Origin of the sequence: Acinetobacter sp. B51(2017) (genome assembly GCF_003711395.1) — a bacterium.
In the GTDB taxonomy this organism is placed as follows: Bacteria; Pseudomonadota; Gammaproteobacteria; order Pseudomonadales; family Moraxellaceae; genus Acinetobacter.
This window is the reverse complement of record NZ_PJRJ01000022.1, coordinates 1-46,298: the sequence shown is the minus strand read 5'-3', so window position 1 is coordinate 46,298 and position 46,298 is coordinate 1. Positions and strand designations below refer to the sequence as shown.

Below are 46,298 nucleotides of genomic sequence, written 5' to 3'. Positions count from 1 at the left end.
ACACTCCATTCCTTAACGGTTACCGTCCACAGTTCTACTTCCGTACAACTGACGTAACTGGCGCAATCTCTCTTCAAGACGGCGTTGAAATGGTTATGCCTGGTGACAACGTAGAAATGTCAGTAGAGTTAATCCACCCAATCGCAATGGACCCAGGTCTACGTTTTGCGATTCGTGAAGGTGGTCGTACAGTTGGTGCTGGTGTTGTTGCTAAAGTAACTGCATAAGTATTAATTGTGTGAAAAAAGCGTCCCTTTGGGACGCTTTTTTTTATCGCTGGCTTTTTGCCATAATGTTTTTATAATGCCCATTCTATTTAACCAATGTAGATAACGAACATGATTCGTTTTATGCAAGCAACTGATGTTGCCAGCGTTACTCAAATTGAGAAAAAAGTTCAGAGTCATCCTTGGACTGAAAAGCAATTTTTAGAAGCAGTCGAGCAGTACCAAAGCACTGTGATTGAAAAAAATGGTCAGGTGGTGGGTTTTTGTATTTTGCAACCCGTGCTTGATGAAGCTAATTTGCTATTAATGGCAATTGATCCAAGTCGGCAGGGGCAGGGTTTAGGCTTTGAGTTGCTTGATCAGTCTATGGCAATGTTAAGTAATCAGCCGCTTCAAATCTTTTTAGAAGTGCGTGAAAGTAATAGCGCTGCGATTAAATTGTATGAAAAAGCAGATTTTCATCAAATTGATTTGCGCAAAAATTATTATCCAAAACCTGATGGCACGCGTGAACATGCCATTATTATGGTCAAATCATGTAGCGATGACTTTGCGCAATTATTTAAATAAGTCATTTAATAATTGAGTTATTCCAACCCGAGGGCAGGGTGGTCATCATTGAGCGCCCGAGCTGTTGGATTTCATCGGCATTTAAAATGCGATTGAGACGACGCCATTGCCCATCTATGAGTAGTTCAAGCGGTACATATTGCGATTTATAATTCATTTTGTCTGAATGCGGTACCCAATAGCCTAAATATACGAAGGCTAAGCTTTGAGCTTTGGCATACTCAATTTGTTTTAAAATCGCATATACCCCTAAAGAACGGCGACTTTCGTCGGGATCAAAAAAAGTATATACCGCAGAAATACCATCATCGAGTGGATCACAGGTTGATACACAGATGAGACGTTCGCCTTGCCACAGTTCCAAAAAGAAACTTTCGGTACAGGTATTCATCAAGAACTTTTCAAATTGATCTTCGCTAGGTGGATACATATCACCATCAGCATGACGCTCATTGATGTAACGTTCATATAGGTCATAATGAATTGAGGTGGCATCTTGGGTACGCGTGATTTTAATGTTTAAATCTTGATTGCGTTTCCATGCCTTTTTTTGTTGGCTATTCATGTGAAAATCATTGACTGGCACACGACAAGATAGACATTGCCGACAGAGATGACATTCAGGGCGATAGACAAAGTCACCACTGCGACGAAAACCTAAACGCGACAATTCAGATAGCGTGACCACATCAATACGATGAGCGGGATCTAAAAAGACCATCCGCGCGGATTTATTCTCCAAATAACTACAATTGTGCGGTGGCGTAATGTAATACTGTAAATCGTTTAACAGGGACTGCGGGTGATAAGAATTCATAACAAGTTCCCTCTAGCTATTTTTCATTCATTTAGGCACATGTTTTGCGCTATTGTTTTACTTGAAAATACACTGTCCTGATATTTTTTCCAATCGATAGCAGGCGCATTTATCACATCTTGTAACGAATTAAGATAGGCTTGGCGAGAAAGTGTACTAGCACCTAAACTTAATAAATGATCATTGACCAATTGGCAATCAATCCAAGGCAGTTGTTGCTGTTGTCCAATTAACATGAGGCTATAGAAAGCCATCTTGGAAACATCTGTTTGACGACTAAACATAGACTCACCAAAACAGCCTTTGCCAATAGTGACACCATATAAGCCGCCAACCAACTGTTGCTGTTGCCAAACTTCAATACTATAGCCATAACCGAGCTGAAAAAGCTGACAATAACCTTGAATAATCTCCTCAGAAATCCATGTCTCAGCGGCATAGCTGCGGGGCATGCTACAAGCACGAATCACCTGTTCAAAAGCTCGATTCACTGTAATTGTATAATCAAACTTTTTCATATTACGTAGTAAAGATTTACTCGGTTTGTAATGCAAAGGTTGAATAATGCAACGCGGTTCTGGAGACCACCAGCAAATCGGTTCTCCCTCGGAAAACCAAGGGAACAAACCATGCGTATAAGCTTCAAATAAGGTACTCGGTGCAAGATTAGCACCCATACAAATTAAACCTTGTCCTTCAGGATCAGCTTGAATTGGATCGGGGAAAATAAACTCAGATTGCAGTGGCATAATTGACACAGTTAAAAAAGGATCGACTTTATCTTAGCCGATCCTGAGCAGTTTTAGCCAAATAAACTCAATTGTTTGGCGATCAATAATTTGGCTTGCTGAATAAACTGCTCTGCCTGTTGAGTCAGATAGTTTAAGCTGGCACTGCGTTCTAATAAAGGTTGTTTCTCGGCATCGAGTAAGTGCCAACTTAAATGGTCAAAGTGTTGCTGCGCATACTCTGCTAGTTGGGCACTACTTTGTAATTGTTCAACAAAATGTGCACGATAAAACAGGGCTTCTATTTGTGAGATGGGTAAACCAATGCCAGTCATTGGATTGGCGAGCACCTGATAATTTTGATGATAACTGGCTTGCTCTAAAATATAGCGGTTTAAGGCTTGGCTGGTCGCTAAGGTGCTGCTAGATACTTTCTTTTGACAAGGCTGAGCCAGATTCAAATGACATAAAATGACCAGTGCATTGAGGAGCTGTGCATAATTTAAGTGAGGCAGGGCATGCTCTAATTCAAACAGGCTTTGGCTTTTATATTGAATACATTTAAAGTGCTCAGCGAGTGGCTTATAAATTTGTTGTAGCAAATTAAATTCGCCTAGATGCCCAGTAATGGTGGTAGGCAATGCTTCTGCGGCACACAGTAACACAAAGCGCGTTTGGCGTAGACGTTGTTGTACTTGTAGAGCAGGCAAGATATTTTTACCGCGAATAAATAAATCCTTTCTAAATTGAGTATTTAAAAAGTAGTCACGACATTGCTCTTTAAACACAGGATGTTCGATTTGCTTTAAAAAGGCTTGATGTTGCTGACTTAAATGGATGTCATCTAAATGCACATCCAAATTAGTGCTGCCTGCAAAAGAGAGTTTAATTTCCTCTAAAGTACGTACAATCTGTTGAAAAGAAAAACATTGCCAATCTTGGTTTAAATATTCATGAATCAGATAATTGGGGTCTTGTTGTTGTAAGTCCTGTATTTTATCCAAGGCATGCGGGTTGGATTGACTAAACTTGGGTTGTTGTTCAATTAAACTTTGACTAAACGCGAGCGCTTGTTGCACTTTTTGGATGGGCTGAATGCTGGTGCTATTAAAGTTAAAATGACTATGCAATAGCTCACGGATAGGCATATTGGCTGCCCAACCCGTGAGGCAGTTATAGCTAATATAGACAATGCCTTGTGGCTTAAGAAACTTACGAATAAATTTAAGCAGTACTGTCTGGTTGCTATGACTAATCCAACTCCAAATGCCATGTAAGCTGATGGAATCAAACTGAGGTAAATCTGTGTTGAGCAACTCTTCAAAACTGGCATCATAAAAATGATGCAGCGCACCACTTTGTTCAGCCATTAAATTGGCATGTGCAGCATGCGCTGGATTGAAATCGGTGCCATAAAAATGAGCTAAATTGGATGCAGCATGGATATTAATACTCACGCCTTGTCCAAAGCCAAGTTCACAATGGTGATGATCGGTCAAGCTGTCGCTACACTCAATGCCATTGAGCAATAAGCAAAATTTTTGAAAGTTTGGGCTTAAATCACGGTAATAGCCATAGGTATAATTCACATCCGTATGATAGCCGTCCGTCCAATTTGTTGTCATGATAAACTCTTATTCGTAAGTCTTGAGAAACGGTCGGCACTTTATAACTGATTGTTAGACAAAATAAAACCACCGCAGAGGGTGGTTTTATTATTTAATGATGGGTAAAAATACTTATTCGCCTAAAGCATCTAAATACTTCTCAGCATCAAGGGCTGCCATACAGCCAGAGCCTGCTGAGGTGATGGCTTGACGGTAGATTGAATCGGCAATATCACCTGCGGCAAACACACCTGGTACAGAGGTTTGAGTGGCATTACCTGAGGTACCGCTTTGTACTTGGATATAACCATCACGCAGTTGTAACTGACCTTCAAACATGCTGCTGTTTGGCTTATGACCAATGGCAACAAACATACCTGATACTGCAACTTCTTGCGTTGAATCATCTTGAGTTGACTTTAAACGTACCGAGGTTACGCCTGACTTGGCATCACCTAAGACTTCATCAACTTGATGATTCCAAATGATGCTGATTTTGCCTTCTTTTTCTTTGGCAAAAAGGTGATCTTGCAAGATTTTTTCAGAACGTAAAGAGTCACGGCGATGCACTAGAGTTACGTGAGAAGCAATATTAGAAAGATACAGGGCTTCTTCAACTGCTGTGTTACCACCACCAACCACCATGACTTTTTGTTCTTTATAGAAGAAACCGTCACAGGTCGCACAAGCACTCACACCTTGACCCATGAATGCAGCTTCAGATTCTAAACCTAAGTATTGTGCGGTTGCACCGGTACAAATGATTAAAGCATCACAGCTAAACTCTTCCATATCGCCTTTTAAGATAAATGGGCGTTGGCTTAAATCAACTTCGTTAATATGGTCATAAACGATTTCTGTGCCAAAACGTTCTGCATGAGCTTGCATACGTTCCATCAGTGCAGGACCGGTTAAACCTTCAGGGTCACCCGGCCAGTTATCTACTTCAGTGGTTGTGGTGAGCTGACCGCCTAATTGTAAGCCTGCAATGAGAGTGGGTTTTAAGTTAGCACGCGCTGCATAAACTGCTGCGCTATAGCCTGCAGGGCCTGAACCTAAAATAATTAAGCGTGAGTGACGAGCGCTCATGGAGGGCATCCTTTTTTTATTGAGTAATTTATGGAATTATACAGGTAAAAGCGCGAGCCGTCTTAGCGCTTAGATGTGGATATTTTTGATCATGGAAATTGATTTAAACTATATAGACAACAAAACTAGCATTACTGATCGAGTTAACAATATCCACGCATTCTGCTGCATCTTTTTTTGTGCAACAGGTGCATAATATTGCTCTTGAGTTGGCACTTCGCCTGCCATAAATTTTGACCCACTTAGCCATAGGACCGTATATGACTGCAATGTCGAGTGCTTATGCACGGCGCTTATTACAGACATTATTTTTGCTCTCATTTGGAACATATTTGTTCCTTGCAACAGTAACCTATACGCCGTTTGACCCAGGTTGGATGCATATCTCTAGTGATACCCAGCAAGTGTCTAATGCCAGCGGCGTGGCAGGCGCGTGGTTAGCTGACTTGATGTTTGGCTTTTTGGGTTGGGCAAGTTTACTCATTCCCCTATATTTTTTTATTGAAGCAGTACAGGTATGGTGGCCACGTAGTTTTCTGACTCGTCCGTTTCGTTATGCGGCACAATTTTTTATTTTGCTGGCGACCTCAAGTTTATTGTACTTATTTTGGGAAGTCCCTGCCGATACTTTAGCCAATGCTTCAGGTGGTATTATTGGTTACGAATTGGGACAAAGTCTAACGGGTTTACTCACCATTTATGGTGCTGCTGCATTTTTAATTGTGTTTTTAGGTGTGCTATTTACCTTAGCTTTTGGGGTCAAATGGAATAAAACCTTAATTACCTTAAAAGCACTGCCTGCGCAGCTCCAAGATTTATTTTATAAAAATGTGCCAGAAAGTGAGTCTGCCTTTGACCGTACCACACCAGAAGCCAATCAAAAAAATAGGGTTGATGAGGTTAAGCCTCAAATTGTGGTAACGCCTGCTGCCGAACATCAACCAGTACAACATGCGCCAGTACGTGATGCAGCGGCAGAACGTCTGTTTAATGAAATGCTCAATAAAGAGCGGCAGGCCGAACAACGTCTGTTAGATCAAGCACGCGAAGCTGAACTTGCCAAGCAAGCTGAGCAAGAACGTCTTGTAGCTGAACAACAAGCCAAAATGCAAGCCGAACAAGACATGCAACATAGCTTTGCTGAAGCGCGCCGTGTCCAAGAAGAGCAAAGCCGTGCAGCTGCCAGCAACGAAGTTTGGCGTGCTTTACATAGTCAAGAAGCGCAAAAACAAGAGATTGATGCTTTATTAAAAGCTGCTGATGAAGATGCTGCCCTTACAGCAACGTCACAGCCTAAACAACCACAACAGCTTGCACAAGCACCAGACACAGACATAGATTGGGATGATGACCAAGTCTTTGATGAGCTCATGGCGAGTGTTCCGCAAAAAACTGCCTTAAAAGAAGAAAGCGATGTTGTGGTCGCACCTGTACGGGTCAAAATTACTGAAGACAGCAAACTACAACCAGTAGCAGATGCTGCGATTGAAGCTGAACTGGCTGCGATTGATGAAATTTTAAAAGATCAACCGCGCGTGGCAAGCAGCTATGCACAGTCTTCGGCATGTGTACAAGCACCAATTCAAACGGTGGTCACTGCGCCAGTTATTGCAGCTACAACATCGCCTACGCCAGAAACAATTGTTCCTGTAACACCGAGCAGTCAAGCGAGTGAGACAGTTGCAGTGCCTAAGCCACACAACACAACTGTTGCAGCACAGCCTGAAATTGCACCAGTGAATGAACTTGAACCAGCCAGCGAATTCGAACACGCTGCTCAAGCTCAGCCAGTAGAGGCTGTAGAAGTTAAAAAAGAACTCTCTAAGCAAGAATTTATTGAAGCATGGCAACAAACCGCAGGGGAGCCACAAGCGCTAGAAGATGAGTTTGATGCCCCATTAACCGATGCTTATGGTCGTCCGATGTCACGCGCCATGCAGGTGGCACAAAAACGTTTGGATTTATCGCCTTTACCTAGCATTGATTTGCTCGATAAAGTAGATCCAAACAAAAAAGTCAACTTTACCCAAGAGCAGTTGTCACGATTATCTGAACTACTGGAAATCAAACTACAAGAGTTTAACGTTAAAGCCAAAGTGGTTGAGGCACAGCCAGGTCCTGTGGTCACACGTTTTGAACTGGATTTAGCCCCGGGGGTTAAAGCCTCTAAAGTGACTAATATTTCGCGTGATTTAGCGCGTTCGATGTCGATGGCATCGGTACGTGTCGTGGAAGTAATTCCCGGTAAACCGTATATTGGCATTGAAGTGCCAAATAGTACCCGTGAAATGGTACGTTTGATTGAACTCATCCAAACGCCAGCCTTTACTGATCCAAACGGTTTATTGTCGATGGCGATGGGTAAAGACATTTCAGGCCATCCAGTGATTGCGGATTTAGGTAAAGCACCCCATATGTTGGTGGCAGGGACCACAGGTTCAGGTAAGTCTGTAGCAGTGAACTCGATGATTTTATCGATGTTACTCAAATACAACCCAGACCAACTGCGCTTAATTTTAATTGATCCAAAACAATTAGAACTTGCCAACTATAGCGATATTCCGCATTTGTTAACGCCTGTTGTTACCGATATGAAAGATGCGGTCAATGCCTTAAATTGGTGTGTCAATGAAATGGAACGACGTTATAAACTGATGTCGTTCTTAAAAATTCGTAAGCTTGCCGACTATAACCGTAAAGTTGAAGAAGCATTGGCCAATGGTGAAGACTTAATTGACCCAACTTGGAAAGCCAGCGAATCTGTAGCAGGTGAATTTGCACCACGTTTACAGCCTTTACCCTCCATTGTGATTGTAGCGGACGAATTTGCTGACATGATTATGCAAGTGGGTAAAAAAGCTGAAGAAATGATTACCCGTTTGGCGCAAAAATCCCGTGCTGCGGGCATTCATTTATTATTAGCCACCCAGCGTCCATCGGTGGATGTGATTACAGGCTTAATTAAAGCCAATATTCCAACCCGTGCGGCCTTACGTGTCAACTCAAAAATTGACTCACGCACGATTTTAGATGCCAGTGGTGCCGAAGACTTGCTGGGTCATGGCGATATGCTGTTTTTAGGGCCGGGTAAAATCGAACCTGAACGTGTACATGGTGCCTTTATTAGTGATGATGAAGTCAATCGTATTTGTGACGCATGGCGTGAACGTGGCGCACCAAATTACGTAGACGAAATCTTAACGCCATACGATGAAGAACCTAGCTCACGCGGTTTTGAAGAAGGTGAGGGCGGTTCAGATCGCGATGCCTTATATGATCAATGTGTGGCTTTTGTACTTGAAACCCGTAAAGCCACCACCTCATCCTTACAACGTAAGTTCAGTTTAGGTTATAACCGTGCTGCGCGGATTATTGACCAAATGGAAGAAGGCGGTATTGTGAGCGCTATGGGTGCGAACGGTAAACGTGAAATTTTAGTTTAAGTCAAAACAGCCTGCCAAGCGCAGGCTTTTTTTATGCCTGCCAAGCGCAGGCTTTTTTTATGCCTGCTGAAAGCAAAAAAATAGCTGTTTAAATTCTAGTCAGGTTTATAGTAGGTAATAACCCCTCAAGATACTTACAATATGCTTGTTATTATTATGGCTTTAGTACCATTAATTAGTCTGATTGCTTTAGGTTATGCATTTAAGCATTTTCATTTTTTGTCTGAAGAGTTTTGGCGTGGGGCAGAACGACTTAATTACTTTATTCTATTTCCTATACTGCTGTTTAAAAACTTAGCGTTTGTCAGTTTAGAGTTAACCAATTTAGTGTGGGTCATTGGGGCGATGCTCATGACAATTTTGCTGGTGAGCTGCGCTTTATGGTTAGCAAAATTTTATTTTCATATTAAGCCTGCACAATTTGGTGTTTATGTACAAAGTCATATTCGTTTTAACACCTATATGGGCTTAGCTTTAGTGAGTAGCTTATTTGGTGCTTATGGCCTGAAAATATTTGCCATGATGATCGCCATTGCAATTCCCACAGTCAATATTATTTCTTTATTGGCGTTTGCGCAGCAAAATCATTCTATTCAAAACACCCTATTGGCTATTGTGAAAAATCCGTTAATCATTGGCTGTATAGTGGGACTTTTATTTAACTTGACAGGCTTAGATTTAGCGACAGGTCTACATGATTTGATCAGCTTGTTGGCTAGTGTGAGTTTGCCATTGGGCTTGCTTGCTGTAGGTGCAGCTTTACAGTTTCAAGCATTAAAATTGGATATTTGGCGTTTAAGTTTAAATAGTTTAGGGCGTTTGCTGGTGGTGCCTTTGCTGGCTTATGGTGTGACGCAAGTGTTGGCTTTACCCACTTTAGAAAGTTTAATCGTGCTGACTTTCTTTGCATTGCCTACGGCTTCGGCTGCTTATATTTTAACCCGCTATTTAAAAGGCAATCATCAGTTAATGGCAGGGGTAATTAGCTTGCAGACTGTTTTATTTGTGTTGAGTTTTCCACTGCTGATGTATTTTTTTAAGATATAAAAAAAGCCTGCTGTTGCAGGCTTTTAGGGTTAAGCAAACTTTGCCAGTACGTTTAAAAATTCACTGCTATGACGTGGGAATTTAGCAATCACATCATGAATACGCTGACCTTCAGGGTTGGTGGCATTAATATCACGACCATCTGCAACAAACTGAGTCAATAAACGTTCATAATCGCTTGGACGCATATGTTTGTATGCGTGATAAAGCACGTGAAAATCTGCATTTACTCCTGCAGGAGGCAGCTGAGTTAAATAGGCAAATACACGTTCATCTGACCATTCTTCGTTAAACGTTGCTGGTTGAGATAATGCCATCGCAATCTCCTTGGCTTATTGTCAAAAATTAAAAAGGCAAAAATATGAGTCCGCAGGTTACAAGTCTTGCGGCTGGACAAAGCCTATACTTTGTTGATCCAGCTACTCGAAGCACAGCTTCTCGTCTTGCGGCTGGACAAAGCCTATACTTTGTTGATCCAGCTACTCGAAGCACAGCTTCTCGTCTTGCGGCTGGACAAAGCCTATACTTTGTTGATCCAGCTACTCGAAGCACAGCTTCTCGTCTTGCGGCTGGACAAAGCCTATACTTTGTTGATCCAGCTACTCGAAGCACAGCTTCTCGTCTTGCGGCTGGGTAAGGCGTTGCCTTACTGATCCAGCCTCATATTTTGCCTTGATTCAATTTGCTTGACTAATCAGAATTCAGATTATCGCTCTTCAGGCAAATTGATATTCATTTCTAGCATTTCTAAATTTGCTTCAGAACGTACTGCCATTTGAATATGCTGTTCATCCACACCACGCACGTAGCGGCTGACCACTTGCATGATTTCTTTTTTCATTTGCTCAATTTTTTCAGGGGTTAAGCGTTTGCTTAATCCCTTTTCTGAGGCCACAATGACTTTTAATCGATCTTTTGCGGTTTGTGCGCTAGAGGGTTTGTCCTCGCCGCTAAAAAGTTTACTCCAAAATCCTGCCATCTTAAGCTCCAAATAATCGTGCTAACCAGCCTTTTTGTTTGACTTCTAAATGACGGTAAGGACGATCTTCACCTAAGAAACGTGCGACTAAGTCATCATAAGCTTGGCCTGCAGGGGTGTCGGTATATAAAATCGCCGGTTTACCTTCGTTTGACGCTTGTAAGATACTCTTACATTCAGGGATTACACCTAAGGTTGGCACTTTTAAGATATCTTTTGAGATATCGTCAATGGTTAACATTTCTTGTTTTTCGGCACGTTCAGGGTTGAAACGTGTAATACATAAATGCTTACGAATGCGACCTTCGTTGCTTTCTACTTTTTTAGTTTTGCTATCGAGCATACCAATAATACGATCTGAGTCACGTACTGAAGAGATTTCAGGGTTGGTAACAATGATCGCTTCATCGGCATGATACATGGCTAAAATCGCCCCACGCTCGATCCCTGCGGGTGAGTCACAAATAATGTAATCAAACTCTTGTGATAGCTCATCCATCACGCGTGCCACGCCTTCGTCGGTTAAGGCATCTTTATCACGGGTTTGTGAAGCAGGTAAAATATATAAGTTTTCAATATCTTTATCACGAATCAGCGCTTGTTGTAAGCGTGCTTCGTTGTTTAATACGTTAACAAAATCGTACACCACGCGGCGCTCACACCCCATAATAAGATCTAGGTTACGTAAGCCTACGTCAAAATCGATCACAACAGTTTTGTGGCCACGTAGGGCTAAACCTGTTGCAAACGATGCACTCGTTGTAGTTTTACCTACGCCACCTTTGCCTGATGTTACGACAACAATTTTCGCCACCGAATCCACTCCTGTTATGGTTCAAATACCCGATGTTCATGTAGGGTATTTTGGTGATTATTTATACGTTAAAACTCAAGTGCTTGAAATACAAGCTCTTGACTATCATTTAAGTAAATATGTACAGGTTTTTTTGTCATATCTGCCGGAATATCATCCGCGACACAATAGGTTCCTGCAATAGACACCAACTCTGCTTCTAAGGAATGGCAGAAGATGCGCGCCGCATGATTTCCGCCTGCGCCTGCAATTACTCTACCACGAACGCTGCCATAGATATGTATATTTCCTGAAGCGATGACTTCAGCACCACTGTTAACCCCTGCGCTTAGAATAATATCGCCGTGATCTTGCACTAAGCATTGTCCTGTACGCAGCATTTCATCATGGTATGAGGTTGCATGGCTGATGCGAGTTGCAGATGCTGCGGGTTGTTCAGTCGTGTCGGCTGTTTCGTGATTCTCTGGCTCAGCTTTAACTACTTGTTCTTTGGTTGCTTTAATGCGTTGTAGGGGGCGATCTACAGGTAATACTGGGAACTGAATTAGACGGGCTGCTTCACCCAGTAGGCCATCGACCACTGCCATCGGTTGTAAATCTAAGCTGATTAAGAGTTGAATCAGACCAATGAGTTCTTGTTCTACAGTCGAATCAAGAATGACCAATGTACCTTGTGAAGAGGTCCCCTGTAGCATTTGCGTCAGTTGTTCACGGATAGCATCATGATCATTTGTATCCAGGGTTAATCGGGTAAAATTAACCATTCTGCCGGTAATCCGGATATCAGCCATACCTGTTCCTTAAGACTTGTTCACGACTTATTATTTATGCCGAACTAATGTTATAAAATAGAGCAAATGCTAGAACAATTTGCACGATTTCTCTAGCATCTTGGCCAAATATTTTCATACTTGCTTATTCTTTGTCTGCTTGTTTTTCGGCAAGCATGTGTTGCCATTGTTTGGTCTTTACTTGTTCACGTAAAGCATCCAAACTTTCAAACACGGCAGATTCAACCAAACGGTCAATTTCTGGGTTGTTTTCAATGGCAACCTGACTGATTTTTTCTGCAATCAGTTTATAGGTGGCATTATCGCGTGCCTGTTCTGTATGGGTAAAGGGCTCAAGCAAGCCTTGGCTAATATTTTCCCCTAAACGTTGTCCAATACTTTGAATTTGCTGTTCAATACGTCCGCCAACCAATGGAATTAGGCGCAGCATTTGCGACAGTTCTGGGGTATCTTCAATGGCTTTATTGACCACTAAACCCACATTTTTAGCAATATCATGGCGCTGGGCTTGTAATTCTTTGCCTAAAGATTCTTGCAAGACATCAGCCAATGCTGTGGCCAATAACTCGCGATGATGATTGACGAGATCTTCAATATATTTTTTATGCATGGTGCTGGTTTGCAATTCGTGTTTAATCGCACCAATAATGGTCAGGACAATACGACTGGTCAGCTCTTCCATTAATAAACGATAGTAAAAATTACCGCGTGCGTACCATTTTTGTGGAATGACGGTATAACCATGACTATGTAAGTTATAGGCAATCGCAAAAGCACGCCCTAAACGTAAAAAACGGAACATTGGCAAAATCGAAATAATTTCATACCAATGAATAAAGGGGAAAAACCACCAACGTTGATGATGCTTAAAGGCGATGGCAATCAACCAACGTACCGCAAGTTCAAACACTAAAAATGAGGTAAACCAACCTTCGGTGGTTTTCACCCAAGGATGCAAGCTGGCTTCGTAAAAGTTAAGCACTTGCGGTAATTGAATAAAGTTAAACAGCCAATCGGCATAATCACTCATTAAAAAGGCATTGGCACTTAAACAAAATAAGTTAAAGGTGATCAGCCCCAACATAAAAAAGTCATAGATCAGCGCGACCTTCCAGCCCCATGAGCCATGCTGAACAAAGTGAAAAGACGACTTTAAGACTTTGTGCTGCGGTGGTTTCATCGTATTCCTTTAATTGTGCTGTTCACGCAACTGTTGTTTCATTTGTCCAATCAGTTGGTCTTTTTCAGTCCAAATCTGTTGAATCCATTTATGAAAGCGCACGCGATATTCACGGTCGGTTTCGTAATCACCTTCAAGTACCCAAGCTGGAATGTCAATTTTGCGTAAATTGACCGCAATTTGCTTGACACCGCCTAACCAGAACTCACTATATTCAGGTACATGTTCGTCATAAACAATGCTCATATCCACCAAAGCATCGATTTCTTGACCTAAGATTTTTAAGGCTAAGGCGAGGCCACCTGCTTTAGGTTTGAGTAAGTGGGTATAGGGTGATTTTTGTGCAGCATGCTTTTCTGAGCTAAAACGCGTCCCTTCTAAATAATTGAGCAGGGTAAAAGGCTGACTTAACAGCTGCTCACAGGCTTTACGTGCTTCTTGAATATCACGATTTTTGAGGGCTGGATTTTTAGCAATTTGGGCTTTGCTATGTCGTTTCATCATCGGGAAGCCCAAAATTTTAAAGGCTTGCCCAACAAAAGGAATAAAGATCAGTTCCCATTTGGTAAAAAAGCGTGTTAAAGGCATGCGCTTTAAACCTACGTATTGATTGACTGTGGTATCGACCCAACTTTGATGGTTACAGATCATCAAGTAACGACCCTCTAAACTTAGGGTTAAATTTGGGTCGATTTGTATATCCCATTTTAATTCAGGCAGGACTTTTTCAATCAAATGGTTATTAACGTTAATCCAGCTGTTGGCCAATTTAATATTGGTTTCATCAATTTTTGCTGATTTTTTTAATAGCTTGGTGAGCCCTAAGCCAAGTACGGGTGGGCCATGTACAACCGTATTGGTGGCCATTACGGATGTCACGGTGAGTGCTTTTTTGACTTTCTTTAATAAAGAAGCGCGTGGCTGATCTGTGGACATACGCTGACCTATTGTTGCTGACCAAGAAGAAAATATGCTGCTCAATATAAAGGCAGTTGGCAAAAATGCAAATAACTGATCAGTAACTATGAAGAAAATATGAGGAAAAACCGTTAAGAAGCGTGATATATATTACAAAATGTAAGTGAAAGCTTTATTATTAACAAAAAATCAATGTTACAAATTTGATTTTTATTACATGATTCACCCAGAGTAAAAACATCAAAAAAGGAGGCATGCGATGCGTGCACTATTCATTACAGCAGTAGCAGGGGCATTGGCACTTTCAGGTTGCCAAAACATGGAATATGATAAAGCAGCACTAGGTACATTAATTGGTGCAGGCGCAGGCGCTCTGATTGCAAAAAGTAATGCAGATAAAGATAAAATGGGTCAAGCAGCTGCAATTGGTGCAGTGGTTGGCGCAGGTGCAGGTCTTCTTCTTGATCGTAAAGAAAAACGCTTAAAAGAAGAGTTAGCAGGTACAGGTATTGATGTTGATCGTAACCAAGACGGTTCAATCAACCTTGTTATGCCATCTGTAACATTTGCAACAAACTCATCTACGGTTCAACCGCAATTCCAAAATGCGTTAAATGACGTAGCGCGTGTGTTGCGTGAAGATGGTACATCAAACAAATTAGCGCTTGTCATCCATGGTCATACCGATAACACAGGTACAGATGCAATCAACAATCCGTTATCACAAAGCCGTGCCAACGCTGTTAAAAACTATCTTGCGGGTCAAGGCATCTCTGCAAGCCGTATGACAGCAAAAGGTTATGGTTCAACTTCACCTGTAGCAGACAACACGACTGCTGCTGGCCGTGAACAAAACCGCCGTGTAGAAATTACAGTTTTTGAAACAGCGAACTAAGTTTCCGAAAACTAAAAAGAAACCACCTTCGGGTGGTTTTTTTATGTCAATTTCTGGGTTTTTTTGATTAGGCAATTATGAGTTTGCTGACTATAATCAGCGCCTAAACGCAAAGAGGATTGAATATGTCGACCGCAAGTCAACTCAATGACAAGCAACTTGAAGCCATGAAATACACTCAAGGACCCTTGTTAGTACTTGCAGGGGCAGGTTCAGGCAAAACCTCAGTAATTACCCGTAAGATTGCGCATTTGGTGCAAAACTGTGGTATTCCTGCCTATAAAATTACCGCCATGACCTTTACCAATAAAGCTGCGCGTGAAATGAAAGAACGTGTGGCCAAATTGTTATCGCGTGAAGAAGCCAAAGGACTCTCGGTATCGACTTTCCATACTTTTGGGCTCAATTTATTGCGTTTAGAACTCAAACATACCCCGCTGAAAAATAATTTTTCTATTTTAGATGCCGACGACTGTAAGCGCATTTTGATGGATCTTATGCATCGCGATAATTTATCCGGTGCCGAAAGCAAAGATTTAATTGCCAAAGCCATGAAGAAAATTTCGGATTGGAAAAATGATCTGATCGCGCCTGAGCAAGCCCACAGCACTTGCGAAACCCCAGAAGATGTCCAGTTTGCTCATTTATACCAACTGTATGAGCGTAATTTGCGTGCTTATAATGCCGTGGATTTTGATGACTTGATTGTCATGCCAACACGCTTGCTACAAGAAAATGCTGAAGTGCGCGATAAATGGCAAAATCGCGTGCGTTATTTATTGGTGGATGAATATCAAGATACCAACACCGCGCAGTATATTTTAGTCAAATTACTGGTTGGCGTGATGGGGCAATTCACCGCTGTAGGTGATGATGACCAATCGATTTACGCGTGGCGTGGGGCGAAGCCTGAAAACATGGCGCAGCTTAAAGAAGACTTTCATAATTTAAAAGTCATTAAACTTGAACAAAATTACCGCTCGACCAGTCGTATTTTAAAAGCAGCCAACTCGGTGATTGAAAATAACCCGCATATTTTTGATAAAAAGCTGTGGTCAGATAAAGGGCATGGCGAAGCGATTCGGGTGATTACTTGCCGTAATGACGATGATGAAGCGGAACGCGTAGTCAAAGATTTACTGACGCATAAATTGATGCAAGGCAAATCTTGGAAAGATTATGCGATTTTATATCGTGGTAACTTCCAAGCGCGTGTCTTAGAAACGCAGCTGCGTCAAATGCAAATTCCGTATAAATTATCCGGTGGTCAATCTTTCTTCGCCCGCGCGGAAATTAAAGACGTGATGAGCTATCTACGCTTAATCATTAACCCTGAAGATGACAGTGCCTTTTTACGTATTATTAACACGCCTAAACGTGCCATTGGCCCTGTGACTTTAGAAAAACTCGGTTTATTTGCCCAAGAAACCCATCAATCGTTATTGGCAGCAGCAGGGGATCAACGTTTAAGTTTATCTTTACCGAAAAAAGCCACATCGCAGCTGCTTGAGTTTTATGAATTTTTAGATGGCTTTACCCGTAATTTGCTGGAAGATGATGAACCCGTGCCGATTATTCGTCAGATGATGAATGAAGCGGGTTATATCGATTACATCAAAGAGCAAGCAGCTACACCGGCACAAGAAAAAACCAAGCTGGATAACATTGAAGTACTATATAGCAGTATTCAAAGTTTGATTAATCGTGCTGAAGATGTAGATGACAAGAACATTGAAAGCGTGATTCGTAAAATGGTGCTGTTGGATATGCTGGAACAGCAGCAAGAAGAGCAAGACACCGATAAAGTTAATTTGATGACCTTGCATGCGGCCAAAGGTCTTGAGTTCCCTTATGTATATATGATTGGTCTGGAAGAAGAAATCCTGCCCCATAAAAACTCAATTGCCGCAGAAACGGTTGAAGAAGAACGTCGTTTAATGTATGTGGGGATTACCCGTGCCCGTCAAGGTTTAACCATGACTTTAGCCGAGCAACGTAAAGCCGGCGGCCAAATGAAACAAATGATGCCAAGCCGTTTCTTGGATGAATTACCGCAAGATGATTTGGATTGGCTTGGTCGTAAGAAAAAGATCAGCAATGTTGATCCTAAATTACAAGCGCAACATTATTTAGAAAACTTACGTGCGCTGATTAAGCGCTAACTCCCATGTATTAGGAACCATGATGAAAGTTCAAGTTAAAGTTTTAGATTCACGTTTAGGTAGCGAGTGGCCAATGCCAAGCTATGCCACTCAAGGTTCAGCAGGTTTAGATTTACGTGCTTGCGTGAATGAAACCACGGTGATTGAACCAGGTCAAACCGTATTGGTGAAAACAGGTTTATCCATTTACATCGAAGACGTGAACTTTGCGGGTTTAATCTTGCCACGTTCAGGTTTAGGTCATAAACACGGCATCGTTTTGGGTAACCTGGTTGGCCTGATTGATTCAGACTACCAAGGTGAGTTGATGGTGTCGGTTTGGAACCGTAGCCAAACTGCGTTTAGCTTAGAACCAGGCGAGCGTTTAGCACAATATGTGTTAGTACCTGTAGTACAAGCACAGTTTGAAATGGTGGATGAGTTTGTGGCCACTGAACGTGGTGCAGGAGGTTTTGGTCACACAGGTCAAAACTAATTCTGTAAGCGATGAGGCTCATTTTGTTGAGCCTCATCGCATTTCAATTGAAAAGTGATGAGAAATAGATTAAAAACAACAATGAAAAAAGATGCACATTTTATTTCTATTAAATACATCTAATATTTAACTTTTATTGCCCAAATGACCTTATGAATAGACCTGTTGCATTTCCTGCACATATTTTTCGTGCTTACGATATTCGCGGTAAATTAAGCCTGTTATCGCCTGAGTTGGTCTTTGCCATTGCTCAGGCTTTGGCACGTCAGTATCAAGCAGCAGGGCAAACAGAACTGGTGATTGGTTATGATGCACGCTTAACTAGTCCAAGCTATGCCAAATTGATTCAACAGATTTGTCAGCAACATGGTTTACACGTAGAGTTGATGGGCTGCTGTGCCAGTCCAGCCTTATACTATGCGGCAAGGCATTTTAATGGCAATGGTATTATGGTGACCGCCAGCCATAATCCAAAATCCGACAACGGTATTAAATGGATTATTCAAGGTGAGCCGCCAACTCCTGAGATGATTCAGCAAGTGGCCACATGGGCCAAACCACATTTTAAGCCTGAGCAAAAAATTACTTTAGAGCACGAACCGCATACCGTGGTGGTGAAGTATTGCTTAGATTATCAACAAGGTATTTTGGATGATATTCAATTAAAGGCTCGCTTTAAGGTGGTCTTAGATGGTTTACATGGTGCAGCAGGGCGCTGTGCGGCATTGGTGCTTGAAAAGCTAGGCTGTGAGGTGATTCAACTGCGTTGTAAAGCCAATGGTGAATTTCCTGATCATGCACCTGACCCATCGCAAGCGGCACATTTGCGCCTATTGCAACAAAGCGTTTTAGCCGAGCAGGCAGATATAGGCATTGCCTTAGATGGCGATGGCGACCGTGTGGTCATTGTGGATGAACAAGCCAATATTATCTCGCCAGATCGCTTAATGGTGTTATTTGCCAAAATCTGTTTATTAGATCATCCACAGCATGAAGTAGTATTTGATGTGAAATGCTCTAACTTGGTTGCCAACAGTGTACGTGATGCGGGTGGTACAGCCAAAATGATTCGCACTGGCAGTACCTTTTTGCGCCAATATCTAGCCCAATCGCAAGGGCAAGCGGTATTTGGTGGCGAATATGCAGGGCATTATGTATTTAATGATGGGCGAGGGTTTGGCTATGATGATGGTTTATATGCAGCGCTACGTATCTTAGAATACATTGCTCAGCAAAACATGAGCATCTCACAGGCATTGGCAGATTATCCAGACCGTTGCAGCACCGAAGACACTTATATCAGCACCCATCAGCAAGACCCTCAACAGGTGTTAGACTGTGTTGCGGATTTAAGTCAAGATTGCCCAGCCAATTTAAGCCAAATTGATGGGGTAAGGCTTGATTTTACAGATGGTTTTGGCATTATTCGCGCATCAAATACAGGTGAATACTTTACGGTACGCTTTGATGCAGAGAATCTTGAGCGTCTAGACGCAATCCGTGATACCTTTGCCAACATGCTTCAACCTCATTATCCGCAAATTGCACAAGATATTTTAAACGCCAAATAAGGAGCGGCACATGCCACATCAACATACTGGCCTCGACAAAGCGCAAGTTTTAACCGAAGCTTTGCCGTATATTCAACGTTTTTCAGGTAAAACGCTGGTGGTAAAATATGGTGGCAATGCAATGACTGACCCTGAGCTGGAAAGCTCATTTGCGCGTGACATCGTATTACTTAAAACAGTAGGTTTAAATCCGATCGTGGTACACGGGGGTGGCCCACAAGTCGATTCATTCTTAAAACAACTTGGTCGTGAATCAGACCGTATTGATGGCATGCGCGTGACTGACCCTGCAACCATGGAAGTGGTTGAAATGGTATTAGGCGGTAGCGTCAATAAATCAATTGTGAATTTGATTAACCAACACGGTGGTCGTGCCATTGGTTTAACGGGTAAAGACGGTAATTTATTGCGTGCGCAAAAATTACTGATGCAAAAAACTCAAGAAGACGGTTCAATCAAGCACATTGACTTAGGTTTAGTGGGTGAAGTGGTTGGTGTAAAAACCGATGTGTTAGAGATGTTTAGCCAAGGCGACTTTATTCCAGTAATTGCACCGCTTGGTGTAGATGAAGAAGGCAATACCTATAACATCAATGCCGATTTAGTGGCAGGTAAAGTGGCTGAAGCCTTAGGTGCAGAAAAACTGATTTTACTCACCAATATTAGCGGCGTATTAGACGAAAATAAAAATCTACTCACAGGCTTAAGCACCCAAGAAGTTGATCATTTGATTGAAACTGGCGTGATTTATGGCGGGATGATTCCAAAAGTGGGCTGTGCGCTAGACGCAGTCAAAGGTGGTGTAGTAAGTGCACATATTGTGGATGGTCGTGTACCACATGCCACCTTGCTTGAAATCTTTACTGACCATGGTGTAGGGACTTTAATTACCAACCGTCAGCAAAAAAAAGCGGCTGAGTAAGCAAAAAAGCCTTCCACATGGAAGGCTTTTTTATAGCCAAAGTGATTGATAAAAATTAGAAATAGTGATTTGAAATGCACTATAGAGTCATGCACAATAGCAGTTATTAGCAAGATCAATGAGAAGATATTATGTGCCAATTACTTGGAATGAACTGTGCCACTCCTACGGACATTACCTTCTCATTTCGTGGCTTTTCACAGCGTGCAGGGATTACCTCAGACCATTGTGATGGCTTTGGTATCGCCTTTTTTGAAGATAAAGCCTGCCGTTTATTTGTCGACAATCAATCGGCAGTTGAATCGCCCATCGCAGAGCTGATTCGTAACTACCCAATTAAATCACGTAATGTGATTGCGCATATTCGTAAAGCGACGCAAGGGAAAATTAACCTCGAAAACTCGCATCCGTTTAGTCGTGAGCTTTGGGGTAGACAGTGGATTTTTGCCCATAATGGTGATTTACACGATTTTCAGCCGCGTTTAAGTGGTCGTTTTACCCCTGTAGGCAATACCGATAGCGAATTGGCTTTTTGCTATTTACTCGAGCAATTGGTATTGCGCTTTGGTTATGATGAGCCATCTTTAGAGCAAATTTTTGACTTGTTGGTAGAGATTTCACCAAGTATTGCAGAACATGGCACATTTAATTTTTGTCTTTCCAATGGTCAGGCCTTGTTTGCCTATAACATTACCAAATTGCATTGGTTGGTACGAGAATATCCGTTTAAACCAGCACAGTTAATTGATTTGGATGTCGAAGTTGATTTTAGTCAGGTGACGACGCCTGAAGATCGTGTCGCTGTCATTACCACTGAACCCTTAACACAAAATGAGACGTGGTCTGCATTTAAATCAGGTGAGATGATTTTATTCAAAGATGGTAAACCAATCAAAAACAAAGTCACAGTTATTGAGCGTTTAGAGCGTGAAAAACTAAATCCAAGCCTAAAACGTGTCACACGGGCAGATCAATATTAATAACTGCGATCAAGTTGCTATTTTAAAATAGCAACTTGATTTTATTAAAATAAAAAATATTTTATTTAAAATGAAAATTGGTTAAAAAATATCTTAGTTTTTTACTCAACTTAAAACATTAAATTAATATAATTCAATTATTTAATAAAATATTGTGTGTTTTTTGGATAATCCCTAGTAAACCAGTTTATTTTTATTCTATTTAAATCAATATATGATCAATTTTAACGAATTTGGGGATGCCGAACAGGTAGTCGTATGAAAATGAGATGGATTCCAGAATATAATACCGGTATTGATGTTATTGATGAGCAGCATCGCCGCATTCTCGACTATATTAACGAGATAGATAGTATTGGGGTAAATACTGATCGTGCGCGTATTCGTTCTATTTTAAATAATATTATTGATTATACTCAGTCACATTTTACCTTTGAAGAGTCTCTACAAGAAGAAGCAGGCTATAAGTATCGTGTGCCACATAAACGCGTGCATGATCTATTTATTAAAAAAATTGAAAGCTATCGTGATCGTTATGAACAAGGGCATGCGATTGAAGCGGAGTTGCATGATATTTTGTCAAAATGGTTAATTAACCATATTCAACATGATGATGCCGACTATGTGGGTGCAGTCAAAGAAAATATGATGGGCATTATTAAAGAAAAAGAGAAGAAAAAAGGCAAAAATTGGTTTGCTCGGTTCTTTTCATAACAGTGCAGCACAATAAAAATAAAGCAAAATTATAAGTCTTTCAGCCAAGCAAAGCCTCAATAGATGCTTTGCTTTTTCTTTGTTTGGGTTTTGCTTTTTGAGCATGACAACGGCAAAATAGCGCTAGATTTTTATTAGGAAAGCATCATGCAGGACAACGCGATGTCTCGATGGCTATCACCGCTGATGGCATTTTGTTTATCGTTTATCATTATTGCTACCTTAGCACCAATTCTAGGCATTGGTGCTGAGCGTCAACTGGATTTCTGGTTGTTGTGGTTAGGGACGATGTTGGTTTTAGCATTACCCATTACTTATATGGAAGTGGCACTGGCAAAGCGCAGTAAAACCACAGCTTTAAATGCCTTATCGAGTTTAACTCGTGATGCGGATGCATCCGCACAGTGGCGTTTGGTTGGCTGGCTCGCTGTCGTGTTTATGCCATTTTTAGCTGGAGGTATGTTGTTTAATGCCTCGAATATGCTGACCCAATTGAGTCAAATTGGTCACTTACCTGTATTTGCAGGTTTAGCGTTGGCTGCCTTGGCACTGTCTTTAGCACCACGTCAAATCATTGTGTTACTGACGTTGGTTGGTGTGTTGGCTGCTTTAGCACTGTCGATGGTGATGGGCGAACAACAACCGACATGGCAATTTACCGCACTTGAATTTAGTGAGTGGGGCGCAGCGACTGTATTGGCATTGGTGGCCAGTGGTTTAGGTCTAGGTGTATATTCGCAAGTCAGCTTAAACCAAGTGAAACAAAGCGATGCAGCAACAGCAACCGTATTGCCAGTGTGGATTGCACAATTGTTGGCAGTGGTGGCATTTGGCTTCTTTATTGCCAATAGCCAAATTCCAGCGCTGGCCTTTGTGGTGAGTGTGGTGACAGGTTCAGCCTTGTTACTTAATCTTGCACGTCAGCAGTTGGCTGAGCGTCAAATGGCAGCCGTCATTCAATGGGTGGTCGTGGTGATTGCTGTATTGATTTGGGCATTGCCAATGCTGTCAGGGGTGTTTAACGTTGTATTATTGCTGTGGGGCTTAAGTATTTGCTTAATTTATGCCATTTTTGCAGGTTGGTTAATGAAGATCAGCCATCTGCGTAAAGCGCTGAATTTTAGCAGTGAAGCGTTGTATAACTTATGGCGTATAGCGATGCGTATTGTATTGCCATTATCGATTGTGACAGCCATGATTGCCTTAATTGGAAAAGTGTTGTCATGAGTCATCCGCAGGTTTGGATAGCTTATGCTGCCCCTGATGCACAGTTTCATATAGCTTTAGATTTTGTGCAAGGCATGACGGCAGCAGAGGCTATTTTTAACAGTAAAATTGCCGAGAAAACCGCTTTACCTGAGCCACTTCATTTAGGCATTTTTGGGGTGAAGGTAGACGCGAGTCATGTGCTACAAGCGGGTGATCGTGTGGAGATTTATCGCGCCTTAACCATTAATCCTAAAGATATTCGTCGTAAACGTGCGGCAAAAAATCCAGTCGGAATTTATGGGCGCGGAAATCGCTTTAAACAATCAGAATCATAAAAAAAACCCCTCACTGAGGGGTTTCTTTTTATCCTAAAGCGACTATAGTGGTGGGGCTGTTAAAATCGCCTCTTTAGAGGCAGGTAAACCGGGTTGTGTAGCCGGAATGGTCTCTAGACCTTCAATTTTTTCAACAATACCGTTGCCATTAAAATACACTTTCAGATGCTGACCAGAGGCAGCTGGAATCTTGGCTTTTTTGGCATTGGTACCTGGAATGTAATTGTAAATATAGTCCCAACGTAGTGGGTTCATGGGATCAGTAACGGTTGGGCTGCCCAGTAAAAAACGCACTTGTTGATGACTCATACCGACTTGGATTTTAGCGGCTTGTGCTTGGGTCAATGGTGTTCCTTGTGGAATATCCACTTTATATACGCCCAAAGTTGAACACCCGGCCAGTACGGAAGTGACGAACAACGTCAACATAATTTTTTGCATTTTGCTACACTATCCCAAATTATTTATGATGCATTTGATCTGGTCATAGATCATACTGCATCTTAACTTTATTGCCTATTCCAACTTTGATTTTGTTGAGAGACCTTTTTTCATGCCTATTTCAAACCAAGATTTACGTAAAGCTGGACTGAAAGTTACCCTTCCACGAATTAAAATTTTAGAACTATTAGAAAATTCAAAACAACATCATTTAAGTGCGGAAGATATTTATAAAACTTTACTTGAACAAGGTGAAGACGTGGGTTTAGCAACCGTATATCGTGTGTTAACTCAGTTTGAAGCGGCGGGGATTATTCAGCGTCATCATTTTGAAAATAATCACTCTGTATTTGAAATTATGCAAGATGATCACCATGATCATTTGGTCTGCCAAAACTGCAATAAAGTGGTCGAGTTTCATAACGACCTTATTGAAAATGAACAGCATGAAGTGGCAAAGAAATTTGGTTTCGAACTCACAGGTCACTCACTAAATTTATACGGTTACTGCGATGCCGTAGAATGCCAAGAAGCATTTCGTAAGAAATAATCCAATACATATAAAAAAGGCTTAACTGGTGTTAAGCCTTTTTTTATGGGCAAATTTTAGTGCGCATCAAAGGTGATGTTATTGGCAGCATGCATTAAGCCACCTGTACCTTCCTCTGAGAGTTTGATTTGTAAGCGTAGATCGTTGGCAGAGTCAGCATGTTTGAGAGCCTCTTTATAGCTAATGATTTTAGCTTGATATAACTCAAACAAGGCTTGGTCAAAGGTTTGCATGCCGAGTTCGGTTGAGCGTTTCATTAAATCTTTGATTTTATGTACATGCCCTTCACGAATAAGATCTGCTACCAATGGGGTATTAATCAAGACTTCAATTGCGGCGCGGCGGCGTTGTCCATCCACAGTTGGTATAAGTTGTTGTGCCACAATGGCCTTTAAGTTCAGTGATAAATCCATAAAGACTTGATTTTGACGGTCACCATCAAAGAAATGCACAATACGATCTAAGGCTTGGTTGGCGTTGTTAGCATGCAGTGTGGCAAAGACCAAGTGACCCGTTTCGGCAAAGGCAATGGCATAGTCCATGGTTTCGCGGGAACGAATCTCACCAATGAGGATCACATCTGGTGCTTGACGTAAGGTGTTTTTAAGCGCCACTTCAAAGCTTTCGGTATCAATCCCCACTTCACGCTGGGTAATAATACAGCCTTGATGTTGATGCACAAACTCGATTGGGTCTTCAATGGTAATGATATGACCTTTGGAGTTTTTATTGCGATAGCCAATCAGAGATGCCAGCGACGTCGATTTACCCGTACCTGTTGCTCCCACAAAAATCACAATGCCACGTTTAACCATGGCTAATTCTTTCATGATGGGGGGCAGGTTCAATTCATCAATGGTGGGAATGACGGTTTCAATACGACGCAACACCATGCCTGGTTCATCACGCTGTTGAAATGCGCTGACACGAAAGCGCGCTGTGCGTTCTTGGTTGGTAATGGCAAAGTTACATTCACGCGTGCGGTTAAATTCTTCGCGCTGTTTAGGCGACATGATGGACAGCACCAATTGCTCGATAATTTCCCCAGTGAGCTTGGTTTTCGCTACAGGTACGATCTCACCGTTAATCTTCATCGACGGTTCGATATCGGCAGTAATAAACATATCCGAGGCTTTTTGCTCAATCATCATGTTGAGCAGGTCATTAAATTTCATTATAAAGTCCTCATTATTATTTTTTTAATTATAAAAAGCTTTCAGGTTGTTTGGCTGCAGCGCGTGCTGTTTGATTATTAATAATGCCTTTAGAAACTAAGGTCTTTAAGCTTTGATCGAGCGTTGTCATACCGTAGTTGGCACCGGTTTGAATGGAAGAATACATTTGTGCCACTTTATTTTCACGAATCAAGTTACGAATGGCGGGAATACCAATCATGATTTCATGTGCTGCTACACGACCGCCCCCAACTTTTTTGAGTAGGGTTTGTGAAATTACCGCTTGAAGAGACTCTGATAACATGGCACGTACCATGTCTTTTTCTTCGGCAGGGAAAACGTCAATCACACGGTCAATAGTTTTAGCTGCAGAGGTGGTATGCAGGGTACCAAACACCAAGTGACCAGTTTCGGCTGCGGTTAAAGCCAAGCGAATGGTTTCTAAGTCACGCATCTCACCCACCAAGATAATATCTGGGTCTTCACGTAGCGCAGAACGTAGCGCGTTGTTAAAACCATGCGTATCACGATGTACTTCACGTTGGTTAATCAAGCATTTTTTGGATTGATGCACAAATTCAATTGGATCTTCAACGGTTAAAATATGGTCGTAGCGGTTGTCGTTAATATAGTCGAGCATGGCGGCTAAGGTGGTCGATTTACCCGAACCTGTTGGACCTGTGACTAACACAATACCGCGTGGATATTCACAGATATCTTTAAAGATTTGTCCCATACCTAAGTCTTCCATGGTTAAGACTTTAGATGGAATAGTACGAAATACCGCGCCCGCACCACGGTTTTGGTTAAAGGCGTTGACACGAAAACGTGCCACACCTGGCACTTCAAAAGAAAAGTCGGTTTCTAGATTTTCTTCATAATCACGGCGCTGTTTATCATTCATAATGTCATACACCAATTTGTGTACTTCTTTATGTTCTAAAGCAGGTAAGTTAATACGGCGTACTTCACCATCGACACGAATCATTGGTGGCATACCTGCCGAAAGATGTAAATCTGAAGCCCCATTTTTAGCAGAGAACGCTAAAAGTTCTGTAATATCCATGTAAATCCCCGAGCGAATTAATCTTAATTATTTTGCTAGAATAATAAGGCTTTCTCGAGGCTGAACCAACAGTTGAGTCGCAGGGAATGTGAAAAAACCGCTATCAAATGAGAAATGCTGCTATGAATCCTCTAGACGCGACACGAAATCAAGTTTTACAACAGATTGCAGAAGCTTGCCAACATGCAGGGCGTGATGTGCAAGATGTAAGCTTATTGGCTGTGTCTAAAACCCAGCCGAGCACCGCTTTAGCGGCAATGTATGCAGCAGGGCAACGTGCCTTTGGTGAAAACTATTTGCAAGAAGCACTTGATAAAATTGAAGCCTTAGCAGATTTAGACATTGAGTGGCATTTTATAGGGCATGTACAGCGCAATAAAACCAAACACTTGGCGGACAAATTTGACTGGGTGCATGGGGTAGATCGTCTTATTATCGCAGAGCGTTTGTCCAATCAACGTGAAGCGACACAAGCGCCATTGAATATTTGTCTACAAGTCAATATTGATAGCCAAGACACTAAGGATGGCTGTCAGCCGCATGAAGTTGCGGATTTAGTGGCACAGATCAGTCAACTGCCGCATTTATGTTTGCGCGGTTTAATGGTCATTCCTGCACCCAACAATACGCCAGCTTTTCGTGATGCTAAAGCGTTGTTTGATCAAGTCAAAGCCCAGCATGCACAGCCCCAACACTGGGATACCTTAAGTATGGGCATGTCAGGCGATTTAGAAGCTGCCGTTGCAGCAGGGTCAACCATGCTACGTATAGGCACTGCCTTGTTTGGTGCGCGGGATTATTCCAAATAATCAATTTACACCACGATGCAGCATAGATGAGGGCAGCGCTGCATCGTTTAAAAAGCTGTCTTTAAGCGGTATAGCCACCGTCGGCAATAATTTCTGCACCAGTGACATAAGACGCTTCTGGACTGGCTAAAAAGGCCACCACATTGGCAATCTCATTGGATTGTGCATAACGCCCAAGCGCAATGCCAGGTACAATCATCTGACTCATGTCACTATTGGCAGGATTCATATCGGTATCGGTAGAGCCTGGATGCACAATATTGCTGGTAATACCTCGTGGGCCTAAATCACGGACTAAGCTGCGGTTAAAACCTGCAATAGCGGCTTTACTCATGGTATATAAACAGATACCTGCAAAAGCGGCATAGCGGGTCATGGCAGAGCCAATATGAATGATACGCCCACCTGCTTGCATATGACGCAGTGCTTCTTGAGTCGCTACAAACACACCTGTAACATTGGTTGCCATGCTTTTCTCTAAATCTTCGAGACTCACCTCATCAATTGCACCAAACACGCTAATCCCAGCGTTATTAACTAAAATATCTAAACCCGCAAAGGTCTGTACTGTGGTGGTTACAGCTTGGCGTACTGCTTCGGGTTGAGCGGCATCGGCTTGAATCGCGATGGCTTGACCTCCCATGGCAACAATATTGTCGACCACCTGCTGCGCTTGTAGGGCTGAATGTTGATAGGTGATGGCAACGCGTGCACCATCTTGAGCAAGACGCTGGGCGATTGCTGCGCCAATCGAGCGAGAACCACCAGTGACTAAGGCCGTTTTACCCTGTAGGGGAAGAATTTGCTTTGACATAGTTACATCCATTTGAAATTAGCTGACAATTTTAATTTGGCTTGCACCACCCCCGACAGCTTTGACTTGAATCTGTACGGGAATACGTTCATGCATTTCTTGAACATGCGAGATCAGCACCACTTTACGGCCTTGGCTTTGTAAATGATCTAAAGCATTCATCACCATATGCAGTGATGCAGGATCAAGGCTGCCAAAACCTTCATCAATAAATAACGATTCGAGTTTCATGGAACCTGCTGCCATATTGGCAATCGCCAGCGCTAAAGCCAAAGACACCAAAAAGCTTTCGCCCCCCGAAAGGGATAACACAGGGCGGATTTCACTGTTCATATCTAAGTCAATAATTGCCAGACTTAAACTGTCAGCAATACGATGTAGTTGATAACGTGGTGCCAGTGGTTGTAATTGCTGATTAGCATATTCCACTAAAATATCTAAATGATGTTCTTGGGCAATTTTTTGGAATTTAGTCCCTTCACGATGTCCAATTAACTCGTAAATCCGCCCCCAACGATATTCTTCAGCTTTAATCTGTTCAATTTGGCTGTGATACTGCTGATAGGTACGTTGATTATTGGCATGAATGCGTAATTTGGCATCTAGCTCATTTAAAGTCTCTTGTTGTTGGCTTTTTTGCACGACTAACTGTGCCAATTGCTGCTCAAGTTCAGCCAGTGTATGTTCAGGTTGTTGTTGTAAATGCGCGTGATAACGCTCTTCGAGCACTTGCCATGCTGTTTTGGCATTTTCCAACAGTTGTTGTTGATGATGCAGACTATGGCGAATCTGTTGATGCTGAGCAAGGTCAATCGCAAGCCACGTTTCAATGTGCTCAGGGCTAGCGCTTGGGTGGCTGGCTTGCCACGCGCTAATTGCGCTTTGCACTTGCGCCAGCTCATTTTCAATTTGCTGTAACTGACTAATAAAACTTTGTTGCTTGAGATGTGCCGCATGTAGATTTTGCTCAGCTTGTGTTGTGAGCAGCCGTTGTTGTTCAAGCTGTTGGCGTTGTTGCTGGGCTTGGCTGTCTAAGGCTTGTTGCCATTCCGAGGCTAAACGATAGCATTGTCCCGCATACTGCTCGGTGAGTGCCGCCAATTGTTGCCGCAATTGTTTACCTTGCTCAATCAGCTGCGTAATCTCTAGACCAAGCGCTTGCTCGCGTTGCTCGGCACTTTGATATTGCAGGTTCATTTTTTCAAGCTGCTGCTGTGTTTGATTAAAGGCAGTTGCAAGTTGCTTTTGGCTGTGCAGTTGGGCAATGCGCTGTTTAAGTTGTTGCTGTACATCGTCCAGCCAAGCGATAGGCATCTGCTGCTGATAGCGTTCAGGCAGCATACATACAATCGTTTGAATACCTTGTTCTAGCTGTAAGCGGCGCTGAATATTGAGTTCGAGTTGTTGCTGTTGGTTGAGGGCGCTACGCCACTCTTCGAGTAGCTGGTATTGTTGATCTTCTTGTGAGGTTAAGGCTTGAATGTGCTGTTGCAGATGGTTGATTTGCGCCGTGATAAACGCTTGTACAGCTTGAACCTGTGCTTCTGGGAATTCATAGCCGAGTTGCTGCAAATTGTGCAGTATGTTGTGAAGTTGCTCTGCACGTTGGCTGGCGATGTGTTGTAAGCGCAATTGTTGTTGCTGTACGAGAGTGTGTAATTTAGATTGTTCAATCTGCTGTTGTTGCAGCTGAACATGCAGCTGCTGCAATGCTTGCTGGGCGTGTTGGCGCTGCTGTTCGTGCAGCTGCAATAACCCTTTTTCTAGTGCGCTGTGATCCTCTATAAAAGGATGTTGATGGCTACCACAGACCAGACATGCTTCATTGGGTTTGAGTTGTGCCCGTAGTTGCTGTACATGATTACTGTGTAATTGTCGTTGTTGTTCTAAGATATATTGAAGTTGGCTATAAGCGGTTTCTTGTTCGTAGTGTTCGCTGCTAAGCTTTGTAATGCTGTACTCAAGTTTAACTAACTCAGCTTGTTGCACTTGTATGCTGTGCTGTAGGGTGTCTGCTTCTTGTTCACTGGCCAACAGTTGTTCAAGTTGCTGCTGTTGATGTTGCAATTGCAGCACAGCAGTTTGCTGACCTTGCTTGTGCTTCTGGGTATTGCTCAAGCTTTGGCTTAAGTGTTCAAGGCTTGGATATTGCGCAGTATAGGCTTGTAATTGCTGACTTAAATCCTGTTGTTGCTGTTGTAGCACAGCCAAAGGCTGAGCTAAAATTTGCGCAGCCTGCTGCTCAAGTAAGTGATATTGCTGTGCATAGCGCTGCAGGGCATTGACCACACTTTGCGGCTCTTGATCAAAGCACGCTAAAAATTGGCTCTTGCTCAGTGCTAAGTCGAGCTGTTGTTGCTTGTTTTGCCATGCGTCTAACTCGCTTTGCTGCTGGTTTAAGCTCGTCTGTAAGGGTTCAAGCTGAGACTGGCGTAATTGCTGTTGTTCTGCGCTGAGTTTTTTATATTGATCAGATACCGTTTTGATGTCGTGATCTAGTTGTAGTCCGCGTTCTAGCTGAGGCTTAACAGCAAGGCAGTGTTGTTCAAACTGCTGTTGGCGGTCTAACTGCTGTTGTAGCGCGGCTTGTTGCTGCTCAACTTCGAGTTGCAATGCTGCAAAGGACTGCATAAATTCAGCGTGTTGTTTTAAGGTGGCATGCTGCAAAGGTTGCAAACGTGCCCGTTGTACAAATTGCGCCCGAATAGCTTGAAAATCATCAAGTTGTTGTAATAGTTGTTGTTGCGCGGCAGATTGCTTGAGCGCATCAAGTTGTACGCTATAGACTTCTTTTTTGCCCTGTACTTCGGCATAGAGTTGATCGTGCTCTAGATACCATTTACGTTCATTGTCGAGAATTTTTTCAGATTGGTGCAGGTTTTTAAGCTGTAAATCTAGAGCATGTTGCTGTTGTTTTAACTCCAACAGCTCTTGTTCCGACAACAGGCTTAAATGACCCATCACATTTTCTAGCTCACTACGCTGTTGTTTGATTTGGCTATATTTTTCCGCAGACTTTTTACTTACCTCGCTAAAGATTTGCGAATTGGTAAGATATTCAAGTAAATCAGCACGTTCATGGTCTTTGGCTTTTAAAAACGCCCCGACTTCAGATTGCGCCAATAATACTGCACGGGTAAATTGTTCAAAACTTAAACCTATGAGTTTTTCAATTAAAGGCGTGGCCTCGGAAACCTTATGATTCAGCAGGCGTTGATCATCTAAACAGGTAATCGCACGGTTATATTTTAAGTTACCATCGGCTTTTTTATGCGCGCGCCATACTTCCCAACGTGCTTGATAGCGTTGGCCATCTAAGGCAATAAATTCCAGTTCAGCAAAACCTGAGGTGCAACCGCGACGTAAAATCTGTTTGGGGTCTTTAATGGATAAATCATTGCCCGCAATATCTTTGATGCTACCCGCAGCGCCAGTTAAACGTGGAATACGATCATATAAGGCCAAACACATGGCATCGAGTAGCGTCGATTTACCTGCGCCAGTTTTACCTGTAATGGCAATTAAGCCCGCATGTGCCAACGGGGCGTGTTCAAAATGAATATGCTGCGGCTCTGCAATCGATGCCAAATTGCTTAAACTTAAACGTAAAATTTTCATGGCAAAGATTTATCCTTGTTTTTCATCAAGATCATGCTGCGCTTCAGCCAAAAGTTGCTGAAAATCACGTTGTACTTCGGCATCTAATTGATAGCCCATGTTTTGCCAAATGCGATGAAATAAGTCCTCTGGTGTGGGCGGGGCTAAATCAATCCTGCTTTGAGGTGTATCATGGCTGGCAGTGGCTTGATAAATCCGACTGATTCTTAATAAGCGATAGCGATCTTTGGGCAATGCCATTTCAATTTGCTGGCGTAAATCCACAGGCGGCGGGGCGTCGCTTGTATATTCAATTTCTAGAAAATGCCGTGCATTGAGATTGTCAATTTTGCCTTGCGGTAGGGCTTTGACTGCATCGATCAGCGTGCTTAAATCTTGTCGAATCCGAATTAAATCCACAGTACGTGGCACTGGCATAGCTTCAATACATAAGCGTTGTTTGGCTGGTGCACTGATATCGAGTTGAATATCGAGCACTTGATGCGGGTAATGGCGTTCGCTAAACGACAGTGGAATTGGTGAGCCACTATAACGAATATGCTCCTCGGTCACTTTTTGCGGCTTGTGCAAATGTCCAAGGGCAACATAATCAATCACATCGTCAAAAAGTGCCGTTGATAGTGCTTCTTCATTGCCAATCACAATCGGGCGCTCGGAATCTGAAGTTTGAGCGCCTTGCATATGGGCGTGTGACATTAAAATTAAAGCTTGATGTGGCTGTTTTCGTGCTTTGGCTTCGGCAATTAATTGTTGATGTAAATAGGAAATGGCACTTTGGCTGTTGCTGGTGTGTTCATTTAACCCCGTGATTTCGGCACTACGTAAATAAGGTAGTGTTAAACACCAAGCAATAATTTGTCCTTGTGCATCATGAATCGGCACCAATAAGCGTCCTAAATCAAACTCATGCTGTGCATTACGCCGAATCACACCCACGGCTTTGGCATTAAATTTGGCTAAAAATGGCTCGACTTGCTCAATCCGATAACCTGAATCATGATTACCTGCAATCATCAGGGTTTGCATGTGCGGCGCGATAGCATGGGCATCGGTTAAAAATTGATAGAGTTGCTTTTGAGCACTTGAAGCGGGATTGACTACATCAAAAATATCACCAGCAATCAGTAGAGCATGCGGTTGTTTAGCTTTAATTTGTTGTAATAGCCAAGCCAAAAAATGCTGATGTTCATAATCACGATCATGATTATGAAAGAATTGCCCTAAATGCCAGTCCGAAGTATGAAAAAATCGCACGCTCATGTTGTTGCCCCAAAAAATGCCGCTGTCTACTATAAGGAAAAGCGCGCTTAAAATGCTAGAGCCAGAAAATAAAAGACCGACGATTCGAGTGATAGGAAATCGTCGGTCAAAAAATATTTTGTGCTGACCGTTGTGGCTGCTACACGCCAGTCAAAACAAAATGCATTATTATTGCTATAGAAGGTCACCGAAATTTGTGGATGCCAGTACAAACGCTCGGCTGCTACAGACCTGTACCCTTTATAACGTGTTTGTTTTGCAATTGGTTGACAATAAAACTTAAAAAAATAATTTTTTTTTTTATACTGTGATCAGAACTCTCGCTATTGGATGATAAAAGCAGCATATGTTTAAATATTTTTTAAGATTTTTCATTTACTTAGTCTTATTTACTATGTTGATGGGTGTAATAGCAGCTTTATTACCTCGCGGGGTAGGACAAGTGTTAACTGCTTTGCCATTTTTAATCAGTAGTATTTTATTGTTATTTCATTTTCTTAAAAAAGAACGCCGTGCCCCAACGCGTCTTGAACGTAATCGTTTTAGCCTGATCTATGTACTGATTTTCTTTTTCTATAATTATATATTTGCCGTGCTTGGGCCATTGCTGTTTAATCTAAACATTCCTAACATTGGGGCACTATGGTTAAAAGAAGCCCTAAATGTAGAATTTCAGCTCATGCTGATTTCGCGCTTGTTGATTTTTATGATTCCGTTTTATCTGGTTGTATTTTGGTTTTATGGGCCACAAGCCAAACGCATGGCAGCCAAAATGTTTCCTGATCCGCAATAGTGCGATATGGTATGCGCTGTACACAAAAATAAATATTAATGATATAGGTCATGCATGTCTAAACCGTCAGTTTTAATTACCGGTGCAAGTGGTTTTATTGGTTCACATTTAATCCCTTTTTTGGTGGCGCGTGGTTATGAGGTGATTGCCTTGAGCCGTCAAGCGCAAATTGACAGCTACGCCGTGACATGAATTCGCGATTTTCAGCAAATTGGTGAGCGCTACATTGACTATGTGGTGAATTTGGCTGGAGAAAGTATTGGTAAAGGGCGCTGGACTGCAGCGCGTAAGCAAAAACTCATTCAAAGTCGAGTCGAAACGACCGAACGTTTGTATGAATATTTAATTGCACATAAGCTTCATCCGCACAGCATTATTTCAGGTTCTGCAGTGGGGTATTACGGCATTGATAGCCAGCAGCAGTGGCAGCATGTCTGTGCCGAAGATAGTCCAAGTCAAGATATCTTTATGTCGCAGTTATGCCAAAAATGGGAATATAGCGCGCTTAAATTTAGCCAATTTAATACTAAGATTATCCGTTTAGGTGTGGTTTTTGCTAAACAAGGTGGAATTTTGCCGCAAATGCTATTGCCAATTAAATTGAGTTTGGCAGCTAAAATTGCTAGCGGGCAGCAGCCTGTGGCATGGGTACATATTCATGATGTATTAAGAGCGATTGAGTTTTTAATGCGCACGCCCACCCAAAAACGTTTGTTTAATGTGGTTGCGCCAGAACTGACCAGCCAAGCCCAATTTGCACAACACGCAGCACAGTTGTTCAATAAGCGTCCGTATTTTAATGCACCTGCATGGCCGTTTCATATGCTGATGGGTGAACAAGCACAATTGATTCTAAATGGGCAGTTTGTCACACCGAAAAACTTACATGATGCAGGATTTCTTTTTCATTTTCAAAGCTTGCAACATGCGTTAAGTAATTTAAAGCACAGCAAAAGGCCAGCCTAAGCTGACCTTGGATGCTGGTGCACCGCTTTATTGCATGGCTTTTAATTTCAGCGCAGCTTCTTCAGCAAAATATGTCCAAATGCCATCAGCCCCTGCGCGGCGGCAGCTCATTAACGATTCAATAATCACGCTATCTGATAACCAGCCATTTTGAATTGCTCCTGCGAGCATCGCGTATTCACCGCTAACTTGATAAACAAAAGTCGGCACGCCAAAGGTGTCTTTGACTTCACGCACAATATCGAGATAAGGCATACCCGGTTTCACAATTACCATATCTGCGCCTTCTTGAATATCAAGAGCAATTTCATGCAGGGCTTCGGCACGGTTGCCAATGTCCATTTGGTAATTATATTTATTGCCACCTTTTAGGTTGCTCGCAGAACCAACAGCATCACGGAATGGGCCATAGAAGCTTGAGGCATATTTGGCAGAATAGGCCATAATATTGGTATAGATATGACCATTGCTTTCTAAGGCTTGGCGGATTGCACCGATACGACCATCCATCATATCACTTGGTGCAACCACATCGGCACCCGCTTCGGCATGGCTTAAAGCCTGTTTGATTAAAGCATCCACGGTTTCATCATTTAACACATAACCCGTGTCATCAATAATGCCGTCTTGACCATGGGTGGTATAAGGGTCAAGTGCGCCATCGGTAATGAGCACCATTTCGGGTAATTCTTTTTTCAGTAAACGGACTGTGCTTTGTACTAAACCATCGTCACGCCAAGCGGCTTCTGCGAGCAAGCTTTTATCTTCTTGTGGTGTGACAGGAAACAGTGCCAATTTAGACACCCCTAGCGCTAATAAACGTTCAGCTTTTTTTAATAATAAATCAGCCGATAAACGCTGTACGTTGGGCATGCTCGGAATATCTTGAGTTTGATTTTGTCCCGGCAATACAAATACAGGATAAATCAAATGATCTGTTGTCAGTTGTGTTTCACGTACCATGGCACGTAAGTGATCATTTTTACGAATACGACGCATGCGAGTCGCAGGAAAAGCCGGACGATTAAACGTATAGGTCATAACAATCTCTATGTTTCGTATTAAAATTTAGTTTATTGTAGCTCTATAATGACACAATGGTCATTGTAAATTGTTGTTAAGGTAATTTGAAAAAATGAATGATGTTGTGAAAAAGTGGACGGGTGAGTTAAATCTCGGCGAAAAAATTGAAATCAATGCTGTATTTGAAAAGTTGTGCCAAGCCTTTAATAGTTCGCCATTTTTTCAACATAATGCCATGCAAATGCGTGTGGTCGATGGTCAAATCCAAGCTTATATTCAAATGCAGCCACACCTGATTGGTAATCTGCAATACCAAATTTTGCATGGTGGTTCAACGGCAACGCTGCTCGATAGTGTGGGCGGGATTATTGCCATGGCAGAGCTCTATAAAAAAGCCACCAAAGAGACCTTTGAACAAGTGAGTTTACAAGCTGCACGTTTGGCGACCTTGGATATTCGTGTCGATTATTTAAAACCGGGGCGTGGTGAATATTTTATTGCCACCGCTGAGGCGCTACGCATGGGACGTAAGGGCTGTACCATGCGTATGAATATGGTCAATGATCAACATGAGCTGATTGCAACGGCAATTGCCTCTTATGCTTATTGATCGGTGTTAGACTTAAATAGCTAAAAAGACCCGAGCGAGGGTCTTTTTTTATAACAATTGGGCACGGATGTGTTTATAGGCCTGCCAATCAAAAGGCGCGATGGGTTTAGGGATATAGGTCGGCTGCTGGGCTTCAAGATGAAAACGCTGTTTAAAATTGGCCACATGGTTTTGATGCTGTAATTTATCTTGATTCCCTAAAATAAAGTCGGCAGCGGCAGCTACACCAAGCTTAAATAATTTTAATTGTTTTTCGAGTGGCATCTGAAAATCAAGCTAATGAAATTCATGAATCTCACGCGCTTGATCGGCTTTAAAATGATACCATAGCGCAGGGGCAGGCACTTTATGTCGTGCAATCTCGATATAACTAATTAAATGGCGATAATCCTGATTTTGGTGCAAAAAATTAAAGTCTGAGGTGTGTCTTGCGGTATCAAACAAAGCGCTTAAAAATGCCAACAAGCCTTGAGTATTTTGTGGATGCTCACGATCGGTATCTAACTTAGCACCAAAGGTTGGACACAACGGTACATATTGGCGTTGATGAAAAATATCAATTGGGAAGTTGGACATGATCCCACCATCGACCAAAGCAGATTGCTCAGGCAATTGACCTTCGTAACCCACCCATTTGCCCCAATCGGCTTGAGGATTGACTTGTAACAGGACAGGCTCAAAAAAAATCGGAATCGCCATTGAGGCACGTACACATTTGGCCAGTGTTAGTTGTTGCTGCTGATAGAGTTCGGCCATACGCGGAAATACAATTTTACTTTGGGCACTAATGTCGGCACTGACTATACATAGCTGAACATTGGCTGCAATTTTTTCTATCCGTTGTTGGTCGCTCAGTGGTGCAGCATGGGCTGCACGCATAGGGCAAGCGCCTTCAGATTCCCGTTGGGGGCGCAGTTTAAGCGTGTTGGGGGCTAACTTTAGATGCTGCTCTAAGTCAGCAATATGGTTAATGCTTAGGTTTTCTGTCAGCCACTGTTCAAAGCGTTGGCCTGAGTTGAGCGCAATGCGCTCTTTGGACAAGAAACGGCGCAGATCTTTGAGTAAGCTTAAACTAAATTTTTTCTTCCATATGTCGGATTGTTGGCTTTGTAGTGCCTCGACTACATAGTTTGCTAATTTGCCGCCATCAATAAACTCTTGCATCGGCATGCGACTCAGCAGTTCAAGCAGTTTATCGCTGCACATTTGGTTAGGTTTGGCAAGCGTGGCTAAAAACACGGCATTGATCGCGCCTGCGGATGTCCCCGCAATATTTAGAAAACGAATGCCTGCTTGTTCTAGGGCATAGGTATAGCCTGCTAAGGCAATACCTAAAACCCCGCCACCTTCTAAAACAAGATCGACATATTGATGTCCTTGATCATCGACAATGTCGGAAATGGGGTGCTGTTGAATTTTGCTGGTGATGTTATGGATACAATGCCGAATTTCACGGTCGTCTAAGACCTGCTGTTGTAATGTGGATGGATGAGACATCGCAGAACTCCATCTTATTTATTATTGTGAAATTTGAGTATAGTTTTTTTAGGCGCATTTCTCGAGCAAAGATGATTTTTCCATCAATTAAGCTAAATAATACACGAGCGTCTAAGTACGAGACTCAAGCGCTTAAAAAAGCACTTGAGTCACAGTGCTTAATGCAGATGAGACTTGGCGCGTTGCAGCGCATCTTGCCATTTGGCTAAATGACGCTCGCGTTCTAGTTGGGGCATTTTCGGTTCAAAAGCGCGCTCCAATTGCCAGCAAGCTGCAATATCATCTAAGTGACTAAATACACCTGATTTTAAACCGGCCATAGCAGCTGCACCCCAAGCAGTTGATTCCAACATTTTGGGGCGCAGCACAGGTACATTTAACAGATCGGCCTGAAATTGCATCAACATATTATTATGACTGGCGCCACCGTCGACACGCAGTTGAGTGAGCTGTTGACCTAAATCAGATTGCATGGCATTTAAAACATCTGAAACTTGAAAGGCAATCGCTTCTAAGGCAGCACGGGCAATATGATGTTTATTGCTGCCGCGCGACATCCCACAGAGTAAGGCACGCGCCTGTGCATCCCAATGCGGCGCACCCAGTCCCGTAAAGGCAGGCACTAACACTACGCCATCAGTATCGTTCACTTTGCTGGCTAGCTTCTCGACATCACTGCTCTTTTGTAAGATGCCTAAACCGTCGCGCAACCATTGCACAATGGCACCTGCCATAAAGACACTGCCTTCTAAAGCATAAGTCGCTTGATCTTGCGCTTGCCATGCAAGGGTAGATAGCAGTTGATTTTGACTGACTTTGACCTCATGACCGGTATTAAACAGCATAAAACAGCCTGTGCCATAGGTATTTTTAGCTGTACCGGGTTGAAAACAAGCTTGACCAAACATAGCGGCTTGTTGATCACCTAAGACGCCGGTAATCGGAATACAGGCACCCAATAGGCCTTGGGCAGTATCGGCCACATAACTATCAGAGCTGATAATTTGAGGTAATACGCTGCTTGGAATATTAAACTGATCAAGTAATTCTTGATCCCACGTTTGGCTATTGAGATTCATGAGCATGGTACGCGAAGCATTACTGGCTTCAATGACATGCTCTGCGCCTTGGGTTAAGTTCCAAATCAGCCAACTGTCAATGGTGCCAAATGCGACATGACCTTGCTCGGCAAGTTGACGCAAACCTTGTATATTTTCCAGTAACCAAACCAGTTTTCCTGCACTAAAATACGGATCAATTCTTAAGCCAGTGGTTGCTAAAATTTTTGCGCTCAAGCCTTGCGCGATGAGTTGATTGCACCACGGATTTGCACGACGATCTTGCCAAATAATCGCAGGGGCGAGGGCACGTCCCGTGCGTTTATCCCACACCACCGTGGTTTCGCGTTGGTTGGTCACGCCAATCGCATGAATATCTTTGGCCAATAAGCCTGCTGCAGCAATGGCTTGTTGCACCACGCCAAGTTGATTACTCCAAATTTCATGGGCATCTTGTTCGACCCAACCAGAATGTGGGGTTTGAATTTGGGTTTCGCGTTGCGCTGTGGCTTGAATTTCGCCTGTTTCATTAAAGATAATCGCGCGGCTTGAGGTAGTGCCTTGGTCTAGGGCCAATAGATAACTCATATTTTTTCTAATATTAGGCTTGAAAGGCAAAATATTAACCCAATTATTTAAGCAAACGCAGTCACTAGGCGTAATTTGTAGGCAAATGTACTCGTAATTGCTGATAATTATGCTATGATTAAGCCGTACTTTGGGGGTGTTTCTGGCTTCGACGCTGGTGATGAAACTCATAGATGCATGCCGAGAGCGCATTTTCTCTCGTAAATCAAATTTGCAATTTTATAGTCGCAAACGACGAATCTTACGCTCTAGCTGCCTAAGGGCAGCTTGTCCGCATCCCTGAATACTTGTGGTTAGGGGTCCCGACTGAAGCGAACGCACACAAGTCCGTATGAAATCAAGCCTCGGGGTTTCGTACTAAATTAAGAGGATCGCAACTTGTACCCTGTTCGTCGGGTCACAAGGCGCTAAAATAATAGACGATATCTAAGCATGTAGTATTCTGGGGCGTAATGCTGGCGGACGCGGGTTCAACTCCCGCCACCTCCACCAAATACCTAGCTGAATATAACCAAATATAGCGTTATATAAGGCGGAAAGGCTTGAATCTAAAGGGTTCAAGCCTTTTTTTATGCCTAAACATAACTGAATATAACTAGGCATAGGGATACATGGCATGTATCCTAGTCTGTATCCCCTGTATTTTATTGAACTGGAAGGGATACAAAGATGAAAAGATTAGATATTAAACGCCGCCCACTAGCCGATACAGTATTGGCTACTCTTGAACCTGAAACTAAGGAATATCGTGAGTTAGATAGTAGTGGTCTATATTTTAGAGTTAAGCCTGACGGTAATAAGTCTTGGCAATTACGTTACAAGAAAGCAGATGGCAAATGGTCATGGCTAGGGTTAGGTGGCTATCCAGAAGTAAGCGGGCAATTGGCACGCAAAAAAGCCAATGAGCTTTTAGAAGATGTTTCTAGAGGCGATAATCCCATCATTACCAAGCAAGAACGAAAACGCCAAGAGCTTGAGCTTAATAATGCTACGTTTGAAGTATTGGCTAGAGAATGGTTAGATACAAAGCTAAATGCTTGGGTACATGACACTATGACCCGAAATAAAGGCGCATTAGAAAAACATATCTTTCCTGTGTTTGGTAAACGCTTGTACACCACGATTAAACCGATTGAATGGATGAACCATTTAAAAGGGATTCAGCAGCAGCATGGTATTTACGAGCAAGTGAATCGAGTTCGAGCCATGTGTCGTGATATTTACGACTATGCCAAGGTGACAGGGCGAATTGACTACAACCCATTAGAGGGACTGCAAAAGTATTTACAACAAGGCAAAAAAGAAAACATGGCTCATGTTTCTGAAAATGAATTGCCTGTACTGCTTAGAGCGATTAATAACTATCCAAAAGTGGATACAAGAATAGGCTTGCAGCTTCTAGCTATGCTGTTTTGTCGTCCTAGTGAGTTAAGGAAAGCAAAGTGGCTTGAGTTCGACCTAGATCAAGGTCTATGGAATATTCCCGAAGAACGAATGAAGAAACGCCGTGAGCATGTCGTACCACTATCTAAGCAAGCGATTGCCATTCTTAACGAACTTAAAACGTTTGAAACCAACTCTGAGTATTTATTTCCGAGTAGATCGGATAAGGATAAGCCTAAATCAGATACTGTTTTTATCATGGCTTTACGCCGTATGGGCTTTCAAGGCAGACAGACCCCACACGGTTTTAGACATATTGCCAGTACCTTACTAAACAATCGTGGTTTTGATGAACGCCATATTGAGGCTGCACTTGCCCATGTAAAGGATGGCGTGGCAGGGGTATATAATAAAGCCCAATATCTAGAAGATCGAAAAAATATGATGCAATGGTACGCAAATTACTTAGAAGAGCTTGCTGATCAAAAGATTGTAAAGTTCAAAAAAGCAAATTGACTATATATTTAGATATATTTGATGAAATTTAATAGATAAAGAACTATTAACAGAATTTTTCTGATAATGAGCCATACGAGGGGTTATATGGTAACAATTAGTGAGTTATACGCTAGAGCAGAATATCCAGATTTGACACATTGGAAAGATATGCCTATGTTCAGTATTGCTCAATTAGGTTTATTAACAGTAGGTATTGATCCACTGTTGTATGAAGATTTAGAGGGTGCTGATCTAATAACTATTCTTAAACATGATCAACCTGTAAATTGGAAAAATGCGATCATGATTTTTAGATGTTTACAGCAAGATATTTGTGTAGGGAATATTAATTGTCAGATGGTAAATATTCACTCTTATTACGAATGTATAGGTTTATCCTTCAAAAGAGTTAATCAGATAGACCTAAAACCAGATGATTATGATCTTATAAATATATATGAAACTAAAATCTCTAGGGCTGAATCTACAGTATGGTTGAAAAAGAATGGTTATCTTGAAAATCCGATAAAGCAATATCGAGAGGAAGGAGTTGAACAATTAACTTCTTGGCAAGAGTCTCCATTATCCTCAATTTTGCATAGCACTTACACCACGCCTGCGTTAAATGCTTTAAAAGGGGTTATTGAAGAGTTTTGGTCTAGGTATGATCCTGAGAATAACCAACCACCCCCAAAGCAAAGTGTTGTAGAAAGTTGGATTAGAGAAAACTATCCTGACATTCAAGCAAGTGATATATGTAAATATATAGATAAAATTTGCCGTCACCCCAAGGCAAAGAAAGGTGGTAATACGAAAGTGTTAAGTAAAGTTTAAAATATTTTATATTTTTTAAAATCAATGGTTTAATTTGGGGTGATAGCATATTTTTTTATCTTGCTATTACTCCTTTTCTTATTCCCTATGCCAAGTCCTTTTTGGTTTTATATCCCTACTATATTTTTCCATATATGGGGTTATCTATGCATATTCAGCCACTTAGAGTCCAATTTAAAACAGTCTGTGAGCTTCTAGATATTAGTCGAGACTCACTACGTCAATTGATAAATAGCGATAACACTTTCCCACGCCCAATCAAGATGGGTACAGCAAAACAAGCTCCTGTGTATTTTGACTATGCTGATTTAATGCAATGGCATAAGCAGCAAAAAGCTAACTCATATGAGGATGCTTAAGTATGCAACAGCTACAGCAATCAATAGAGCAACCATCTTTAAAAGCTAGATTTGATGCTATATGTCTTGATTACAGCATAGTCGAAAGTGAAACCAGTCAAGCAGCAAAAAAACTTCAGTATTTAGGGCAAAACGTAAAACCTAAATTATTCAAAGAAATGGAGGCTATTAAGAAAGAAATACAACTCAGCTTAGATCTTTAAGAGGTAAATTGAGATGAAAAATTTACCTTTTGAATGGTTATTAAAGGGCTTAATTGGCTTAATTCTTTTGGTTTTTATTGCAAGCTGCAATGTTCCTGCTTATGCTTATGGCGTTCATCAAAAAGCAGATGAATTAGCTTTGGTCGGCTATAACTTACAAGGCGTACAACTCAACAGAGTTATTGTGCGTAATATCTCTATGCGTTCGCATTTTATGGTGAAGCTGGAGAGGGACATGCTTGCGTGTGCGGGAAACCTTGTAGTCCTGTCGACCAACCCTTTTCAGCTTTGCCACCATCATTTGGTCGTGATTGGCAAAGCTTCTTATAAACTACAAGGAGCACAATTCATCGTGCCTATTTCTAGCGATTACGCAAATAAAAAGGCGGTGACATTATGAGCAATGTCACCACCTTTGATCCGAAATCTATTTTAGCAAACTCTAAGCAACTTAATCCACAGCACCTAGAATATACCAAGCATGAAATTATTCAGCGTTTTGGCAATCCACAGCAAGCCATCCATATTGATCAAGCCTGCGTTGATATTGAAGGCGTTAAATACGACAGACCTTTTATCTTACCGATCTACAATGCTCAACTAGAGCTGATTCAATGTGCTGTATTGGCTGATTAAAAGCGTGCGCAAGTGATACCCGATGTTTATGCCAAAGGTTTTGCATATTATGGGGAATTACAGCCTAGTCGGCCTGTGATTATTACGCATCATTTAGAAACATTTTTTAAAGTTGCACAGACAGAGTACGCCGTGGTGCTTGTTGTACTGCCTACGTTATGCAGTGCACCTTTAGCAAAATTAAAGGCTGCTGATGTTGAAAAAATTCGCATTGTTGTCGAGCAATTGCAGGAAGCTGGATATAGTCATTTATATATGCCAGTTAGACCTGAAGAAATAAAACGAGATGATTTTCAGAGTTTGGAAAAAAACACGGCGTTACGCCTTCTAAACCAATATTTGATTATTGATGATGATGGAATCCAGACAGAATATCTGGTGGAGTTGTATAAAGAAGATCCTGTGGAAGATGTGCAAATTTTCTTAGATGAGGCTATTCAGCGTTTACCTCAGATAAGTCACCTGCCTGAAGGACATTTGGCCAAGCCATACAAACTTGACGATGGTAGCTATTTGCATGTTTTGCAAAATGGCTTAGTACAAATCAAAGAGCAACAGTTGGAGGATGGGGAAGTACAAAAGAAACCTATCTTCATTTCTCCACTACTGATTATTTTAGGTGAGGCCCGTAGCGTCAGCAATGATAACTGGAAGAGAGTCATTCAGTTTAAGGATAAGGATCAGCAAGAGCATACCTTATTGATTCCCTATGAGTATTTTATGGGGGAAGCGACAGATGCGTTAAAGCTAATTGCTAACCATGGACTTATGCCGCCACGCCAGCATGCTAAAAAGCAGACTTTTATCCAATATCTTCAGGCTTACCCAATACAAAGGCGTTTTCGATGTGTAGAACGCACAGGTTGGCATACAGATCGCTATGTCACGCCAACGCAAACTTATGGCGATACTCAAGCTGAAGAATTACTCTTTCACCATGAAGGTAAAAACCCCTACAGTATTCAAGGGAGCTTTACAGAGTGGCAGAGCCTAAGTCGTTTAATTGAGCCGCATGCTTTAGCGGTTTTAGCCTTTTCCTGTGCTTTTGCTGGGCAGTTGGTTGAACCTTTAGGCGTAGAAAGTGGTGGTTTTCATATTTACGGTTCATCGACTGATGGCAAAAGTACCATTACTAAAGCGGCATGTAGTATTTGGGGAAACCCTAAAGATATTTCTAAATCATGGCGTACCACAGACAATGCTTTAGAAAACGAAGCTGAACTCAGAAATGACCATTTCTTAAATCTTGATGAATTACGTCAAGCAGCACCTAAAGCAGTATCAGACATCATCTATATGCTGACAGGTGGGCAGGGTAAGGCACGGAGTAACAAAGTCGGCAAAAACCGCGATTTAAAGCAGTTTAATTTGATTTATAGCTCAACAGGTGAAGTCACTTTAGAGGAGCATTTAAGACGTGGCAATATCGAATTAGATGCGGGTCTTTTATTACGTTTTGCTCATTTGCCGAGTGATGCAGGTTACGGCCATGGTGTATTTGAGCAACTGAGTGATGGCCAAGAGCCACAAGCGTTAGCCAATACGATGAATAGCTTAGCCAATCAGCATTACGGGCATGCAGGTACAAGATGGTTAGAGTTTTTGACTCAAGATAAAGCGGGCGTTGTAGAAGAGGCACAAGCTGTATTTGAGCAGTTTATTACTCAGCATGCCCATTGTAAAAATGGGCAAGCTCAACGTGTATTAAGGCGTTTTGCTTTGGTTGCTGCTGCTGGAGAACTTGCAACACAGGCAGGGATTACCGCTTGGCAACAAGGTCGTGCCTCAGCAGCTCTTAGCCAATGCTTTAGCTTATGGTTAAACAGCTTAGGAAATAGCTCGAATTTTGAAGAGCGTAAAGTGTTAGAGCATATCAAAGGCTTTTTTGAGGCACATGGTACAAGCCGCTTTGAATCTTTGCTGGTGCGGCGTCATGCGGATGGGGAAATCATACAGCCAAGGATTCATAATCGTGTTGGCTACTATGATCCAGAGGCTAAAAGCTATTTGATTTCACCAACCATGTTTAAACAAGAAATGTGTATTGGCTTTAATGAAGCTTATGCCAAAAAGGTACTGATTAAACATGGCTGGATTCAAAGCTTTAGTGAAGCAGGAAAAACACTCTATGTTAAAAAGAGTAGCAGTTGTTTACCTGATGGCACACGACCACGGATGATGCATTTTAATATTGAGGCCATGCAGCAGTTAGATCTTTAATTTTCTAAACAATTAAGTGGATAAGGTGGACGTAAAAGTATTTTATTAAATTAAGTAATTGTTTTTTAATAAAAATATGATGTCCACTTTTTGCAAATCTTTCATTTTATAAAGGTGGACATCAAGTGGACAAGGTGGACATCAGTAAAGTCGTCATTCATGGTGTCCACTTTTCTTATATATATGTCCACTTCATGGATAGGTTGTTATGATCCTAGCCAAAATAATGGACAGCACGTCCCTCTAAAGATAACGTAACTTTAATCTTTGGAGATTCAAGAAATGGCTAAACGTTTTAGTCCTGAATTTAAACAGCAAGCGATTGATTATGCACTTTCAAACTCCCACGAACCTATAGCTGCAATCGCCCAGAAATTAGGTGTGGGTTATTCAACTTTAGACAAATGGATTCGTGAAGCCAATC

The 46,298-nt window shown here is 42.0% G+C and carries 46 protein-coding genes, 1 other RNA gene and 1 pseudogene; 28 read left to right on the top strand and 20 right to left on the bottom strand.

The features are described from left to right. Together CYK47_RS11090 and rimI are read left to right on the top strand one after the other, a co-directional pair. Window positions 1-227: EF-Tu C-terminal domain-related protein (locus CYK47_RS11090; protein WP_502697046.1), on the top strand; the 227-nt coding region annotated here is incomplete at its 5' end. 111 nt (window positions 228-338) lie between these two features. Beyond that, entirely contained in the window at window positions 339-797 is a 459-nt protein-coding gene (rimI, locus tag CYK47_RS11085; protein WP_122901739.1) for a ribosomal protein S18-alanine N-acetyltransferase, read from the top strand. 1 nt (window position 798) lies between these two features. Here the strand turns inward: rimI and CYK47_RS11080 are convergent, their stop codons facing one another. From CYK47_RS11080 to trxB, 4 genes are all read right to left on the bottom strand, one after another. After that, on the bottom strand, window positions 799-1,614 hold the full coding sequence (locus CYK47_RS11080) for an arginyltransferase (RefSeq protein ID WP_122901737.1): 816 nt from the start codon (window positions 1,612-1,614) through the stop codon (window positions 799-801). A 23-nt stretch (window positions 1,615-1,637) separates the two neighbouring features. Then, a complete protein-coding gene (gene aat / locus CYK47_RS11075; protein WP_216075911.1) occupies window positions 1,638-2,363 on the bottom strand; it encodes a leucyl/phenylalanyl-tRNA--protein transferase in 726 nt (241 codons plus the stop codon). Between the two features lie 53 nt (window positions 2,364-2,416). Continuing rightward, complete coding sequence (locus tag CYK47_RS11070; RefSeq protein WP_122901733.1) at window positions 2,417-3,967, bottom strand: methyltransferase regulatory domain-containing protein; 1,551 nt, start codon at window positions 3,965-3,967, stop codon at window positions 2,417-2,419. 114 nt (window positions 3,968-4,081) lie between these two features. After that, entirely contained in the window at window positions 4,082-5,038 is a 957-nt protein-coding gene (trxB, locus tag CYK47_RS11065; RefSeq protein ID WP_122901731.1) for a thioredoxin-disulfide reductase, read from the bottom strand. A gap of 260 nt (window positions 5,039-5,298) precedes the next feature. On the opposite strand from trxB, the gene CYK47_RS11060 reads away from it, so the two are divergent. Continuing rightward, window positions 5,299-8,481 carry a DNA translocase FtsK gene (locus CYK47_RS11060; RefSeq protein ID WP_122901729.1) on the top strand — a complete coding sequence of 1,061 codons (3,183 nt, stop codon included), beginning with the start codon at window positions 5,299-5,301 and terminating at the stop codon, window positions 8,479-8,481. A gap of 141 nt (window positions 8,482-8,622) precedes the next feature. After that, the gene (locus CYK47_RS11055; protein ID WP_122901726.1) at window positions 8,623-9,528 is read left to right on the top strand and encodes an AEC family transporter; all 906 of its coding nucleotides are present in this window, start codon (window positions 8,623-8,625) and stop codon (window positions 9,526-9,528) included. 29 nt (window positions 9,529-9,557) lie between these two features. Here the strand turns inward: CYK47_RS11055 and CYK47_RS11050 are convergent, their stop codons facing one another. Beyond that, entirely contained in the window at window positions 9,558-9,845 is a 288-nt protein-coding gene (locus CYK47_RS11050) for a PA4642 family protein (protein ID WP_122901724.1), read from the bottom strand. Between the two features lie 66 nt (window positions 9,846-9,911). On the opposite strand from CYK47_RS11050, the gene CYK47_RS11045 reads away from it, so the two are divergent. Further along, entirely contained in the window at window positions 9,912-10,181 is a 270-nt protein-coding gene (locus tag CYK47_RS11045) for a hypothetical protein (protein WP_122901722.1), read from the top strand. Between the two features lie 53 nt (window positions 10,182-10,234). Here CYK47_RS11045 and minE read toward each other — a convergent pair whose 3' ends face one another. From minE to yihG, 5 genes are all read right to left on the bottom strand, one after another. Then, the gene (gene minE, locus CYK47_RS11040) at window positions 10,235-10,507 is read right to left on the bottom strand and encodes a cell division topological specificity factor MinE (protein WP_122901720.1); all 273 of its coding nucleotides are present in this window, start codon (window positions 10,505-10,507) and stop codon (window positions 10,235-10,237) included. A gap of 1 nt (window position 10,508) precedes the next feature. Beyond that, window positions 10,509-11,321 (bottom strand): septum site-determining protein MinD, encoded by an 813-nt coding sequence (minD, locus tag CYK47_RS11035; RefSeq protein ID WP_122901718.1) that lies wholly within the window; start codon window positions 11,319-11,321, stop codon window positions 10,509-10,511. 68 nt (window positions 11,322-11,389) lie between these two features. After that, window positions 11,390-12,112, bottom strand: coding sequence for a septum site-determining protein MinC (minC, locus tag CYK47_RS11030; RefSeq protein WP_122901716.1), 723 nt, complete (start codon window positions 12,110-12,112; stop codon window positions 11,390-11,392). 124 nt (window positions 12,113-12,236) lie between these two features. Then, on the bottom strand, window positions 12,237-13,292 hold the full coding sequence (locus CYK47_RS11025; RefSeq protein ID WP_122901714.1) for a preprotein translocase subunit SecA: 1,056 nt from the start codon (window positions 13,290-13,292) through the stop codon (window positions 12,237-12,239). A 9-nt stretch (window positions 13,293-13,301) separates the two neighbouring features. Then, window positions 13,302-14,228, bottom strand: coding sequence for a 1-acylglycerol-3-phosphate O-acyltransferase, YihG family (gene yihG / locus CYK47_RS11020; RefSeq protein WP_122901712.1), 927 nt, complete (start codon window positions 14,226-14,228; stop codon window positions 13,302-13,304). A gap of 241 nt (window positions 14,229-14,469) precedes the next feature. Between yihG and CYK47_RS11015 the strand changes: the two genes are divergently transcribed. The 9 genes from CYK47_RS11015 to CYK47_RS10975 all read left to right on the top strand — a co-directional run bounded on the left by CYK47_RS11015 (window position 14,470) and on the right by CYK47_RS10975 (window position 23,473). Continuing rightward, a complete protein-coding gene (locus CYK47_RS11015) occupies window positions 14,470-15,105 on the top strand; it encodes a YiaD family glycine zipper/OmpA-like lipoprotein (protein ID WP_122901710.1) in 636 nt (211 codons plus the stop codon). 125 nt (window positions 15,106-15,230) lie between these two features. After that, a complete protein-coding gene (gene rep / locus CYK47_RS11010; RefSeq protein WP_122901708.1) occupies window positions 15,231-17,267 on the top strand; it encodes a DNA helicase Rep in 2,037 nt (678 codons plus the stop codon). Between the two features lie 22 nt (window positions 17,268-17,289). Beyond that, window positions 17,290-17,742 carry a dUTP diphosphatase gene (dut, locus tag CYK47_RS11005; RefSeq protein ID WP_122901706.1) on the top strand — a complete coding sequence of 151 codons (453 nt, stop codon included), beginning with the start codon at window positions 17,290-17,292 and terminating at the stop codon, window positions 17,740-17,742. A gap of 152 nt (window positions 17,743-17,894) precedes the next feature. Next, window positions 17,895-19,313: a phosphomannomutase/phosphoglucomutase gene (locus CYK47_RS11000; RefSeq protein WP_122901704.1), complete on the top strand. Its 1,419-nt coding sequence runs from the start codon at window positions 17,895-17,897 to the stop codon at window positions 19,311-19,313. A 10-nt stretch (window positions 19,314-19,323) separates the two neighbouring features. Further along, on the top strand, window positions 19,324-20,235 hold the full coding sequence (argB, locus tag CYK47_RS10995; protein ID WP_122901702.1) for an acetylglutamate kinase: 912 nt from the start codon (window positions 19,324-19,326) through the stop codon (window positions 20,233-20,235). A gap of 131 nt (window positions 20,236-20,366) precedes the next feature. Beyond that, window positions 20,367-21,215, top strand: coding sequence for a class II glutamine amidotransferase (locus CYK47_RS10990; RefSeq protein WP_122901700.1), 849 nt, complete (start codon window positions 20,367-20,369; stop codon window positions 21,213-21,215). A gap of 258 nt (window positions 21,216-21,473) precedes the next feature. After that, a complete protein-coding gene (locus CYK47_RS10985) occupies window positions 21,474-21,929 on the top strand; it encodes a bacteriohemerythrin (protein WP_122901698.1) in 456 nt (151 codons plus the stop codon). Window positions 21,930-22,076: 147 nt separating this feature from the next. Beyond that, entirely contained in the window at window positions 22,077-23,156 is a 1,080-nt protein-coding gene (locus tag CYK47_RS10980; RefSeq protein WP_122901696.1) for a hypothetical protein, read from the top strand. Then, the gene (locus tag CYK47_RS10975) at window positions 23,153-23,473 is read left to right on the top strand and encodes an RnfH family protein (protein ID WP_122901694.1); all 321 of its coding nucleotides are present in this window, start codon (window positions 23,153-23,155) and stop codon (window positions 23,471-23,473) included. Before CYK47_RS10980 ends, CYK47_RS10975 begins: the two co-directional genes overlap by 4 nt. A gap of 42 nt (window positions 23,474-23,515) precedes the next feature. Here the strand turns inward: CYK47_RS10975 and CYK47_RS10970 are convergent, their stop codons facing one another. After that, complete coding sequence (locus tag CYK47_RS10970; RefSeq protein WP_122901692.1) at window positions 23,516-23,914, bottom strand: outer membrane protein assembly factor BamE; 399 nt, start codon at window positions 23,912-23,914, stop codon at window positions 23,516-23,518. A 112-nt stretch (window positions 23,915-24,026) separates the two neighbouring features. Between CYK47_RS10970 and fur the strand changes: the two genes are divergently transcribed. After that, window positions 24,027-24,464, top strand: coding sequence for a ferric iron uptake transcriptional regulator (gene fur, locus CYK47_RS10965; RefSeq protein ID WP_122901690.1), 438 nt, complete (start codon window positions 24,027-24,029; stop codon window positions 24,462-24,464). Window positions 24,465-24,520: 56 nt separating this feature from the next. Here fur and CYK47_RS10960 read toward each other — a convergent pair whose 3' ends face one another. Continuing rightward, the gene (locus CYK47_RS10960) at window positions 24,521-25,639 is read right to left on the bottom strand and encodes a PilT/PilU family type 4a pilus ATPase (RefSeq protein WP_122901688.1); all 1,119 of its coding nucleotides are present in this window, start codon (window positions 25,637-25,639) and stop codon (window positions 24,521-24,523) included. A 28-nt stretch (window positions 25,640-25,667) separates the two neighbouring features. Next, window positions 25,668-26,705 carry a type IV pilus twitching motility protein PilT gene (locus CYK47_RS10955; protein ID WP_122901686.1) on the bottom strand — a complete coding sequence of 346 codons (1,038 nt, stop codon included), beginning with the start codon at window positions 26,703-26,705 and terminating at the stop codon, window positions 25,668-25,670. Between the two features lie 122 nt (window positions 26,706-26,827). On the opposite strand from CYK47_RS10955, the gene CYK47_RS10950 reads away from it, so the two are divergent. After that, window positions 26,828-27,514, top strand: a complete 687-nt coding sequence (locus CYK47_RS10950; RefSeq protein WP_122901684.1) for a YggS family pyridoxal phosphate-dependent enzyme — start codon at window positions 26,828-26,830, stop codon at window positions 27,512-27,514. 61 nt (window positions 27,515-27,575) lie between these two features. On the opposite strand, the gene CYK47_RS10945 is transcribed toward CYK47_RS10950, so the two are convergent. The 3 genes from CYK47_RS10945 to CYK47_RS10935 are packed head-to-tail and all read right to left on the bottom strand — an operon-like array spanning window position 27,576 to window position 33,206. Beyond that, a complete protein-coding gene (locus CYK47_RS10945) occupies window positions 27,576-28,328 on the bottom strand; it encodes an SDR family oxidoreductase (RefSeq protein ID WP_122901682.1) in 753 nt (250 codons plus the stop codon). Between the two features lie 18 nt (window positions 28,329-28,346). Further along, complete coding sequence (locus CYK47_RS10940; RefSeq protein ID WP_122901680.1) at window positions 28,347-31,946, bottom strand: AAA family ATPase; 3,600 nt, start codon at window positions 31,944-31,946, stop codon at window positions 28,347-28,349. A gap of 9 nt (window positions 31,947-31,955) precedes the next feature. Beyond that, window positions 31,956-33,206, bottom strand: a complete 1,251-nt coding sequence (locus CYK47_RS10935) for an exonuclease SbcCD subunit D C-terminal domain-containing protein (RefSeq protein WP_122901679.1) — start codon at window positions 33,204-33,206, stop codon at window positions 31,956-31,958. A gap of 346 nt (window positions 33,207-33,552) precedes the next feature. On the opposite strand from CYK47_RS10935, the gene CYK47_RS10930 reads away from it, so the two are divergent. Together CYK47_RS10930 and CYK47_RS10925 are read left to right on the top strand one after the other, a co-directional pair. Continuing rightward, complete coding sequence (locus CYK47_RS10930; protein ID WP_213072427.1) at window positions 33,553-33,999, top strand: ABZJ_00895 family protein; 447 nt, start codon at window positions 33,553-33,555, stop codon at window positions 33,997-33,999. Window positions 34,000-34,053: 54 nt separating this feature from the next. Further along, window positions 34,054-34,965: pseudogene (locus CYK47_RS10925) on the top strand (TIGR01777 family oxidoreductase). Between the two features lie 27 nt (window positions 34,966-34,992). Here CYK47_RS10925 and hemB read toward each other — a convergent pair. Beyond that, window positions 34,993-36,006, bottom strand: a complete 1,014-nt coding sequence (gene hemB, locus CYK47_RS10920) for a porphobilinogen synthase (RefSeq protein WP_122901677.1) — start codon at window positions 36,004-36,006, stop codon at window positions 34,993-34,995. A 94-nt stretch (window positions 36,007-36,100) separates the two neighbouring features. Between hemB and CYK47_RS10915 the strand changes: the two genes are divergently transcribed. Further along, window positions 36,101-36,598, top strand: coding sequence for a thioesterase family protein (locus CYK47_RS10915; protein WP_122901675.1), 498 nt, complete (start codon window positions 36,101-36,103; stop codon window positions 36,596-36,598). 48 nt (window positions 36,599-36,646) lie between these two features. Here the strand turns inward: CYK47_RS10915 and CYK47_RS10910 are convergent, their stop codons facing one another. From CYK47_RS10910 to glpK, 3 genes are all read right to left on the bottom strand, one after another. Further along, the gene (locus CYK47_RS10910; RefSeq protein ID WP_122901673.1) at window positions 36,647-36,862 is read right to left on the bottom strand and encodes a hypothetical protein; all 216 of its coding nucleotides are present in this window, start codon (window positions 36,860-36,862) and stop codon (window positions 36,647-36,649) included. A 12-nt stretch (window positions 36,863-36,874) separates the two neighbouring features. Further along, complete coding sequence (locus CYK47_RS10905) at window positions 36,875-38,095, bottom strand: patatin-like phospholipase family protein (protein ID WP_122901671.1); 1,221 nt, start codon at window positions 38,093-38,095, stop codon at window positions 36,875-36,877. Between the two features lie 158 nt (window positions 38,096-38,253). Further along, window positions 38,254-39,741, bottom strand: a complete 1,488-nt coding sequence (gene glpK / locus CYK47_RS10900) for a glycerol kinase GlpK (protein ID WP_122901669.1) — start codon at window positions 39,739-39,741, stop codon at window positions 38,254-38,256. A gap of 132 nt (window positions 39,742-39,873) precedes the next feature. On the opposite strand from glpK, the gene ssrA reads away from it, so the two are divergent. From ssrA to CYK47_RS10855, 9 genes are all read left to right on the top strand, one after another. Further along, window positions 39,874-40,233: a transfer-messenger RNA gene (gene ssrA / locus CYK47_RS10895) on the top strand. A gap of 177 nt (window positions 40,234-40,410) precedes the next feature. Beyond that, window positions 40,411-41,640, top strand: a complete 1,230-nt coding sequence (locus CYK47_RS10890; protein ID WP_122901667.1) for a tyrosine-type recombinase/integrase — start codon at window positions 40,411-40,413, stop codon at window positions 41,638-41,640. An 87-nt stretch (window positions 41,641-41,727) separates the two neighbouring features. After that, window positions 41,728-42,456, top strand: coding sequence for a hypothetical protein (locus CYK47_RS10885; protein ID WP_122901664.1), 729 nt, complete (start codon window positions 41,728-41,730; stop codon window positions 42,454-42,456). A gap of 146 nt (window positions 42,457-42,602) precedes the next feature. Further along, window positions 42,603-42,815 carry a helix-turn-helix transcriptional regulator gene (locus tag CYK47_RS10880; RefSeq protein WP_122901663.1) on the top strand — a complete coding sequence of 71 codons (213 nt, stop codon included), beginning with the start codon at window positions 42,603-42,605 and terminating at the stop codon, window positions 42,813-42,815. A gap of 2 nt (window positions 42,816-42,817) precedes the next feature. Continuing rightward, window positions 42,818-43,018: a hypothetical protein gene (locus CYK47_RS10875; protein ID WP_122901661.1), complete on the top strand. Its 201-nt coding sequence runs from the start codon at window positions 42,818-42,820 to the stop codon at window positions 43,016-43,018. A 13-nt stretch (window positions 43,019-43,031) separates the two neighbouring features. Next, window positions 43,032-43,418: a hypothetical protein gene (locus CYK47_RS10870; RefSeq protein ID WP_122901659.1), complete on the top strand. Its 387-nt coding sequence runs from the start codon at window positions 43,032-43,034 to the stop codon at window positions 43,416-43,418. Continuing rightward, window positions 43,415-43,654, top strand: a complete 240-nt coding sequence (locus tag CYK47_RS15565) for a hypothetical protein (RefSeq protein ID WP_122901657.1) — start codon at window positions 43,415-43,417, stop codon at window positions 43,652-43,654. Before CYK47_RS10870 ends, CYK47_RS15565 begins: the two co-directional genes overlap by 4 nt. A gap of 12 nt (window positions 43,655-43,666) precedes the next feature. Further along, the gene (locus tag CYK47_RS10860) at window positions 43,667-45,874 is read left to right on the top strand and encodes a DUF927 domain-containing protein (RefSeq protein ID WP_252150275.1); all 2,208 of its coding nucleotides are present in this window, start codon (window positions 43,667-43,669) and stop codon (window positions 45,872-45,874) included. 282 nt (window positions 45,875-46,156) lie between these two features. Beyond that, window positions 46,157-46,298, top strand: a 142-nt coding sequence (locus tag CYK47_RS10855) for a transposase (protein ID WP_016165541.1), incomplete at its 3' end; no start/stop codon positions are given.

What these genes read in the sequence shown, in the direction of transcription:
- minC (WP_122901716.1), bottom strand. Translation starts at nt 12,112, where the DNA reads ATGGCTGATATCCGGATTACCGGCAGAATGGTTAATTTTACCCGATTA.
- CYK47_RS10975 (WP_122901694.1), top strand. Translation starts at nt 23,153, where the DNA reads ATGAGTCATCCGCAGGTTTGGATAGCTTATGCTGCCCCTGATGCACAG.
- trxB (WP_122901731.1), bottom strand. Translation starts at nt 5,038, where the DNA reads ATGAGCGCTCGTCACTCACGCTTAATTATTTTAGGTTCAGGCCCTGCA.
- CYK47_RS11000 (WP_122901704.1), top strand. Translation starts at nt 17,895, where the DNA reads ATGAATAGACCTGTTGCATTTCCTGCACATATTTTTCGTGCTTACGAT.
- CYK47_RS10875 (WP_122901661.1), top strand. Translation starts at nt 42,818, where the DNA reads ATGCAACAGCTACAGCAATCAATAGAGCAACCATCTTTAAAAGCTAGA.
- rimI (WP_122901739.1), top strand. Translation starts at nt 339, where the DNA reads ATGATTCGTTTTATGCAAGCAACTGATGTTGCCAGCGTTACTCAAATT.
- dut (WP_122901706.1), top strand. Translation starts at nt 17,290, where the DNA reads ATGAAAGTTCAAGTTAAAGTTTTAGATTCACGTTTAGGTAGCGAGTGG.
- CYK47_RS10955 (WP_122901686.1), bottom strand. Translation starts at nt 26,705, where the DNA reads ATGGATATTACAGAACTTTTAGCGTTCTCTGCTAAAAATGGGGCTTCA.
- fur (WP_122901690.1), top strand. Translation starts at nt 24,027, where the DNA reads ATGCCTATTTCAAACCAAGATTTACGTAAAGCTGGACTGAAAGTTACC.
- CYK47_RS11025 (WP_122901714.1), bottom strand. Translation starts at nt 13,292, where the DNA reads ATGAAACCACCGCAGCACAAAGTCTTAAAGTCGTCTTTTCACTTTGTT.
- CYK47_RS10885 (WP_122901664.1), top strand. Translation starts at nt 41,728, where the DNA reads ATGGTAACAATTAGTGAGTTATACGCTAGAGCAGAATATCCAGATTTG.
- CYK47_RS11050 (WP_122901724.1), bottom strand. Translation starts at nt 9,845, where the DNA reads ATGGCATTATCTCAACCAGCAACGTTTAACGAAGAATGGTCAGATGAA.
- CYK47_RS10930 (WP_213072427.1), top strand. Translation starts at nt 33,553, where the DNA reads ATGTTTAAATATTTTTTAAGATTTTTCATTTACTTAGTCTTATTTACT.
- minE (WP_122901720.1), bottom strand. Translation starts at nt 10,507, where the DNA reads ATGGCAGGATTTTGGAGTAAACTTTTTAGCGGCGAGGACAAACCCTCT.
- CYK47_RS10935 (WP_122901679.1), bottom strand. Translation starts at nt 33,206, where the DNA reads ATGAGCGTGCGATTTTTTCATACTTCGGACTGGCATTTAGGGCAATTC.
- CYK47_RS11080 (WP_122901737.1), bottom strand. Translation starts at nt 1,614, where the DNA reads ATGAATTCTTATCACCCGCAGTCCCTGTTAAACGATTTACAGTATTAC.
- CYK47_RS10890 (WP_122901667.1), top strand. Translation starts at nt 40,411, where the DNA reads ATGAAAAGATTAGATATTAAACGCCGCCCACTAGCCGATACAGTATTG.
- CYK47_RS11055 (WP_122901726.1), top strand. Translation starts at nt 8,623, where the DNA reads ATGCTTGTTATTATTATGGCTTTAGTACCATTAATTAGTCTGATTGCT.
- argB (WP_122901702.1), top strand. Translation starts at nt 19,324, where the DNA reads ATGCCACATCAACATACTGGCCTCGACAAAGCGCAAGTTTTAACCGAA.
- CYK47_RS10880 (WP_122901663.1), top strand. Translation starts at nt 42,603, where the DNA reads ATGCATATTCAGCCACTTAGAGTCCAATTTAAAACAGTCTGTGAGCTT.
- yihG (WP_122901712.1), bottom strand. Translation starts at nt 14,228, where the DNA reads ATGTCCACAGATCAGCCACGCGCTTCTTTATTAAAGAAAGTCAAAAAA.
- CYK47_RS10985 (WP_122901698.1), top strand. Translation starts at nt 21,474, where the DNA reads ATGAAAATGAGATGGATTCCAGAATATAATACCGGTATTGATGTTATT.
- rep (WP_122901708.1), top strand. Translation starts at nt 15,231, where the DNA reads ATGTCGACCGCAAGTCAACTCAATGACAAGCAACTTGAAGCCATGAAA.
- CYK47_RS10910 (WP_122901673.1), bottom strand. Translation starts at nt 36,862, where the DNA reads ATGCCACTCGAAAAACAATTAAAATTATTTAAGCTTGGTGTAGCTGCC.
- CYK47_RS11070 (WP_122901733.1), bottom strand. Translation starts at nt 3,967, where the DNA reads ATGACAACAAATTGGACGGACGGCTATCATACGGATGTGAATTATACC.
- CYK47_RS11015 (WP_122901710.1), top strand. Translation starts at nt 14,470, where the DNA reads ATGCGTGCACTATTCATTACAGCAGTAGCAGGGGCATTGGCACTTTCA.
- CYK47_RS10870 (WP_122901659.1), top strand. Translation starts at nt 43,032, where the DNA reads ATGAAAAATTTACCTTTTGAATGGTTATTAAAGGGCTTAATTGGCTTA.
- CYK47_RS10915 (WP_122901675.1), top strand. Translation starts at nt 36,101, where the DNA reads ATGAATGATGTTGTGAAAAAGTGGACGGGTGAGTTAAATCTCGGCGAA.
- CYK47_RS10905 (WP_122901671.1), bottom strand. Translation starts at nt 38,095, where the DNA reads ATGTCTCATCCATCCACATTACAACAGCAGGTCTTAGACGACCGTGAA.
- CYK47_RS10980 (WP_122901696.1), top strand. Translation starts at nt 22,077, where the DNA reads ATGCAGGACAACGCGATGTCTCGATGGCTATCACCGCTGATGGCATTT.
- CYK47_RS15565 (WP_122901657.1), top strand. Translation starts at nt 43,415, where the DNA reads ATGAGCAATGTCACCACCTTTGATCCGAAATCTATTTTAGCAAACTCT.
- CYK47_RS10990 (WP_122901700.1), top strand. Translation starts at nt 20,367, where the DNA reads ATGTGCCAATTACTTGGAATGAACTGTGCCACTCCTACGGACATTACC.
- CYK47_RS10950 (WP_122901684.1), top strand. Translation starts at nt 26,828, where the DNA reads ATGAATCCTCTAGACGCGACACGAAATCAAGTTTTACAACAGATTGCA.
- CYK47_RS11060 (WP_122901729.1), top strand. Translation starts at nt 5,299, where the DNA reads ATGACTGCAATGTCGAGTGCTTATGCACGGCGCTTATTACAGACATTA.
- CYK47_RS10940 (WP_122901680.1), bottom strand. Translation starts at nt 31,946, where the DNA reads ATGAAAATTTTACGTTTAAGTTTAAGCAATTTGGCATCGATTGCAGAG.
- CYK47_RS10960 (WP_122901688.1), bottom strand. Translation starts at nt 25,639, where the DNA reads ATGAAATTTAATGACCTGCTCAACATGATGATTGAGCAAAAAGCCTCG.
- glpK (WP_122901669.1), bottom strand. Translation starts at nt 39,741, where the DNA reads ATGAGTTATCTATTGGCCCTAGACCAAGGCACTACCTCAAGCCGCGCG.
- aat (WP_216075911.1), bottom strand. Translation starts at nt 2,363, where the DNA reads ATGCCACTGCAATCTGAGTTTATTTTCCCCGATCCAATTCAAGCTGAT.
- CYK47_RS10970 (WP_122901692.1), bottom strand. Translation starts at nt 23,914, where the DNA reads ATGCAAAAAATTATGTTGACGTTGTTCGTCACTTCCGTACTGGCCGGG.
- CYK47_RS10945 (WP_122901682.1), bottom strand. Translation starts at nt 28,328, where the DNA reads ATGTCAAAGCAAATTCTTCCCCTACAGGGTAAAACGGCCTTAGTCACT.
- hemB (WP_122901677.1), bottom strand. Translation starts at nt 36,006, where the DNA reads ATGACCTATACGTTTAATCGTCCGGCTTTTCCTGCGACTCGCATGCGT.